The sequence below is a fragment of the Nitrosomonas sp. Nm132 genome, assembly GCF_900100485.1.
GTDB lineage: Bacteria > Pseudomonadota > Gammaproteobacteria > Burkholderiales > Nitrosomonadaceae > Nitrosomonas.
Map to the genome: position 1 here is coordinate 1 of NZ_FNDH01000001.1, position 57671 is coordinate 57671.

Consider the following 57671-nt stretch of genomic DNA (forward strand, 5'->3'; position numbering starts at 1 on the left):
ATAGGCGGGACTGCGTGCAGCACGCGAGGATGAAACCTAGCAGGTAAAGCACCCAGCTATTTTTTCTCGTAATCATCATCATCACTCCTCTGGAAAGTGAGCTCTTGGGCTTAAAGAGCCTGGCAGTACCCACTCGGTGACTTGCCCCTGTAAACCATGATCAGTCGCTAAATACAGATGAAAGACCTCAGGGGGATCGGTTAAATCCAGACTTGGCGCAAAAATCATGCCCTGCGGTATGCCCGCCAGAGGAAAATCGAAAGTTTTGACCAGCTCGCCCGCCCGGGTTAGTTTGTACAGGAGCCGCTGCTGAGGGTTTATGACATAAAGGTGGTTATCCTCCGGGTTGAAGGCCAAGCCGCGCAACCCGCCCAGGCTGCGGGGAAGAGGGATCTCGGAAACCGCCGCGCCGGCAAAGACCCGCCCCGGTTTAGGTGTGACGCGTAAAATGCTCGGTCCCTCCGCATCCAACACATAAAGCACGCCATTGCCCGGATCCAGCGTCATGCCCTGGGGATCGACAATCCCGCTGCCTTGCAAGCCGGAGCGTTGGATGCCCTGGGGATTCATCGCATCCAGCGCCTTGCCTTTGATGGCCAGCAATTGCCCGCGCTGCGTATTCAGCAGAAACAAGCGCGAAAGACCGACACCTTTTGCGCCGGTAGAGAGACTGTCAAGAGCCAGGTTGATAGGGTCAGCCGCCTCGAGCGGGGTGAGGGTAATGCGGCCCTTTCCACCGGTAGGCGGCTCTACCAGCGCGACGCCGGGACTGCCTGTCGTTTGATCATTTAATAACAGCAGCGTATGGGAACCGGGTGGAAACCCCATACCCCCTGCACCCAGAAGATCGGATGCATTTTCACCAAAAAATTCCTCCCGGAAAACATGATCGATTTCAACAATCCGAACTTGTTTCAGCGCTGTTGCAACGGATTGCGCTTTCACTAACGAGCTGTTTCCCAACAATAGTATTGAACTGAGCAAGAAAGTAAGCAATCCGGAGAATAACGTTTTTTTCATAAATCTCTCCCCTTGTCATAAAAATTTTATAAAACTTTTGTATATTCATCGCACCTCAAAATTCGGTTTATATCATCTCTCATCCGGCTTTCTCTCAGCGGGAGAAGGTATAGCTGCCGGATTTTGAGGTGCGATGAGTGTATTTAAATTAAAGCAATTTTCGCGCCAAATTATGATATGTGCCTATTATCAATAGGTTATGACCTCAACCAGCCTATTACTCTGGGGAGTTGTAAAGAAAATCGGCAGAAGACAAATGGTGATGGGCAATCTCACATCCAATTTTTTTATAAAAGTGGACAAATCTCGCTTAACGAATAAGACGCCTCCAGTCATTGCTTGTGAGGTACAGTACGTGCCGATCGTTCACGTGACGCGCGACACTCTTCATCAGTTCGGCGCGGGGAATGCTGAAAAGTATTGCGACAGGTCCGCAGCGATGACGTGATGATGTCAGAGGTACTAACCCGAATATTTCATAAATTGGCACGTGCCCTCACTTGCCTTTTGATTAATAAGAAAGATTTTGCTCAGTCGGGTGTATGAATCACTACACTACTCTTTCTCAAAACTTCCCCTATTAATCAAAATCCTGCGTGATCATCACGCGAATTTATGAAATATTCGGGCTAAGCAGACGAAGAACCGCTCGTGCCGCGTCACGCGTTCCACGCTCTGCCCGGCAGGCGTTATATATGGTACTGGCGCAGAAGATCAGAACGGCCGTTTGTACGACGCGATCCATAATCGTCGGAATCCTCAGGGGGGCACAGCTTGTGCTGTTAGTCTTCAGTAGCCAGACCTGCTTGACCGCTTCCGGTCAGAAGGTGTTACCGGGGCACCTTCCCTCCATCGGCATTCAGCAATTCTCATTATGGGAAAAATGTGGAAGATTCCAATTGACTCAAGCCAAGAATCGGTAATCTGGTAGTAAATACTCTATGAGAAATGCAATATTTATTTGTTCGTGTGGATAAGTCATATGCATTATTGCGCATAATAAGAGTTGCTGACTGGAATTACCTGACTTTCCCGGCAGCACGGGCCGCTCCGCCCCCCTCGTCGCACCGGATCCGTCCCTCACGGGCTTCCGGTTGGTCTTGCGCTCGACCATGCCATGATGCCTCCCGTGTTGCGCCTGTTTCCCTCTTTTATGCATGCCGCCCAATACCGCGACGCAATCTCAGCTTGCTTTCTTCGCTCGCTTCGACTGATACAACGGCCTTCCCGGAAACCTCGGTGGGTCGGCTTTGCGCACATCCATTTCAGGGTCTGCACGATGCTCACTCACGTCGGCCTGTATGCTCGTCAAGTTCCAATAGTACCCTCTACACTGAAGGCTTTAACCGTTTCGTTAACCCGAATATTTCATAAATTCGCGTGATGATCACGCAGGATTTTGATTAATAGGGAAGTTTTGAGAAAGAGTAGTGTAGTGATTCATACACCCGACTGAGCAAAATCTTTCTTATTAATCAAAAGGCAAGTGAGGACACGTGCCAATTTATGCTGGTTAATACAGCATATTCCCCATAACCCAGCTTCTTTGTGTCTCTTCGGCGCAATTTACGGCGTCGGGTCGATTACTTCGTTATTCTCAGGCAGCCTCCTAGTCTCATCTATTTGACAAATCAATGAATTATTTAAAAACACTCTCTTACTCTCAGTATCGGGTTGATAGCCGAGTGCTTGCTTGCTGAACAAGATTTCAAACCCCAGATGTTTGGAATCAAGCTGACGTCTTTCCGGCAGGCGTGAATAATCCGCTGAGTTTTCTTGATTGTTTTGTTTCTGCTCATTTCCTTTATCGCGGACAGTTAATTGACGCAATTGGATGTTAGGTCCATTATCAATGAGTCGTTGCTGGAGCAATGCAATCTGCCGTTCAAATTCTCCATCTAAAACACCATTTTCAGGTGGCAATATACTTAAAGTCAGTGCATAGCAATCTGAGTGCTGTTTATAGGCGCGCATATAAAATTCCATTTTCGGATTAATTTCGTCCCTGATAGCTTGGAATATGGTCCGTATATCCTTAACTGAGTGACTGCCAAAGAAGGCTGTAGAACTAGCTGTAGGCGCAGTAAACTTTAAACTGGTATCAAATTGAACAAGGAGCCGATTCATCATCGGTATAAAGCGCCACGGTCGCAAGGTTACGTAGAAGTACGCCATATAGGCAAGAAGAAAACCGACCAGCATTATAAATTCGGATATACCGTGATACCAACCTGCAAGTCCTATCATGCCAAACAGGAAGTGTAATGAAGCAATGAAGAAAACAACTTTTTGAGGTAGAAAGCCAGCCCGCAATAATAAATGATGCAAGTGATGACGATCTGCTGCAAATGGCGATTTACCCAGCCATATTCGTCGCTGCATGACACTTAGTGTGTCCATAAGGGGTACAGCAAATAACCAGATTGCTGTCACTGGTGTCATGGCTAAATCAGAACTTTGCGAGAGATCGATGAATAGCCAGGCAAAAAGAAATCCGAGCAGCATGCTACCATTATCACCCAGAAAAACTCTCGCACGACGTCGAGAAGCGTAACGAAGGTTGAAATATAAAAAACCTGCTGTACTACCGGCAAGAGCGATAGCAAGCGTAAGATTAGCTACATCACCGATAATGAACGCAACAGCGCTGATTAGCAGCAGGCTGATAAAAGATAACGTTCCCGCTAGTCCATCTATACCATCGATCATATTAAGTGCATTGATCCCCCCGATCGTGGCAAAGATAGTGAAGGGAATTGCAAGCAAACCCAGTTCTAGCATCAGGTTAGGAACAAGGCCGCCAAGATTGCTGAGCACGACACCGCCACCAAGAATCATGATAAGCGCGACAATCGTCTGAATGATCAAACGTACTTTGTAATTAAGATGCTTTAAATCATCCACAAAGCCTGTGGCAAACATGATGCCAGCCCCTAAGCCGAGGCTCAACCACTTGGTTGTCTCCTCGGGTTGGGTATTGACCAGCATGATAAGTGTGATTAATAAAGCTAGAAAAATCCCAACTCCGCCGACAAAGGGTGTAGGCGCGTTGTGTTGCTTATGATTCCCCGGATGATCTGTAATACCGTAAGTAAGTGCGGCTGAAATAGCTAGACGAATACACCCCGCTGCTAACAGCGCATTAAGCATAAAAATTAGCATTTGCTTCATGATTTTAATCTCTCTAGTTAATTTTTCTTTTTCCTCTTGGGGAAATGAGTTGTCCGGAAGTTAATCTGTGCTAATTAATGAGAAAACTAACTTAACCGCTTAACCCGAATATTTCATAAATTCGCGTGATGATCACGCAGGATTTTGATTAATAGGGAAGTTTTGAGAAGGAGGGGTGTAGTGATTCATACACCCGACTGAGCAAAATCTTTCTTATTAATCAAAAGACAAGTGAGGGCACGTGCCAATTTATGAACTATTCGGGTTAACTCCTTGCAAACAATCGGCTATTGACAAATATGTACAATTACGGTCATGAATTGAAACATTTATGTCACGTGTTGTAATAGAAATGTCATATACCCACTCAATTAAATAAGAAGCAAGAAATGTGCCTTGTTTTATTATTACTTATAATTCATATTGTTATATATAATAAAGATGAGTCTATGTAAAAATTTTCGACAAAAAATCAGCTAAAAAATATCCCCCGGCAAAGCCGAGGGCTTTAACCCGAATATTTCATAAATTGGCACATGCCAATTTATGAAATATTCGGGTTAATTTTATGAGCCGCTCAAAGCGAAAAAAATGGGGTCGCTTACGCGACCCCATTTTTTTCGGCTACCTTCAGGTAGCCGGTTATCGCCACAGATTCATCTGATCCAAGCGCTTATCTTTTTTCTCCTGGTAGCGTATATATTCCCGTATCATTTGTTCATTTTGTCCGACCGTTGACACGAAGTAGCCTCTCGCCCGGAAATGCCGCTCTACAAAGTTACGTTTACGCTCTCTATATACCCGCGCTAAATGAATCGTGTGCTTGGCGGCTCACGATCCGAGTTTCGCTGATGGACTCCCGTATATGCCAAACTGCTACTGTCACCCCGACATAGCCTGGAGATTTCCCGTCATGGGTTAAAATACACTGATCAAAGAAATATGTACGAATACGTAGACGCAGGGTTTAATAAATCTCTGGAATCCAGCGCCGGCCGACCATGGTCGTCTGATCATCATAGGCGCGCTCCGTGATGCGCTTGGGCAGTTTGATCTTCTTGTGCGGTATGCGCTCGTAGGGAATCTGCTTCAGCAGATGCGCAATCAGATTCAGGCGCGCGCGCTTCTTGTCGTCCGAATGCACGATATGCCAGGGCGCGAAATCCGTGTCGGTGGCGGTTAGCATCTGGTCACGCGCGCGCGAATAGTCGTACCAGCGCTCGCGCGAGGGCAGATCCATCGGCGACAGTTTCCATTGACGCACGGGATCATCGATGCGCGCGCGAAAGCGCCGCTCCTGTTCCTCATCTCCGACTTCCAGCCAGTATTTGAGCAGGAGGATGCCGCTTTCCACGACCTGCTTTTCCACAAATGGCGTTAGCTCCAGGAAACGACGGTGCTGCGCTTCGGTACAAAAACCCATCACATGCTCCACGCCAGCGCGGTTGTACCAGCTGCGGTCAAAGATGACGATCTCGCCCGCCGCGGGAAAATGCGCCATATAGCGTTGAATGTACATCTGCGATTTCTCGCGGTCGGTAGGCGCCGGCAAGGCGACGACCCTGAACACGCGCGGACTGACGCGCTCGGCGATGGCCTTGATGACGCCACCCTTGCCGGCTGCGTCACGGCCCTCGAATACAATCATGATGCGCTGACCGGTGGCGATGACCCAATCCTGCACGGCGCATAGTTCCGCCTGCAAGTCGAGTAATCCCTTATCGTAGTCCTTACGTTTCAATTTGGATTTGCCGTGCGTCTCTGCATCCTTCTCTCCAACCTTTTCCGGAGACTCATTGTTATGCCCCTTTTTCATGTCCACTCACTCCTTTTAGTAATGAATTGCCATCATCTGCAGCACTCCCCCGTCCCTCCCGCGCCAGGATGGTCTCGACGGCAGAATGGACGGAAAAGAAAATATTGTCCGCACCGATCTTCTGGCCTAGCCCCATTGGCTGTCCGTACTTGCGCATATACAGCTTCGGCCGCGCCACCACCAGATGCACACCACGGATTTTCAATTCGGTGACCAGATCGTCGACGGCCTGTGCGCCAGTACTGTCAAGCTGGCTGATGGATTCCGCGTTGAGCACGAACCAGCGCGGCCTGGGTTCGGCGCCATCCACCAGAGAGAGTATCCGCACCTTGAAATAATCGGCATTAAAGAACAGCAGCGGCGCATCGAAGCGGTAGATGATCATGCCTGGAACGGGCCGGGCGTCCTCCGAAAAACTGAGGTCGTTGTAGCCTTCCAGGCCTGGAACAATGCCCTGCAGCGTATCTGCGGGCCGGTAAATCTTGATGAGCACATTCAGCAACGCCAGCATGATAGCGATCACCACACCCGGCAGCACGCCGATGGTCAGCACCCCTATCGTCGTCAACAAGGACAAACTGAACTCGAAGCGATCGATCACGCGCAGACGGCGTATACCGGCCGCATCCAGCAGGCCCCAGGCGGAAAAGATCAGTACCGCGGCCAGCGCCGGGACGGGCAAGTGTCCTAGCGGTTGTGTCAGAAACAGCGCAACCCCGGCCGTGGCCAACGCAGCAATCACGGAAACCAATTGAGTCTTGCCACCACTGGCATCATTGACCGCCGTACGCGAGTCGGCGCCAGTCACCGCGAATCCACCGCACAGGCCCGATGCCATGTTGGCAAAGCCGATCGCGCGCATCTCCTGATCGGCATTGATGTTATAGCCATTGCGCGCTGCAAAGCTACGCGCCGTCAGCATGCCACTGGTAAAGCAGACAATCACCAGGCCGACTGCGCTCATAAAAATGCCTTGTACTCCCTCATAACCGAGACCCGGGAGTGCGAATGACGGCAGGCCGGACGGAACCTCCCCGACCAGCTTGACCGCGCGCGCATCCAACCCCAACAGAAACACACCCAGACTGGTGGCCAGCAGCGCGATCAGCGCAGCCGGCGCCCGGGGAAGATAGCGCCGGGTCAGAACCAGCAGCGCCAACGTCGCCAGCCCCACGCCCAGGCTGTAACCATGTATCTCGCCGAGGCGTTTGGTCAGTTCCAGCAGCGACGGCCCAAAATCCCGGCTCACCACCGCGATACCCAACAGCTTGCCCAGCTGTCCGGCGATGATGCTGAGCGCAATGCCGTTGAGAAAACCGATCAGGATCGGGCGCGAGAAGAAATTGACGATGAAGCCCATGCGGGTCATGCCACCGAAGACCATCAGCAGACCCGCCGTGAGCGCCATGGCAGCCGAGAGCTTCAGGTAATAGTTCAGATCGCCCTCCGCTATCGGCAGCAGCAGCGCAGCGATCATCGCGCAGGTAGCCGCATCCGGCCCGAGCACCAGCTGCCGCGACGAACCGAACAAGGCATAAACCAGCACCGGCAGTATGCTCGCGTAAAGGCCGACCTCAGGCGGAAAGCCCGCCAGGGTGGCATACGCAATCGCCGTGGGCACCTGCACTGCTGTCACCGACAGCCCAGCGACCACATCATGCGTCAACCACTCCTTACGATACTGGCGCAGATCGCGCAACAACGGTATCCAGTCAGTCAACATGATGCCCACCCTTTCCGCTGATTATCAGTAGCAAAGTATGGCGCGCGATCATCAGTTCTTCGTCAGTTGGAATGACCCAGACCGGGAGGGCGCTGCCTTCCGTTGAAATACGCGGGCCGCCGCGCGCATTGGCAGCGGTATCGAGCGACACGCCCAGCCAGGCGCAGGCCTGCAGAATACGCGCGCGGATCGCTGACGAGCGCTCGCCGATCCCGGCGGTGAATACCAAGCCGTCCACGCCGCCAAGCACCGCCGCGAGCGCGCCGATCTGCTTGACGGTGTAGTGCACGAAATACGCAACCGCCAGCTGAGCACGCGGCTCTTGGCTTTCCAGCAGCACGCGCATGTCGTTGCTGATGCCGGACAAACCGAGCAAGCCCGATTCCCGGTACAGCAGCTTCTCCAGGTCAACACCCGACAGGCCGCGCTGATTGATGAGGTGCAGCAATACCCCCGGATCGAGCGCACCTGGCCGCGTTCCCATCGGCACGCCATCGAGCGGCGAGAAGCCCATGGTGGAATCTACACTCTTGCCTGCTCGCAGGGCGCACAAGCTGGCCCCGCTGCCGAGATGCGCCACGATCACCCGTCCATCGGAAATCCCGGGTGCGACCTGCGGCAGCATCGCCGCGATGTACTCGTAGGACAATCCGTGGAAACCATAACGCCGCACGCCGGATTCATAGTATTCCCAGGGCAGCGCATAGAGATCGGCAAGCTGCGGATGAGTTCGGTGAAACGCCGTGTCGAAACACGCCACCTGCGGCACCTGCGGTTGCGCCTCGCGCACCGCGCGGATCGCCGCCAGGTTGTGCGGCTGGTGCAGGGGCGCGAGCGGGATCAAGCGCTCCAGCGCCGCGAACACCTCGGCATCAATCAGCAGAGGATGGGAAAATTGGGCACCGCCATGGACGACGCGATGGCCCACGGCAAGCAGTGGTTCATGTTGAAAGCGCTCGTGCAGCCAGGCACCGGCGAGCCTGATGGCGTCTTTCACACCCCTGACTTCGGCAACCGCGAAATCGCGCTCGACCACGACGCTCCCCGCGGCATCTGTTACGCACAAACGCGGGCGCGTACCGATCCCATCGAGTTGCCCGCGCTCGGCCAACTGCAAAGTTGCCGCATCGTCCGCGCGAAATACCGAAAATTTCAGACTCGATGACCCCGCATTGACGACCAGCACGATACGGCTGCTCATGCGCGCGCCTCGAGCACCACCACGCTGCGCGGTGCAACGGGGTAGACTCCGGCCACGACTGGCTGTTGGCGCTCGCGAGCAAAAATATCGGCAGGAGAGGATTGAGCGGTGTCGAGCGCCAGATGCCAGCGCCGCCCGCGCATCAGCGGCAAAGGCGCTTCTACGGGCTGATCCGACATATTCAGGATCGCGTGCAGGTCCTCTTCGTCATCGCGCAAAGCAGCGATCGTATAAGCCAGCAGCCGTGCCTGCGGATCGTGCCAGGACGGCTCGTTGAGGCGCGCTCCATGCCAGGCGATATCGGGCATATCCCGCCCGGGTAGCGGTGCGCCCGTAAAGAACCGGTTGCTGGTAAGGCTGGGATGGCGGCGGCGCAACGCGATCAGCTCACGGGTATAACGCAGCATGCCGGCATTGCGCTCGGTGAACCGCCAGTCGAACCAGCTAAGCGCGTTGTCCTGGCAATAGGCGTTGTTATTGCCGCGCTGCGTGCGCAGCACTTCGTCACCGGCCAGCAGCATGGGCACCCCGCGCGACAGCATCAGGAGGGTCAAAAGATTTTTCGCCTGCCGTATACGCAATGCGTTCACGGCAGCATCGCCAGTCTCGCCCTCAACGCCGCAGTTCCAGCTCAGATTGTCGTTGCTGCCATCACGATTGTCTTCCCCGTTAGCTTCATTATGCTTAGTGTTGTAGCTCACCCAATCGTAGAGCGTGAAACCGTCGTGGCAGGTAATGAAATTAATACTGCTAATCGGCTTGCGTTTGTCGTCGGCGTAGAGATCGGCACTGCCGGTGATACGTGTCGCCACTTCACCAATGAGCCCGGGGTCCCCGCGCACAAAGCGGCGCATCACATCCCGGTAGCGGCCATTCCATTCCGACCAGGCCATACCGGGAAACGCACCGACTTGATACAACCCGGCTGCATCCCAGGCCTCGGCGATCATCGGCACCCGCGCAAGGATGTGCGAGGATTCGATGACCCAGGGCAAAGGCGGGTTGGCGAGCGGCACGCCATTGTCACCGCGCACGAAGACGCTGGCAAGATCGAAGCGGAAACCGTCCACTCCGAGTACCTCCACCCAGTATTCCAGGCAATGTACGATGAATGCCGTCACCAATGGATGATTACAGTTCACGGTATTGCCGCAACCAGTAAAATCGAGGTAACGGCGCTGGTCGATGGCATCGAGGTGGTAAATAATGTCGTTGGCGAGCCCGCGGAAATGAATCACCGGGCCCGCTTCGCCCCCCTCCGCCGTGTGGTTGAAAACCACATCCAGCAGCACACCAATATCAGCCGCATGCAGCGCATCGACCAAGTCGCGGAACTCCTGAGCGGCGCGCGCTGGTTCGATGCAATATCCCGGATGCGGTGCCCAGAAACTGTGTGTGCTGTAACCCCAATAATTATGCAGCCCACGCCCCGCCACACCGGGCGGCACATCCTGCGTGTCGAAAGCCATCACCGGCAACAGCTCGACATGGGTCACGCCCAGCGCCTGCAGATAGGGAATCTTCTCCTTAAGTGCGGCGAAGCTGCCAGGGTGTCCCACTGCCGCCGACGGATGGCGGGTGAAACCGCCCACATGCAACTCATAGATCACCGCGCCTTCCAAGCTGACCTGCTTCCAATGCGATGCAGATGTTGCTCGCGGGAGCGGCTCGGCGACAATGGCACGCAAGCGATTCGAGCGGCTGTCCTGCTCAGTGCAGGCGAGCCTGCGATTCCACAGCGCATCGCTCACTGCCTGCGCCCAGGGATCGAGCAGTTCTTTTTCAGGATAGAAACGCCGCCCGGTCGTGGCTGTGTCGCCAGCGCCATCCATACGCCAGGTGTAATAGGTTCCGACCGGCAAACCCTCCACGAACACGTGCCAGAAGAAGAAACTGCGGTTCTGTTCGGAATCAAGCGGGATGATCTGAAACGGCGCGAGACTGTCCGCGCTGGCATACAACAGCAGATCGACCCGGTTCGCATATTGACTGAAAATGCAGAAGTTCACGCCTTCTGCCCCGGCAGCGGCGCCGGGCGGAAACCGGGTTCCCGGCCGGATCGTATAAGGCGGCGAAGTCTTGTGACCGATCGCCGATATCAAATCGGTTTCGTCTGCGTTGCGCGTGCTTGGTGATCTCGCTTTAGTTTGCGACGACATGGCCATGCTCCCTACAACTTCACCGTTACCGGCTGGACATTCCAAATTTCGTCGCAGTACTCGCCGATAGCGCGATCGGAGGAGAATTTACCGCTGCGCGCGGTATTGAGGATCGACATGCGCGTCCAGTTTTCCTTATCCTGCCACGCAGCACTCACTTGCTCCTGGCACGCGATATAGGCGGCGTAATCTGCCAGCACCAGGAACGGATCAGACTGGGTCAGGTTGTCGACAACGGAACGGAATACCTCGGTATCCCCCCGGGAAAAATGACCGCTGCTGATGAGTTCCAGCGTCATGCGCAACTCGGCGTTACCAGCAACGCAGTCAGCCGGCCGGTAGCCTTCACGCTTGATGCGCTCCACCTCCTCAGCGGTCAAGCCAAACAGGAAAAAGTTCTCCGCCCCCACTTCTTCACGCATCTCCACGTTGGCGCCATCGAGCGTGCCGATAGTGAGCGCGCCGTTGAGCATGAACTTCATGTTGCCGGTACCCGATGCCTCCTTGCCGGCAGTGGAGATCTGTTCCGACAGATCGGCGGCCGGATAGATAAGGTGGGCATTCTGGACATTAAAGTTGGGCACAAAAGCGACCTTCATGCGCGTATTCACATCCGCATCAGCATTAACCGTCTCAGCCACGGCATTGATGAGCTTGATGATACGCTTGGCCATGAAATAGCCGGGCGCGGCTTTACCGCCGAAGATGAACGCGCGTGGCGGAATCGCCAGCCCCGGATGCGCTTTGAGGCGGCGGTAGAGCGTGACGATGTGCAATACGTTCAAATGCTGGCGCTTGTATTCGTGGATCCGTTTAACCTGAATATCGAATAGCCAGCTGGGGTCGAGCTCGATGCCGGTGCGCGCATGGATGTAATCGGCTAGGCGCTTCTTATTGGCTTCTTTGACCGCGCGCCATTTGCGCCGGAAGGCGGCATCATCAGCCTTGGCCTCGAGCTGGCGCAGCTGTCCCAGATCCGCCGGCCACTGCTCGCCAAGCGTGTCATTGAGCAACCCGCGCAATTCCGGATTGGCGAGCACCAGAAAACGGCGTGGCGTGACGCCGTTGGTCTTGTTACTGAAGCGCTCCGGCCACAGCTCATAAAAATCCTTCAGCACGCTGGCTTTGAGCAGATCGGAATGCAGCGCGGCCACGCCGTTGATGGCGTGGCTGCCGACGGTGGCGAGATGCGCCATGCGCACCCGTTTGTCATCCCCTTCGCCAATTAAGGACATCCTGGCCACACGCGCCTCATCGCCTGGAAACCTGGCACGCACCTCATCGAGAAAACGGCGGTTGATTTCGTGAATGATCTCCAGATGCCGCGGCAACAACGCCTGGAACATCGGCAGCGGCCAGGTTTCCAGCGCCTCGGGCAACAGCGTGTGATTAGTGTAACCGAAGGTCTGCACGGTGATCACCCAGGCCGTCTCCCAATCCAATCGCCGCTCGTCCACGAGCAAGCGCATCAGCTCAGCCACCCCAATGGAAGGATGCGTATCGTTAAGCTGCACGGCAAACCGTTGGGCAAAATGCTCCACCGGAACACCCGTGAGATCGAGCAGGTGCAGCATATCCTGCAGTGAGCAGGAAACGAAAAAATACTGCTGTCCCAGGCGCAGCCGCTTGCCGATTTCCGGCTCGTCGTTGGGGTAAAGCACCTTGGTGACCGTTTCGGAAACCACCTTGTCATTCACCGCCTGATAGTAATCACCGGTATTGAACGCCTGGAAGTTGAAAGATTCCACCGCTTCAGCGCTCCACAGCCGCAAGGTGTTACAGGTATTGACACCATAACCCTGAATAGGCGTGTCGTAGGCAGTGCCCCTCACCACGCGGTACGGCACCCAGCGCACGCGATCGCTGCCCGCTTCATCGCGATAATGTTCAGTGTGGCCACCCCAATTGACGTAGTAGGCAATTTCGGGCTTGGCAATCTCCCACGGATTGCCGTAGCGCAGCCACTTGTCGGTGATCTCCGTCTGCCAGCCATCCTGGATCTCCTGGTCAAAGATACCGAACTCATAGCGGATGCCGTAGCCAATGGCAGGACGTTGCAATGTCGCCAGCGAGTCGAGATAACAGGCGGCGAGCCTCCCCAGGCCGCCATTGCCCAGCCCCGGCTCTTCCTCGCAGGCCATGATATTGTCGAGATCCTGACCCAACTCGGCCAGCGCGGTGCGGGCTTCTTGTTCGATGTCGAGATTTACCAGATTATTACCCAGGTGGGGCCCCATGAGAAATTCCGCCGAGAGATAGCAGGCAACCTTGCGGCTGAGATCAAAATAGGTCTGGGTGGTGCTCATCCAGCGCTGCTGCATGCGATCGCGCACCGCCAGTGCCAGTGCGCGGTAATAGTCATGCGCAGTCGCCACCGCCGCCAGGCGCCCAACGGAATAGTGCAGATGGTCCATGACTGCTTGCTTGAGCACGGCAGCCTGCATGCCAGTGCGCACATCCGCACCGATCAGACCCGTAGCGACCGCTGATTCCACAGTTTTTGCTTGTGCTTGTTTTGGGAGTGTTCTACCGTTCATGATTTTGATTCCTCTCGATGTCTTTTTGAACTCTGTCCAGCTTCGGCCATCTTCGTTCCGCAGTTGATTCTCGTCAGTGAGTATGCGATCCACTCAGCGACTTCATGACCTAACCCGCAGTCTTGCTTTTAGCATGCTCGGCTAACCAGAGCGCATGGTGTTCTCGAATAAGGGCAATCGCCTCATCGGCGCTATCCACGCAACGTGGAATCTTCATGTCTGCGGCGTTGGCCAATTCGAATCCCGGGCGCAACATCATCTGCGTCGCCCAGTCGACCAGACCCTGCCACATGGGACCGGTAAAGATGAGCGGAGTATCGTGCAGATGCCTCACCTGCAACAGCTGCCAGATCATCGTGGACTCGAGCACCGTGCCGATGCCACCCGGCGCGACAATAAAAGCATCAGACAACAGCACAAAGTGATGCAGACGAGTAAAAAACGTCTGATGTTCAAAAGCCTGCTCAACGAATGGATTGACCTCCTGCTCAAACGGCAGCTTCACGCGGATGCCGATGCTCTGCGCCCGTTCCGGCGCGTTAGCCGCCTCCGCGCCCTCGTTGGCGGCCTGCATCAAGCCCGGCCCTCCGCCCGTCACGATGTCGCAGCCCATGGCTGCCAGCGCCTCGGCCATGCGCTTAACCTCTTGATATACCCAGTGTCCGGGTTGGGTGCGCGCCGAGCCAAAAATTGTGACCCGGTAGCGTTCGCGCTTGGACGGACGCAGACGGGTTAGATTGTTTACCGATGCCCACAGGCCGAATATCGTTTCAACGAGGATGCGCTTGACCGCTTCCTCGTCAGCCAGGCTTACGGTTGTTTGCCGCGGGATAGGTGAAGATGGTTGCTCGCTCATATGGGCCCCTTCTCAATACGGCCACACCCAATTGGTGAATTCATCGCGATCGGTGCCATGCTCATGCGCATAGGCGAGATTCTGGATGATCTCGTTCTTCATCTGCTCCTTCAGATGCGCGGCTCTCGCGGCAAGCCCGGGCACCCGGTCGATGACATCGATCACCAGCGTAAAGCGGTCGGTCTGATTCAAGATCGCGAGCTCCAGCGGCGTATTGATGTTGCCGCGTTCTTTGTAACCACGCACGTGAAGGTTTTCGTGATTCTTGAAGCGATAGGCAAGCTTGTGAATCAGCCAGGGATAGCCGTGAAAATTGAAAATCACCGGTTTGTTGGTCGTGAACAGACTATCGAACTCGCGGTCCGTTGAGCCGCACGGGTGTTCCGCCACCGGCTGCATTTTATAGAGGTCCACCACGTTGACGAAGCGCACCTTCAGATCAGGCAAGTGCTCGCGCAGCAAGGCGGTTGCCGCAAGCGCCTCCTGGGTCGCCACGTCGCCGCAGGAGGCCATTATCGCATCCGGCTCGACACCCTCATCGTTGCTGGCACGACGCCAGATGCCGATACCCTTGGCGCAGTGCACGATCGCCTCGTCGATGGTAGTGAACTGCAGGTGCTTCTGTTTATCGGCAACGATGACATTGATGCAGTCCGTCGAGCGCAGGCATTGATCCGCGATCACCAGCAAGGTGTTGGCGTCGGGCGGCAGATAAATACGGGTAACACTCGGACTCTTGTTAGTGACCAGATCGATGAAACCCGGGTCCTGGTGCGAAAAGCCGTTGTGATCCTGACGCCACACCGTGGAAGACAGCAAAATGTTCTCCGATGCCACTGGGGCACGCCAGGGCACATGGTTCTTGGAGATATCTAGCCACTTGGCGTGCTGATTGAACATGGAGTCGATCACATGGGCGAAGGCTTCATAGGTATGGAAAAAGCCGTGCCGTCCGGAGAGCAGATAACCTTCCAGCCAGCCGATCAAGGTGTGCTCGGAGAGCATTTCCATCACCCGTCCATCGCGGGACAATTCGCCGCCATCCGCGTCCTCGGGCAACAATTCCGCCATCCAAACCTTCTTGCTTACCTCGTAGATCGACTGCAGGCGGTTGGAGGCTGTCTCATCGGGACCGAACACGCGGAAGTTGGTCATGTTGTTGCGCATCACATCGCGCAGGAATTCACCCAGCGGCTTGGTATTTTCGTACAGCACCTTGCCGGCCTGTGCGACCTCCACCGCATAGTTGCGGAAATCCGGCAGTTTGAGATCCTTGCGCAGCAGGCCGCCGTTGGTGTGCAGGTTGGCGCTCATGCGCCGCTGTCCCTGCGGGGCAAGCGCGCGCAGTTCCGGAATGAGCCGGCCGCTCGCATCAAACAATTCCTCGGGCTGATAACTGCTCATCCAGTTTTCCAGCAGCTTCAGGTGCGCGGGATTGGTGCGGACATCCGAGAAAGGTACCTGATGGGAGCGCCAGGAACCTTCAGCCTTATGGCCATTGATCTCCTTCGGCCCGGTCCAGCCCTTGGGCGTGCGCAACACGATCATCGGCCAGCTCGGCAGCTCGGCCTTGCCGCTCTCGCGCGCTGTCTTCTGGATGGCGCGGATCTCAGCGATGACCGTATCCAGTGTCTGCGCCATGATCTGGTGCATCGCATCGGGATCGTCCCCCTCGACAAAATAGGGTGTATAGCCGTAGCCGTGGAAAAGCGCGGCCAGCCGGTCGTGACTGATGCGCGCCAGGATGGTCGGGTTAGCGATCTTGTAGCCGTTGAGGTTCAGAATCGGCAGCACCGCACCGTCGCGGATTGGATTGATAAATTTATTCGAGTGCCAAGCGGTGGCGAGCGGCCCGGTCTCGGCCTCACCATCGCCCACCACGCAGGCGACAATCAGGTCAGGGTTGTCCAGGCAGGCGCCATAGGCATGGGACAGGCTATAACCCAGCTCGCCGCCCTCGTGAATGGAGCCGGGCGTTTCCGGGGTGACGTGCGAACCGATTTGGCCAGGAAAGGAAAACTGCTTGAAGAACTTGCGCATTCCCTCCGCGTCTTCGCTCTTGTCGGGATAGACCTCGGAATAGGTGCCTTCGAGATAGGTCGGCCCAATCACACCGGGCGCTCCGTGACCCGGGCCAGCCATGAAAATCACATCGAGATCGTCACGCTTGATGACCCGATTGAGGTGCGCCCAGACGAACGACAGCGCCGGGCTCGCACCCCAATGTCCGAGCAGCCGATGCTTGACATGCTCGATCTTGAGCGGCTCCTTGAGCAGCGGATTGTCACGCAGGTAGATCATGCCCACCGAGAGGTAATTGCAAGCGCGCCACCAGGCGTTCATCGCGCGCAATTCTTCGGCGCTGAGCGGATTGCTGGCAGGGGTAGATCTTTGTTCGGCGTTGGTCATTTTCAGCACTCCTTCTTTCTATCAAGGGATATAACAAATAGATTATTGAAATACCCTTACTAAAGATATACGTGCAAACACGTAGACTTAGACCTATTTGAGACGAGCGATCCATCCATCCTTTTATGGGTTCAAGCGACGTAACCTATCAAAAATAGGATATATTTTTGTCTATCCGGCAAATGACAGCCAAGGAGAAAAATGCACAACAGTTTGGATCCAGTTTGACTCGAAGAACCCGTTAAATCTGAACAGTACCTGGGCGGCCAGCAGGCTGGGAAAGTTAAAAATTTTGGCGATGACGCTGAATGTGTATTTTATGTGAGAGTGGGGTGCAACGCCGATACTTTCTGCCCTGCTCAGATAGTTAACGCGAATTTATGAAAAATTCGGGTTAATCTGAACGCTTGTCAAAAAAAGTTTAAATTCTAGGTGTTTGCACGTATTTTTTTAGCCAGTGTATTTCGATAATCTAGGGAAGCGTCATCGCTTAACCCGAATTTTTCATAAATTCGCGTGATGATCACGCAGGATTTTGATTAATAGGGAAGTTTTGAGAAAGAGGGGTGTAGTGACTCATACACCCGACTGAGCAAAATCTTTCTTATTAATCAAAAGACAAGTGAGGGCACGTGCCAATTTATGAGCTATTCGGGTTAACAATTCAAGGCGTTTATACTGCCTATCCTCCTCAAACTGATCCTTTTCAAGGAGATAAACCATGTTCAATTCAATATCCATTCGCTTGGCCATCGGCGTTTTCGGTGCAGTTTTTGGCAGTTGGGTGTTAGCTCAAGGCGATCCTTTGCTTCAGCAAGCCCAATCCGAGTGCCAGAGCATTGCCCAGCAACAAACTGGCTATAATCCCGGCGCTACCCAGCCACAGGCGGGCGGACGGGCGAAGGGTGCGGCGGCTGGCGCCATGGCCGGAGCCGTCAAGGGCAAAAGCAAGGCTGACCAGTACGGCAACGTGCCCGAAAGTGTCGCCGAGGAATACACCCATAGCCAGATGGAAGAAAAAGCGAAGATGGGGGCCGCTGCGGGCGCGGCCAAGCAACGCCAGCAGCGTCGTCAGGATACAGCGGCCCAGGATGCTTACAACCAGGCGTTTGCTTCCTGCATGGCCGCTAAAGGATTCCCGGCGGGGAATTAAACTGCTATCCACTAACGATTAAAATCGTCTGTACCCAACTAAGCGCGCATGAGTCCAAGCATTTAAAGTGAAAGTTACTGTCTAGAGGCGGTTACCTTAGCCGTGTGATGAAAATCAATGGCTTATCTGTCCTAGCGCAAGCTGACTCTAATCTGTGATCCAGCAAGGGCCAAGCAATATACGTAACCAGGACATATCATGGCAAATCTGAAAATCACACGAAGGGAATGGCTAGCCGGTACTTGCGGATTAGGTCTGGGGATAGCTTTAAGCATCGCAACCAAAGCACCCTCCTCAAGATCAGTTGACATGGAGTCTTATCCGCGAAATGCAGACGAGGCGCTAGCACGATTGAAGAACGGAAACCGACGCTTCATGGAAGATAAGTCGCTTCATTTACATGAAAAAGCTTCCTGGCGCAGTCAGCTAGTTGAATCGCAAAAACCTTTTGCCACTGTTCTGGGTTGCAGCGATTCGCGCGTACCACCCGAACTCGTCTTTGATGTGGGATTCGGAGATCTTTTCACAATTCGGCTAGCTGGCAACATCATCGCAGAAGACGTGATTGGCTCCTTGCAATATGCCGTGGCACATCTCAAAACACCGCTGGTTGTCATACTTGGCCATGAAGGTTGCGGCGCTGTTACCGCCACCGTGGAGAAAATACTGCACAAGACCAAAGAACTTGAGCATATCGAGGCGCTGATTCAATTAATCAAACCTGGACTAAAGAAACTTGATCTGAAGCTGGATCACGATAGCTTGTTAAGTGCCGCCGTAGAGATGAATGTCCGTTGGTCCATGCAGCGGCTGTCGACTCTACCGGAAGGCGAACGCGCATTGCGAGAAAAGCGTGTCACGCTGGTTGGAGGCGTTTACGAGTTGGTAACGGGGCGCATTCGCTTTCTCGAATAAGAAGCTGCCTGCAAAATGGTCTTCGCAAGATAAGCATCACAAAAACCATCGTGAGCGCCATCCTGTATGTCATCACAGGCTGTATCCAGTAACCAGGCGATGCCGAATGATTTTCCGCCATAACGGACTGATGGATGATCTTTTTACCAGATGGAACAAGCGGGCTACGCCGGAAACCGAATCAACTGAGCGAATAGAGCACTTATTAAACATTGGATCTCTCCTCGCCTGGCGAAGGTAACTGCTGTGATCCGTTTCCAGGAGTAAAGCATGACACAAGAAAAAAACCTGACTCACAATCGCTTGAAGACACCACGCGCGGCCGCTGTTGCTGGTATTGTATTTTCGGTGTTGTATATCACGAGCCTGGTGCTCGTCCGGCTTTCGGTCCCGGCCGATCCGCACGATGCAGGAGCGTGGCTGGCGAGTGGCACGAAGACCGTCAAGCTGGCGCTGTATCTGCTGCCGTTCGCAGGCATCGCCTTTTTATGGTTCATCGGCGTGCTGCGGGACCGGATTGGTGCCTACGAAGACCGCTTTTTTGCCACCGTGTTCCTCGGCAGCGGCCTGCTGTTTCTGGCCATGCTGTTTGCTTCGGGAGCAGTGGCGGCAGGTATCATGATCAGCTACAGCGCCGCCACGCCCGACAAGCTCGTCGAATCTGGCATTTACACGTTTGGTCGCACTGTGGTATATCAGATCGTTAACGTCTATGCGATGAAAATGGCAGGGGTATTTATGATCTCAATCTGCACAGTCGCTGTTCGTACCAAGATTTTCCCGCAGTGGATCGCGTTTCTCGGGTATGCAATGGCGCTGCTGTTGTTACTGAGCATCGGATATTTTTACTGGACGCCGCTGGCGTTTCCACTGTGGGTGCTGCTGGTCAGCTCGTATATTTTGCTGACAAATCTCAGGAGCAAGCCGAACGCAGCTCCCCCAGCGGTTAACCCGAATATTTCATAAATTCGCGTTAAGTCATAACAGCCTGCAAAACGACACCGCGCTGCTTTGATGCGCAGGTCTACTGGGATAATGATTCCATATTCAGCCAGGCCTGAAACAGCTTGTAGCTCAACGCCAACACAATAGCACCGACGAACAGCCCGACGATACCGGATAACAGCATACCGCCGATCGCGCCTAAAAAGATCACCACCATGGGCACGCCGACACCGCGCCCCAACAGCAATGGCTTTAGCACGTTATCCAGCACCATAATCAACGTGCTCCAGATCAGGAATAGCACCGCGGTAGGCGTATCACCGGTTGCGAATACATAGATTATGGCTGGAATGACAATGAGCCCCACCCCGATCTGCACCACCGCCAGGATCAGGCACAATAATGCCCATATTCCGGCGCCGGGCACGCCGGCAAAGATAAAACCGAGACCTGCCAGCAGCGACTGGATAACGGCAACGCCCAACACGCCACGGGCGACGCTGCGAATGGTGGCTTCGGCCAGGTTGGCGAAGTCATCGCCGCGCTCGCCCACCAATCGCCGGGCTATGCCATGAGCAAGCTGATAGCTGTTGGCGGAATGCGCCAGCAAGACACCGGCAATCACGAACGCAGCAATGAACATAATCATGCCCAGACCCGCGCTGGCAGCGGCATTGAGGAGCCAGGCGCCTACCGCTTTGAATTGGGGTTGCAGCAGTTTCAGGGCATCGGTCAAATTCGTTGAAGCAAGGTTCCATATTTTCGCGACCGGTTCCCCAATGAGTGGCCAATTCTTGACAGTCTCCGGCGGTGGCGGAATAGCAAACTGCCCCTGGTGAAATTGCTCCGCCAGTTCTACCACATTTTCCACCAGCAGCTTTGTCAACGTGACGGTGGGTACCATTAATAGCGCCAACAACACGGTGATCAGCAGCGTCGCCGCAATGACGCGGTGACCAGCCAGCAGATTGATTAACTTGAGATAAAGAGGATGGATCGCTACTGCGATAATGATTCCCCACACCACCGGGATAATAAACGGCTGCAATATTTGAAAACACCAGATCAGCACGATCGCCAGCACACCCAGGCGTATGGCCGTTTCCACGGTTTTGCTGAACAAATCGTCGTGCGGGGGAGGTACGATATTTGAAGACATTGGGAGCTCCTTGTGCATTGTTTTGAGCTTGCGCCCGATGCGCCGGTTTCACTTCCCATCACCCGAAAACACCTCAGAGGCATGACAGATTAGCAACCTTGATGGCATTCGGTGACAGCCGTCGGCGTACTGTTCCATCATTTCACTTTCCGTGGCAATGGATAGGGAAAATAAACGCCATTTTTTATTAAGCTCTGATGCTTCAATAGATTATTGAAATATGCTGGCTAAAAAAATACGTGCGAACACGTAGCAGTAAACCTTATAGACAAATAATCAAAAAATCCTTTTTTGGCCTAGCCCGAATATTTCATAAATTCGCGTGATGATCACGCAGGATTTTGATTAATAGGGGAAGTTTTGAGAAAGAGGGGTGTAGTGATTCATACACCCGACTGAGCAAAATCTTTCTTATTAATCAAAAGACAAGTGAGGGCACGTGCCAATTTATGAAATATTCGGGTTAAGCCATGCCATAGTTCAAAAGCTGGAGGTATTTTTGGCCTTCGAAGCAAATTAGAAGAGATCGCAGACCTTTACAGTTAGTCTGAGCAGGAACAAATTTGCGCCATCGCGCTGCGTCATTGATCTGTATTGATCTTTGTGGATTATAGCCAACCCTGTGAACGATACCACGCTATGGCATCGCGGGCGGCCTCGCGTATCGGGCGAGGCCGCAGTCCTAATTCATACACACTCACAGATTAGAATCAAGACAGAGCGCCTTCCGGTAAATTATCTGCCAGATACTGAAGATATTGACGCTGCGGTTTCAGACCTTCCCGGCTCACTTTTTCAACGAGTGCCAACACGGCGCGGTTTAATGGACAGGGAAAGTCTCCCGCCAGCCGAATCAGATAACCGTTGTAAGCCTCGATTTCCGTACGGCAGCATTGGACGTACATATCCGGCGCCATCGAGCAATAGGTGCCGCGTAGCGATGATTGAAAGAACCCGGCCAGAAATGTGCTCAAAGCGGTAATGCTTAGAATTAAAGAAACGGTATCGGGATGAAATGGTCCGATGCGAGCAAGTTGAATGTGCGCATGCTTGAGAATGGCATAATTTTCGCGCAGCATGCTAAAAAAGAGCTTTTTAGCTAACAAGTCGGTCAATAATGCGCCATTATCTACACCAGCCACGGCCGCAAGCGGTGAAATGGCAGCATTGTACATAAGTTTGGTCGCTTTGTAGGGGCGAATATCTGCAACCAATTCGACGGGAAATAACTCTGCCTTTGCCAGTGCTTTAGCCAACGACGCGATTTCATCCCACTCAGCAACAGTGACCGATCGGCGTGCGCCAATATGCAGGCTACCCAGTCGGGTCATTCGAGTTACGGGACGATCGCGTAAGCATTCTGACACAAATGAGGCGATACCTTCGCACGCATGATTGCGCCGCTCCAACCCCGGATCGAAGCCATTCTGAATCGGCACCAGGAAGGCGTCGTCAGGCAGGCGTGCGAGCACTTCTGGATTGTCATAGGTTTTGGTGCAGAGCAGAATAAAACCTTCTTTTGGCGCGCTCCAATCATCGAAAGTCATGAAAGGTATCGCTTGCGTTCCCTGTCCGACGATCGTTACACCATTCTTTCTACCTTCGGCCACTTTGCCAGGATGGTTGTCAACCATTATCACGGAATAACCTTCCCGCGCCAGGGCCCAGCCCAGGACGCTACCAATACCGCCGATGCCCAGAATATGAATGGGTTTGCTGAGTAAATTGATCATCTATAGATCCCGATCCGAAAAATTATTCAAAGTAATTTGTGTCTCCATTTATCGATAAAAGAATCAGCAGCTTATTTTAATTGCCCATATCTCAAGAGAGACTCCTAATCCCCAGAGTCAGACTCAATTGTTCCGGGGGCTAATGCGAGTCTTCGCGTACGCTCCTGATTACTTTCTAGCAAGATATCCAAAAATTGCAGACAAACAAATACGTGCAAGCACGTAGGCGCAAAGAAAGGACAGGTCTACTAAATTGGGTAGTCAATGATTTTAAAAGCTTAACCATTGGCTCAAATACACCCTCGTTGCTCCGGCTGATCAATCTGAAACCCAATACTGGCTGGATAAGATCACCGCCGGGCTTCAAACCGAACGCCATGTTTTGTTCCTCATCAGGGGTCAGCCCTCGCGGCATGAAAAGCTCGGCAGGCAAATAATGAGTGATGATGTCTTCCTCGATATCCGCAACACCGGTCACGATATAATCACGATTGGCTTTATCGGTGATGAAAAAATTTAATCTAACTCCCGCATCATATCGCCGGGGAGTCCCGCACGCCACCTGTTTATGGCGGCAATAGACAGAACGCCAGCAACGAGCTGCGCAAAGCAGTAACTGCTCGGCCCAATGATCCAGATTGCCGATTCATGATTACCCTCCTTGCTTATTGGTAATGAGTAGACAGCAAATTTCTTTGGAATGGCGCGCGCCAGCTACTTCAGCACGGTAAAAATCAATACCCGAGTCGTGCTGAAAAGTATCTGCATGAATCTGAAAAAAGCTGCCAATAAAATTTTCGTGGATGAGCCCTCCAGAAGGGGAGCAGTCCAATGCAGCATAAGGGGTAAGAACTCCCTTGAAAAAGGAGTAAAACTTCACTTTTCTGCTAAAAAACGCGTAAAAATGTCATCTGGAATTTCTCTCCCGCCACCCCAGCAAAATTTTTAGGGTTGTGCAGAGGTCTTATCAAAGGAATTGGTGATAATTCCCCGAGAATCAGTTTGGCTTGCTATGGATTACCAAGGGTTTTAGGCTTTTCTTGAGCAGAGGAAGGTTTTATCTTAATCCGGCTGATTCAAAGAGCACAGGATTTTCTGGGAATATCCAGCCAGCCTGGAATTGCCGGGCTAACATGAACAAGCCATGTATTTTTAGCTGCAACTGATACTTATTTTTGATGCGATCAAAGCATTCTACGAAGGCTAACTGGGGGAATTTGCATCGATTCGCGGTATTTTGCAACAGTACGGCGCGCCACAATAATTCCCTGCTCTCCCAGAATTCCTGAAATCCGGCTATCAGTAAGCGGCTTCTTCGGATCCTCACTTTGTATCAACTGCTTGATTAAGGTACGAATAGCAATCGCAGAGCGGGTTTCTCCGGTATTGGTTGCAACATGGCTGCCAAAAAAATACTTGAGCTCAAATATGCCGTGGGGGGTATGCATAAACTTTTGTGTGGTCACACGTGACACGGTGGATTCATGCAAATTCAGAGCCTCTGCAATTTTCCGCATGATGAGCGGACGCATGGCAATTGCGCCATGCTCGAAGAAAGCCTGTTGGTGCTCAACAATGACAGAGGACACTCTAAGTATGGTTTCAGAACGCTGTTGAATGTTCTTAAGCAGCCACTTGGCTTCACTAAGCTGATTCATCAATATTTGAGCCGAATTGTTTCGATCACGCTTCAATATATCAGCATAAAGTTGATTAATACTGAGATGAGGAATCGATTCAGGATTAAGTCTTACTGTCCACGTACCCTCCTGCTTGCTCACCATCACATCAGGGATGACATAGCGCGAGATCGCTGAATTGAATGCCTCGCCAGGCCTGGGATTCAACTGAGTGATCAGTTGCTGCACCGAACGCAGGCAATCATCGTCACAATGCAATAACTTTTTAATTTGTTTGTAGTCTTTTGAAGCGAGTATCTCAAGATCATGCCTAACGAGCAAAAGCGCCTGCTGACGGTAGGGCGTTTCTTCAGGAAGCGCCTGCAGCTGCAAAGCCAGGCACTCTTGCAGATTGCGCGCACCTACTCCGGGCGGATCCAGTTGCTGCAAGTATTTCAGCGCAGCCTGCAAGTCTTCCAGATGAATACCCAGCTCCACCGGCAGCATCTCTAATAGCTCCTGCAGATCTTGTCTCAGGTAACCATCATCATCCAGACTATCGATTAATATCCCAACGATATGACGGTTACGCTCGCTGATCTGGGTTAGGCTGATCTGCGTCGCAAGATGCTCACGCAAATTGGGAGGAGTGATCGCTTGTTGTGCAAAATCGCCTCCCTCTTCATCGCTCTCGCGATTACCGTAAAAGGTTTCATAGCCGTTAAACCCATCGGCATCCTCATTTGAGGGCAGCATCGAATCACGATCATTTTTTTCAGAATATGCTACATCGTTTGATTCGATTTGCGAACTCGGGATATCTGGAGATAATGCAACCGGGTCATCTTGATCACGAACTCGCCCATAATCAGCACTCTCGCCTAGTTCCAGCAGCGGATTATTTTGTGTAATACGCTCTATTTCCTGATTCAGCTCAAGTGTAGAAAGTTGCAGTAATCTAATTGACTGTTGCAGCTGTGGCGTCAGCGCAAGACCGGGAGTTAATTTAAGCTGAAGAGTGGGCTTCATGGTTCTGAAAAAGCAGCAATCACTGAGCTATCTTCATAGATTCAATTCTCATGTTCAAAGCCGAAAATGTTCTCCCAGATAAACTTCCCTGACACGCTCATTATCGATGATGTCATTGGGTCTTCCGCTGGCAAGCACGGTCCCCTCGCTGATAATATAGGCGCGATCACAAATTCCTAATGTTTCTCTCACATTATGGTCAGTGATCAGCACACCGATGCCACGTTCTTTGAGAAAGCCAATCACTTTCTGGATATCCATGACTGCGATGGGGTCTACGCCTGCAAAGGGTTCATCCAGAAGAATAAAACTTGGTTTGGATGCTAAAGCACGCGCAATCTCCACCCGCCGCCGCTCACCACCCGATAAACTAATGCCCAGGCTTTCCCGCAAATGACTGATATGCAAATCGTGCAGCAAATTATCCAGCCGTTGCTGAATTTCAGCATCGCTAAACCTCTGTAACTCCAGTACCGCCAGGATATTATCTTCAACTGAAAGACGTCGAAAAACGGAAGCTTCCTGAGGCAAATAACTCAAGCCCAGGCGCGCACGCTGGTGAATCGGCATTTTGCTTAAGCTACGTTCGTTCAAATATATTTCACCATCGTCTAACGGAATCAATCCTACGACCATATAAAAACAAGTGGTTTTACCCGCTCCATTAGGACCGAGCAAACCTACCACCTCCCCACTTCCGACAGAAAAGGACACATTCCGGACGACGGCACGGGATTTATAGCTTTTCTTTAAATTATCGGCTTTCAGTACGCTCATGGTATTTTCTGAATAATCTCTCCGGTTACACGAAAAAGATTATTCTTCAGTGTCTATTGTTTGGGGTGACTTTGTTTTGGGTTGAATAATCACCTGCACCCTGCTTCTTGAATCTTCCTTGGCATTTTTCTCCTTGTGTCCCGTCACCTGGAAGAAATCGCGCGTAACATCATAAGAAATATAATCGCCCTGCACTTCATCCGTTCCCCGCTTCAACCGCGCCTTGCCAAATAACTCGATTTTGTTGGTTTTATCATCATATTCGACGCGCTGGCTCCAGCCCTCAATATATTCGTCAACACCATCGCGTTTCTGCCGGAAACTGACAAGATTGCCATAGCCAGTCGCATACCGGAAACCTTTGAGATCCTCTTTCATAATGACCTTATCCGCCCGAATGATGAGCGTCCCTTGAGTAAGAATGACGTTACCCGTAAAAATACTCGTGCGAAAATTATCTCTGCGTTTGTAATCTTCGACTGTGGCGCTATCTGCTTCCAGATGAATCGGTTTATCACGGTCAGCACGTTCTGCGAGGGTGGCATCCGCAAACAGCGTGCCAATGACTAGTAAGGCGAAAAAGAATACATTCATTTTTTATGATGATTTAGTTTGACTCGCTACTTCTTGTTCGAAGGTCGATCAGCGCTCCCGGGCTTTTTATCATCTCTCGCTTTTACCCTTGATTTCAGCTCGATACGTCCCGTTCGGTTGTTTAACTCCATCCCTACCGCATTCACGATGGTATTCATCCTCGCTATCGTCACAGGCTGGTCAGTTTTTGCAATGTCAGCGTCAGGAATGAGATGTAGAAATTGGGTGCTCATCGTTATCTTATCTGCCTCTTCTTCTCTCGAGATGACGACATCTCCCTTGAGATAGATATCATTCTTACCGGCGGTTAGTTCTGCGCGATCGGCATTTATCCGTGTCACCGGCTTATCAGGTTGGATAATGAGAAAATCAACCGGCTCAAGATAGGTGATATCTCCTTCTGGAAAATGAGTCATCACGTCTGCGGAAAAAATATGCCGAATCGCTTTATCATGAACCACCTCGACACCCGAGAGATTCTCAATAATATAGTCAGGGTTGTTATTTAAACCATTATCTTCACGAATCCTTGGCTGTTGAATCGTTTGATTCAGCAAGAACGTTAACAATATAAGTATAATCAGAAGAACAGCCGGACCTGGGGGCAGACGATGAATCATCTCACGATACTACTTTGTTTCCCATGATATTTTCCCTAACCCGTTAATGAAAAAAATAACTGGAGAATCGCTTGGAAGTAACAATTTATATTGGTTAACTACAAAAAAACCTAACAAGTTCTTATGATTTATTTGCTTGGATCATTATAGCAAAGTCACACTCTAATCAATCAAGCAATCAGGCAATCAAAAACGCTTTTAATATTTTTATCGCAAGGTGACATTCTTTAAATGGAAAAAGCATCCAAGACTTCATGTAGAATTTTTTACATTGCCCTCTTTAAACTTGAATCCCTGTCACAATATGATTATGGTAATGTATTTCCTCAACAAATTTTGAAATAACCATGCACGCAAACGCCATTGATTTTGAAAATTATGAGCTGCTACAGGATGAAACCTGTGCGCAACGGATCATTGCTGCCAAAGAAAAACTGGGAAAACGTGCTGTTATCCTGGCGCACCATTATCAACGAGCGGATGTCTATCGGCATGCCGATCTAACGGGAGATTCTTTAAAGCTGTCTTATCTTGCCGCACAAACGGATGCTGATTATCTGGTTTTTTGTGGCGTACATTTCATGGCAGAAGTGGCAGATATCCTTTCAAGCCCGGAGCAGATCGCTATTCTACCCGATCTGGCAGCGGGTTGTTCGATGGCTGATATGGCCAATCTCTCCAAAGTAGAAAGAGTCTGGCGTGAACTGGCTGAAATACTTGATCCCGAAGAAGCGATTACGCCTGTGACCTACATCAACTCGAGTGCTGATCTAAAAGCTTTTTGTGGAGAACATGGTGGGATTGTTTGCACTTCCAGCAACGCCACTAAAATTCTGCAGTGGTCGTTTGCACAACGCGAAAAAGTGCTATTTTTTCCTGACCAACATCTGGGACGCTGGAGTGGTTATAAGTTGGGTCTCTCACTGGAGCAAATGCCTGTCTGGGATTTTGATGAGCCCATGGGAGGATTAACCGAGGAGCAAATCAGAAAAGCCAAGATCTTGTTATGGAAAGGCCATTGTTCTGTGCATCAGATGTTCCAGCCGCAACATATTCTGCGATTCCGCAATCAGTATCCTGAAGGTTTGGTGATTTCACATCCGGAATGCAGTTTTGAAGTTTGTAAAGCTTCTGATTATGTCGGCTCTACTGAATACATCATCAACACCATCCGTGAAGCCGAAGCAGGAACACGTTGGCTGGTGGGCACCGAATTGAATCTGGTTGGGCGTATTGCGGAAGAATTCAAATCCCAAGGAAAAATCGTCCAGTTCATGTCACCGATGGTGTGCATGTGTTCGACCATGGCACGGATTGATCCTCAGCATCTGGCATGGTCGCTGGAAAATCTGGCGACAGGTAATGTAGTCAACCCAATCAGAGTCCCGCCACACGAAGCTAAGCTTGCCAAGCTGGCACTTGAAAAAATGCTGGCGGTTTCCAGGTAGCGATGGCGCCCAATACAGTAAATATCTCAGGAGGAGTCATAGAAAGAAAATTTTGGCTTTCTGATTATGTCATTTCTTAAGGCTGTCCATGATCGATAAACTGCATATTGCTACCTACAATATCCACAAAGGCTTCTCCTATTTCAATCATCGCCTGGTACTGCACGAGCTGCGCGATCACTTGCGCGCGCTCGATACGGATATCATCTTTTTACAGGAAGTGATTGGGGAACATAGCAAGCATGCTTCCCGATTTGAGAACTGGCCAAACCGCTCCCAATATGAATTTTTGGCGGATTCAGTATGGCAAGATTTTGCTTACGGCAAAAATGCGGTATATGACGCAGGCCATCATGGCAATGCCATTCTCAGTCGCTTTCCTATCGTAAACTGGGAAAACGAGGATATTTCGTCGCATCGGTTTGAGAATCGCGGCTTGCTTCACTGTGAAATCAGTATCCCCGGCTGGCAGGAAAACCTGCACTGCATTTGTGTTCACCTCGGATTATTCAGGCGTGGCCAGCGCAGACAGCTCCAGGCGATGGAGAAACGTATCAAACAACTCGTTCCACCCAATGCGCCCCTCGTGATTGCAGGAGATTTCAATGACTGGCACGGAACAGCCAGCCGTATCCTGGTGAAACATCTTGAATTAACCGAGGTGTTTGAGCAGGCCCACGGTAAAACCGCCCGCAGCTACCCTTCCATTTTCCCCTTATTGCGTCTTGATCGGATCTACGTACGCGGCTTCCGGGTAAAAAACGTATGCGTCCACCAAAGTCGCACTTGGTTGAGAATCTCTGATCATGCAGCTTTATCCGCCAATATCATACGTGCATGAAACGCCTCGAGTTTATCGATGGAAACCGGATTGCACTGTTGCACAATGGTACGGAATATTTCCCAGCGCTGGAAACTGCAATTGATGAGGCCAGGCAGGAAATTCATCTTGAGACTTATATTTTCAAATACGACCTAACAGGCATCAGCATTGCCAATGCATTAAAGCGAGCCGCCCAACGCGGTGTTGCCGTTCATCTGCTGATAGACGGATATGGCTCGCTTGATTTTCCCAAAAAAGCCATTCAGAGCTTGCTCACTTCGGGCGTTCAAGTTCTGCTATACCGGCAAGAGGTTTTTTCTTTCCGTTTCAGACGCCATCGGTTACGCCGCTTGCATCGCAAACTCGCCGTCATTGATGGCAGCATTGCTTTTATTGGGGGAATCAACATTATCGATGATTACTACAAACTTGGAGAATCCTCACCACGTTTTGATCATGCGATAAAAATAGAAGGCCCTCTGCTCCCTACCATTCATTCTGCAGCCAAACGTTTATGGATGCTGGTCGCCTGGGCGCATTTCAAGAAACGCTGGACGGCTCATCTCGAGCTGGAGCCTACCGCAACACCGGTTGGTAACCAGCGCGCAGCCTTTGTTATCCGCGACAATCTTCGTCATCGGCGTGATATTGAACGCGCTTATCTCAAAGCAATCGCCACCGCCTGCAATGAGATCATTATCGCCAACGCTTACTTTCTTCCTGGCAGAAATTTTCGTCGCGCCCTCATTCATGCAGCCCGCCGCGGCGTATCGGTCATCCTCCTGCTCCAGGGAAAAATTGAATATCGCATACAGCATCATGCCACACGCGCCTTATATGCCAATTTACTCGATGCAGGCATCAAGATTTATGAATACCAGAAGAGTTATCTCCATGCCAAGGTAGCTGTCATAGATCACTATTGGTCAACAGTCGGCTCTTCCAATATTGATCCCTTCAGCCTGTTCATGGCGCGCGAAGCCAATGTCATGATTGTTGACCAGGCATTTGCTCTGGAACTCAGAGCCAGTCTGCAACAGGCCATGGAAGACTCCAGGCCGGTATCAAGGAAATATTGGGGAAAGCAGTCCTGGATAAGCCGATCCTTGAATTGGATCAGTTACTACATTGTTCGAATTTTGCAAGGGATGCTGGGTAACGGCCAGGAAAGCACACGCGTCTAAAGCAGCACTCAAGCCATTGTTAGGCGGATACTGTTAGCGGAATTAGGCTGTTTCAGGTGCGCCTTCCGACTACAACAAGGCTATTCCGGAACTGAAACAGCCAGCCTGTTCAGTGCGCTCAGGTCAATACGCCCAATCAATGGCAGCTTAATCGCAGCGGGACTGGGAGAAATGCCGAACGTCAGTCCAAGCAAATTGATTTCGACCCCTTCAACTTCACTGACGATGACACCCAGCAGTCCATACAAGGACCATTGCCAGCCCCTTCCGCTGGGTGCGGCCGCAACCAGGCTACTGCCAAGGTAATCCTTGCCAATTGCCGTAGGGGGCAGATCGAGCCCGAGTTCTGGCACAGCACGCGAAACCCAGGCAGTAAAGGTATTCGAGTTTGGGCCAGGCCACATGGTGTATTCCCTTGCATAAGGATAGCTATGTGCGGCTTCTTCGATACGGGCAATCAATGCATCCACACTCTCTCCGCGCTTTTCAACCAGCAGGATTGGCATGCTGCCGAACCAACGCCTGTCAGGTTGTTGCTGATGAATCGTCAATACCGAGCCGCCCCGGCGCAAATACCAGCCAATGACTTCATACACGGTGTAGGTTCTGGCGAGTGATGGTTTGACCGCAATCCAGGTATGAACACCGAAATAGCCGCGCCAACCATAAGCACGCGCACCATAAACCTGTATGATCGCTTCCGGAGTTTGTTCAGGATCGGGAGCCAGCCCGACTGATTCGCGACTGGCGGTCCGCCAGCCTGCACTGACATGCTCCGTGACAAAATGAATCAATAAAGCCGTTGCAAAAACAGCGAACAAAAGAAGCTTGACGACAGTCTTTAATTTCATCTAAAACGTATAAAAAAGAAAATGTTTCTGAGATCGTTGATTCAGTTCTCAACACTATTGGACGATACGATTACTGACGTTCGGTTAACGATATCAGATTGATAAGGATGCGTGGACTTTTTGTAGCGCATTCTTATCTTTTCCACATAACTGACCGTTTCCTGATAGGGAGGGATACCCCGGTATTTTTCAACGGCGCCTTCTCCAGCATTATAAGCAGCCGCCACCAGAGTGACATCCCCTTTAAAAAACGCCAGCAGCCAGCGCAAATAGGCCATTCCACCCTTAATATTTTCTTCAGGATCAAGAGGATCTTTTACCCGAAATCGTTGCGCGGTTTCAGGAATCAGCTGCATCAGTCCCCGCGCGTTTTTGGGTGAAACTGCTTGGGTATTGAACCCTGACTCTACCGAGATAACAGCAAGCACCAGTCTGGGATCAATCTGATAATCAGGAGCCAGCTTGTGTACCAGTTTAGAAACTTGGTCATCTGGATAGAGAACCGCTTTTTCATACTTATCTTCGATATCTGACTGCAGGCAAGCGGGCAAGCGCGATGGCAAGATAGCCGGTGTATAACGAATCATTTTTTGAGCATAAGCATGTCCCTGCTCTGCCGCCATCAAGAATAACTGGACCGCGATACTGTCATCTCGCTCCACCCCACGCCCGTTAGCATACATCCACCCCAGGGCGTACAGTGCATCGGGTGATCCTAACCTGGCTGCCCGGCAGTAAAGTTCGGCAGCTTTTTCTCTATCCTGCGGGAAACCTTCAGCATGCTCATACTTGACTGCCAGCGCCACCAGTTCTCCAGGATCGTTCCCAGTCATCATTGAATCCGACAGCACCTGGGGTAAGTCGCTGTTCGCCACCGCAGCGCCCGCCCAGAACATCAAGGTCATCAATAATATCAGTTTCCGCAAATACAACTGCATTTTCTCGCTTTGTTATCAGTGAATCATGCCAGGTTAAAAAGGGTTTCAACGAATTATTAGTTCGACCAACTAAAGATCTAGTCGCCAAATTAAATTTATAGCAATAAGCTTGACGCCTGAATAACTACGACAGGCGTTGGTGATCTTAACCCGAATAGTTCATAAATTGGCACGTGTCCTCACTTGCCTTTTGTTTTAATTAATAAGAAAGATTTTACTCAGTCGGGTGTATGAGTCACTACACCCCTCCTTCTCAAAACTTCCCTATGAATCAAAATCCTGCGTGATCATCACGCGAATTTATGAAATATTCGGGTTAAACTTCACCTGCCCGATCAAAAGTTATTCTTTCTTGAAGAAAATTAAAATAAGCAAAAACCTTAATTTGATCTAAGCACAATGCTTAAAAAAACGGGAAATTTTGCAAATCGATGATCTAACTTTGAAGTATCCTCTGCAATAATTCACGCAGACCTTGGCTGGCAAGACTAACCCGAATAGTTCATAAATTGGCACGTGCCAATTTATGAACTATTCGGGCTAACAATGTTAAGAGATAAAATTGTATGCATATGCAGTATTGTCTGTTTATTTGTTACCCTTTAGCATTACTATGCAACAAAGCCAGATTGGTTTGATCCGTTGCTCCCCCCTCTGCTTCAGACGCCGATCTGCTTTGTTGATTTTTTTACTGATTGCTCCAGCCAAATCATTGCAATAAATGGGGTGTATGAATCATGCTGCAAACACCGGTCACTTCAATGACCAGATCAATAGCCGTTATAATCAATTCCTTATCTTGTACTTCCTGAGCTCAATTTATTTCCGTATCGCGATCAGTCAAGATTACTTTTTATTTTCATCATGATTGCTGATTTCACCAGGCCAGGCGCTAAATGGAAAAGGCCGTTGCTCACTATTAAACGTAAGAAAAATAATGATTTGATAAACGTATGCTGCCAGATTCTGGCCGAACTTGAGTAACTGAGCATTGATATTGCCAGACAGCACGATGGAAAAGAACTGAAACAGCATTACCAGAACAATCAGAAATTCAGCAAGGCCATAAACGAAGACAAAAAACAGCATATAAAGTCCGTGTATCCATGTCTCAGTTTTTTGTAATCGTTGTTTGATTTCATCTTTCATAAAATTTCCTCATAAAAGCATCCACGCTATCCAGGATTCCTAATCTTGTTTTTTTATCACGATCATACTCATTCTATCATCGCACCGATTATGCATTTGCTATAACGCCGGATAGTATATTTACTCATCACAGATCCTCTATTTTGTTCACAATCAGCATCAGTCTTGGCGTAACATATCACATCGCCGCAGGCTGGTGTTTGAGGTTCTGATCCAGTGTTCTAACGGAGCTGCCAACGAGACCGCCGGTGACACCTTACTCCGCGCGTTCACTGTTCATTATCGGTTATGGGAAATCTACTACGCGTAGTACCTGCGATTAACCCGAATATTTCATAAATTCGCGTGATGATCACGCAGGGTTTTGATTAATAGGGAAGTTTTGAGAAGGAGGGGTGTAGTGACTCATACACCCGACTGAGCAAAATCTTTCTTATTAATCAAAAGACAAGTGAGGACACGTGCCAATTTATGAAATATTCGGGTTAATAAAGTCAATTTGAATCCGGATCTGAGAACTGATGCCTGATGAAATTGGCGGCAAGCGCTTAATCTACCAGGACATGATCAACTCAAGTATGCTATTCAAGTAAAACTATATACTCATCGCTCCCAAAAGGAGTCCATACTCCGATTTCAGCGGGCACCGTTTGACTTGAAGCATTGATTGGTTATAACAAAAGTGTCTTTAGAAGAATTAATAACAACATATGGATATAGCGCAATAGCTATAGGCGCCTTTCTGGAAGGCGAAACTATTCTCATTTTGGGAGGTTTTGCAGCGCATCGAGGCTATCTTGAGTTACCATGGGTTCTGGTTAGCGCGTTTCTAGGCACATTACTTGGTGATCAACTTTACTTCTACATTGGTCGTGTAAAAGGTAAAAGTATTCTCGAGAAAAGACCCCATTTGAAATGTAAATCAGAAAAAGTGTTTGCAATTCTAAATAAACACCAGACGCTGTTGATACTAGGATTCAGATTTATGTATGGTTTCCGGACGATCACGCCGTTTTTGTTAGGAGCATGCGAGATACGTCCATTTCGCTTTCTGATCCTGAACTTTATTGGTGCGCTTATTTGGTCAATGACCATTGGAATCATGGGATATCTGTTGGGCCATACGCTCGAGCTTATTATTGACGATATCAAGCGTTATGAGGCATGGCTATTTATTGGTCTGTCGATTCTGAGTGCAATCGCCTGGTGCATCTACTTCCTATCAAAGAAAAAATCATCAACAAATAAATAACCCGGAGAATGCTAGCGTATCTCTAACACATTCCAAATAGTCTCTTTCAACCGCATCGATTAGCAGGTTAACTATCCAGTTCGAGTTATCCCGAACTGGATAAAAGGATGTTGAAGTTTTGGCAGAGCACGCAGCTATGCCATACCCCTTCTCACCCAGGAAATACGGCTCTGACAATGCCCAAACTTCATCTGTATTATCATGCCTACGAGAGGCTAAATTTACCGAACTGATGGCAAATCTCCCCACCATACATGGGCGATTCGCCAATCATGCCTTATTCCTAGAATTTCAGGGTAGCCATGGTATACCCATAATTGGTATCAGCTTTTTCAGGACCGTTCGGTACTTTGTCAAAGTAATCACCTTTGAATATATGGCTATACCCTATATCAAAGCTCACGCGTTTTAAAAAGCTCCACTGGGGATCCCATCCTACGCTGATATCCAGCATATTCCCCAAGAAGCTACCTGACCGACCGGTTCGGTCTTGCAGGCCGCTGCCTACATATGCGCCATGTTTATCCGCTAACCAATACGCACGGTGTGACATCATGAGTCTAACATTAGGAACGGGTAAAAGCACCGCACGAAAGCCTGCGGGTGAGAAAAGATTGGAAGGAAAAAATGGTCCAAACATTCCGGTAGGGCCATACTCTACGCGGCGTTTTGCATACAGAATATCAAAATTTTTCCTTGGGTCAGGATCTCCTGATGCATAATCAAACAGGTAGATCAACCTGAAAGGCATTGCCGTTTCGAAGCTATATCCTATTTCTCCGTGATGGCGATGCGCGAAAATATCGATGTCTTGGGTGTCCCCAAACTGATACATGGACTCAATTTCATAATCGAAATTGCCTTTGACAGGCTTGGCAAATAACCTGAAACCGGGAGTAGATAAATTACGTTGCCTGACATTATTACTTTCATTTAGTTGAAACCAATATACGTCTACATTAGCCCAGCGCAAATCACGGTTGGTAATATGTGCGCCTGAAAAATAAGTTTCGGGCGTATTCCAATCCAAATGCGTCACTTCCCGATTGACAGGGCGGGTGCCAAATACATGAAAACCCCATTTCTCTTTATCGTTGCCTAACGAAAATCGTATTCCATCAAAAGTAGGTGTAAAAGGCCCCCATCGATGCCCCCCGACCAAGCGTGATTCCCCATATTCCAGAATCATGCGCCCGACTTCAAATTTTGCGCCATATCCCGTTCCCAGAAAATCCTTGGACAATAGATCGAGGTGAAGCTGGGAGAAATCAAAATGGTTGGCAAAAGCCGGTGAGTGATCTTGTCCAAAATTCGCCAGTGGCGCACGGAAATCGGTCAGTTCAAGCGTGAACCGGAAAGGATCAATAATATTCTGAACTTCGAACAAGAATCTTGTCCGTTGATGGATCTGATCATTAAAACCCGGAATGGCTCTGGTAAAGCCATGATCATACACGTCGTAGCGTGTTCGGTGCTCAATGGCCAAATTAAGCCAATCTGGCGCCATGGCAGCAAGCGGCGTTTTATGGTTCTCCATAAGATCGGTTAATCTATCAAAATCAAACCGGGTACGTCCCACGGTTTCTTCCGCACTGAATGGCGCCCCATTGGGCGCAGTATTGTTTCTGACAATAATTGATGATTTCTCAGCTTTCACTGCCTCGGTATTTTTCGCTTCCGCAGCGAGTGTGATGTTACCTCCCATGAAACATCCAATAATGGATGAGATCGCAAGCAAGTTATTTGTATATTTTCTTCGCATCATTACCTTACACTCTCCTTTAAAATCGAGAAATCCAAGAAATATTGGTTATTCATGGATTTGATTACCCGAATATTTCATAAATTGGCACGTGCCCTCACTTGCCTTTTGATTAATAAGAAAGATTTTGCTCAGTCGGGTGTATGAGTCACTGCACCCCTCTTTCTCAAAACTTCCCTATTAATCAAAATCCTGTGTGATCATCACGCGAATTTATGAAATATTCGGGTTAATTCTAAAATTGCAATCAACAGTTAATGCGCACAAGCTAACGGAATTAATGCCAGTCTATGAAGAATCAGAAAATAATTGAGAATTTAGCAAGGTGAAGATGAGAAACGCTTGTCTCGTCATGACTATTCTGTAATGCGACATACCATCGCTATATTGCTGATATTTGGTGGTTCTACTGCTCTGCATTTTGCTCCCCCCCTCTAAAAGGTAGCTTTCCTACGCATAAAATTTGCCCACAAGGCCATAGATTAATTAATGCAGGCAAATCAACTGCTTATCTCAAATAAAAATAATATGCAAGATTTCCCTTATCTTGCGTGCCGGGATGTTTTGTTGGAAACAGTGTAACTCTCGGAAAGTAAAAATTTTGTGATGCCTTGCCGGAATATGCCTATGAACTATTTTCAGGTTAATCCGAGTATGCGGAGAGTCGGCCCCGATCCCCTTGTGATCCCCTGAAAATAGTTTGGTTGCTCCCTACATTCTCTATAAATGACTTGACCATGCCATCATTACTCGGTACGGTAATAACAGGAAATGCTTGCATTAACCATTATTTCCAAGGTTTTATTTTCCTCATAGCTATCTAATTCTGAATAGGTCGTTATCTGGGTTGGCTAGCAGGAGAGGAAAATCTCCGGGAAATTAGACAATCACGACTTTCAGCTTTCAGCACTTTCAACGCTTGACGCAGGCAAAACTTGATAAAAAGTTTCCAATTAAGCCCGCGCTGAAAGGTGTGCGATGAAGTTTCATTAACCCGAATATTTCATAAATTCGCGTGATGATCACGCAGGATTTTGATTAATAGGGAAGTTTTGAGAAAGAGGGGTGTAGTGACTCATACACCCGACTGAGCAAAATCTTTCTTATTAATCAAAAGGCAAGTGAGGGCACGTGCCAATTTATGAAATATTCGGGTTAACTGCCCAGGCTAGCGCCAGATGGCAACAAGCTGGGCAAAAGATGGATGCTTCGGCAAATCAACTGCAAAAATAATCTCTATTAGAGCGCTACCGCTCTAATGCGTCGATTGACTGGTAATAGGAAGGATCTATGAGTATCACAGAGGATATTCTCTGGTATAAAGATGCCATCATTTATCAATTACATGTGCGCGCTTACTGTGACAGCAATGGCGATGGCATCGGTGATTTTGCCGGATTGACCTCCAAGCTGGACTACTTGAAAGAGCTGGGGATCAATACGCTCTGGTTGCTGCCGTTTTACCCCTCACCCTTGCGCGATGATGGTTACGACATCTCGGACTACCGCGGCATTCATTCCAATTACGGCACACTGGCCGACTTTCGCACCTTTCTGCACGAAGCCCACCAACGCGACCTCAAAGTCATTACCGAACTGGTCATCAACCATACCTCGGATCAGCATCCCTGGTTTCAGGCGGCGCGCGTGGCTCCCCCAGCTTCCGCCAAACGCAACTATTACGTCTGGAGCCAGACCGTCAAGAAATACGAGGAAACACGCATCATTTTCACTGATACAGAGAAATCCAACTGGGCGTGGGATGAAGTCGCAAAAGCGTATTACTGGCACCGCTTCTTTTCACATCAACCGGATCTCAATTTTGCTAATCCGCATGTCGTCGAGGCCGTGCTGCGGGCCATGCGCTTCTGGTTCGACATGGGAGTAGATGGCATGCGGCTGGATGCCATTCCCTACCTGTGCGAGCGCGATGGCACCAGCAATGAAAATCTTCCCGAAACCCACGCCATCATCAAGCATTTGCGTGCCGAACTGGATCAGCATTATACCAACCGCATCTTCCTCGCTGAGGCTAATCAATGGCCGGAGGATGTGCGCGAATATTTCGGCGATGGCGATGAATGTCACATGGCTTTTCATTTTCCGTTGATGCCGCGCATTTTTATGGCAGTGGCCCAGGAAGATCGCCATCCCATCATCGAAATACTGGCACAAACCCCGGAGATTCCAGAGAATTGCCAATGGGCCGTGTTTCTGCGTAATCACGATGAATTGACCCTGGAGATGGTCACCGATCGCGAGCGCGATTACATGTACCTCACTTATGCATCCGATCCGCGCGCGCGGCTCAACTTAGGCATCCGGCGCCGGCTGGCGCCGCTGATGGAAGGCAGCCGGGCCAAGATTGAGCTAATGTACAGCCTGCTGCTGTCCATGCCGGGTGCCCCCATTATTTATTATGGTGATGAAATCGGCATGGGTGACAACATCTATCTCGGCGACCGCAATGGCGTGCGCACGCCGATGCAATGGAGTCCCGATCGCAATGCAGGATTTTCCCGGGCCGATCCGCAGCGGCTATATCTGCCGCCCATCATGGATCCGCTCTATGGCTATGAAGCTGTCAATGTGGAAGCGCAAAACCGCAACGCGAGTTCATTACTTAACTGGATGCGGCGCCTGATTACCACGCGCAAAGCACAGAAAGCCTTCGGCTGTGGCTCCATCAAATTTTTGCATCCGGGCAATCGCAAGATACTGGCCTATCTGCGCGAATACCAGGACGAGAGCATTTTATGTGTGGCCAATCTCGCCAACAGCGCTCAGCCAGTTGAGCTGAATCTCGCTGCGTACAAAGGCCGCGTTCCTGTCGAATTAATGGGGCGCACCACCTTCCCTGCCATTGGTGAGCTGCCTTATTTACTGAGCCTACCCAGTTACAGTTTTTACTGGTTCCATCTGGCCACCGATGTGGAAGCCCCTGTCTGGCATCTGGACAAACTCCCCCGTGAATTATTGCCGGTACTGATCCTACCTGAAGGATTGCTGAGTGCGTTGATGGCCAAGCCTGCAGGTGTGGTAACGGATGTCCTTGCCCGCAAGCCCCGCGCACAGCTGGAAACCGAAATATTGCCACCCTTTCTTGTTACTCAGCGCTGGTTCGCAGGAGCAGGACAACCCATCACAAAGTTGGAATTAGACTTGAATCAAACCTGGAAAACCACTGAAGGCAAAGGATGGTTGCCATTGTTGGTCAAACTCCTGTTCGATTCGGGTGCAACACAGAACTACTTTCTACCGCTGGGCCTGATGCTCGGGGAAGCTGCCGATCAGCACTATCATGCCTTGTCGCCGTGGATGCTGGCCAAGGTCAGGCAACGTGCGCGCGAAGGCATACTCTATGATGCCTTGGGTGAAGATGCCTTTTGCCGCTTCCTGCTGGATGCCATCGTGACAGAGATGCGTCTCCCCTTTGCCTCGGGTGAAATGGTATTTTCCAGAACCTCAGCATTCCCGGCGCTACCGGAAACAGTGGAGATCATCCGGCCGGGAGTGGAACAGAGCAATACTTCCATTGTTTATGGCGACCAGGCTATTCTCAAGGTCTACCGGCGCGTGCAAGAAGGCATCAATCCAGAACTGGAAATGGGGCGGTTTCTGACTGAAATATCACCGTGCCCGAGTGTACCTCCTTTGGCTGGCAGTCTGGAGTATCATGCCCATGATACCGTCACTGCGATTGCAGTACTGCACCGGTTTGTACCGAACCAGGGCACCTTCTGGAACTACACGCAAGACTACTTAGGCCGCCACTTCAAATTGTGCGTGGATGAACCCGAGCACGCCCGTGAGGCTGAAGTGCATGCAGTCTACCTGGTACAGATGGAAACGCTCGGACGGCGCACGGCAGAATTGCATCAGGCATTGGCCAAGACCACAGGCAATGCTGCCTTTGACCCTGAGATCCAGCCGGTCAGCGAAATTACCGCTCAGGCGGCGCAGTTACGGATAAATCTTGCCACTGTTTTCGACAAACTGGAACAGGCATTATTACACCTCTCTGAACCGTCACGCGGGATTTGTGAACGCTTGCTCAGTCAGCGGCCACGTATCCTGGATCGCATTGCCTATGCACTGCCAGATGAACCTCCTTTATATAAAATCCGCATCCATGGTCATTATCACCTTGACCAGATATTACTCACTCATAACGATTTCACGATCACTGATTTCGAAGGCGACCCTGAACAATCGTTAGAAGCACGGCGTACCAAGCAATCTCCCCTCAAAGACCTTGCGGGAATGTGTTACTCACTGTCTGCCGCAGCGCGGCAAGCACTCAGCCGGCATCTTGCTGAACGTATTGATCACCGTGACTTGCTGGAAATCTATGCGCATCAGTGGGAACAGACGGCTACCGATGCTTTTCTATCTGGCTACCGGGCAGCGATAGCGGGATACTGCGCTTATCCAGCCGAACCGGCACAGGAACAAAAACTGCTTGAGCTGTTCCTGCTGGAGAGAATACTGGATGAACTGGATAAATCCCTGGCTGAACAGTCTACCTGGCTGGAATCTGCAATGCTGATCCTGCTCAACTTAATCGGGCAAGCCATGCTCTCTTCTGGAGGTGATACCCATGCCTAATCCGAAAATACTGGCAATGGTGATGGCAGGTGGCGAAGGTAAACGCCTTTACCCGCTTACCTGCGAACGTTCCAAACCTTCGGTGCCTTTTGGAGGCCGCTACCGTATCGTTGATTTCGTGCTGTCCAACCTGGTGAACTCTCATATCTTTGCGATCTATTTGCTGGTGCAGTACAAATCGCAGTCGCTGATCGAGCATATTCGCCGTTCCTGGGGGTTGACACCCATTTTTCCCGAGCAATTCGTCACTGTGGTGCCACCGCAAATGCGCGAGGGCCCCGAGTGGTTTCAGGGCACGGCAGATGCGGTATATCAGAACCTCAATCTGATTCGCCAGCACGCCCCGGATCTGGTAGCGGTGTTCGGCGCCGATCATATTTACCGCATGGACGTGCAGCAGATGGCCCGGTTTCACCTGGAGAATAATGCCGACGTGACCGTGGCAGCGTTGCCAGTACTGCTTGCGCAGGCCAGCGCTTTTGGCGTGATCGAGAGCACTCGCGACGGGCAAATACGCCAGTTCCATGAAAAGCCTCAACATCCGCTCTCCATGCCGGAAGATCCGGCCCGAGCCTATGCTTCGATGGGTAATTATCTGTTCAGTACCAACACCTTGCTCGCCGCCTTGGAGGAAGGTAAACATCGCGGTGAAAAAGATTTCGGCCACCACCTGTTACCGCGTTTGTGTCAGCGTCACCGGGTATTTGCCTACAATTTCTCCGACAATCGTGTGCCTGGCGTGCGTGATTATGAGGAGTCGCACTATTGGCGAGATGTCGGCACGATTGATGCCTATTTCCTCGCCCATCAGGATTTGCTGGGGATCGAGCCGAAATTCAATCTGTTTAATCCCCAGTGGCGATTCGCCTCCAGCGAATACCTGGGTCCCTCGGCGAAATTCATCCGTGCTGAGATCGAGAACAGTATCATCGGTGACGGTAGTTTCATCAAGGGTGCCAGCGTCCACAACTCTGTTATTCGTCGAGAGGTGTTAATCGAAGAGGATGTTGAGATCGATGAATGCATCGTGATGGATTACACCGTTATCCGTCGGGGCGCACGACTTAAGCGCGCCATCATAGACCGCTACAACCTGATCGGAGCCGGCAGTCGAATCGGTTACGATCGACAAGCTGACGCCGCGCGTTACACCGTCACAGACTCAGGCATCGTGGTCGTGCCAAAAGGGAAATACAGTGGCTATATCGGTCATTATTTGTAATGAAATGGGTATGAAACGACAACATTGCATGCCCTTCGGCGCTGAGTTTACCCAAGAGGGCAAGGTACGTTTTCGTCTCTGGGCGCCAGCAGCCCATCAGGTCATGCTGCTGGTCGACAATGAAGCGCCGATGCCCATGCAGGCGGCAGGACAAGGGTGGTATCAGTGGGTAAGCGAGCAGGCGCGGGCGGGCAGCCGCTATCGCTATCAAATCGACAGTGGATTGTGCGTACCCGACCCTGCTTCACGCTATAACCCTGACGACGTGCACGGAGCCAGCGAGGTGATCGACCCCGCTGCGTTCGACTGGCAGGATGGTGCCTGGCGTGGCCGGCCCTGGGAAGAGGCGGTGATTTATGAAATTCACGTTGGCAGCTTCACCCCACAGGGCACTTTCGCGGCTATCGAGCAAAAACTGGACTATCTGGCTGGACTCGGCGTGACCGCCATCGAACTGATGCCCGTGGCCGATTTTCCTGGACAGCGCAACTGGGGCTACGACGGCGCCTTGCTGTTTGCGCCGGACAGCGTCTACGGTACGCCAGAAGATCTCAAACGCCTAATACAAAGCGCGCATCAGCGTGGATTGATGGTGTTACTCGATGTCGTCTACAATCACTTCGGGCCGGAGGGCAATTATCTTCATCTGTATGCCCCGCAATTTTTCACGGAACGGCACCACACTCTCTGGGGCGCAGCGATCAACTTCGATGGTGAAAATTCGCGGATCGTACGCGATTTCTACATTCATAACGCACTTTACTGGCTGGCAGAATATCACTTCGACGGCCTGCGGCTGGATGCGGTGCACGCCATCCTCGATGACAGCCGGCCTGATATTCTGGAAACGCTGGCGCAGGCGGTGCGCGCAACACTCGGTGCGGAGCGCCACATTCACCTCATCCTGGAAAATGACCACAATGCCGCCCATTACCTCATGCGTAGACAGAACGGACAAACCATCCATTACGATGCCCAATGGAATGACGATGCCCATCATGCCTACCATGTGCTGTTGACCCATGAGCGTGATGGCTATTATGCCGATTACGCGAACCAAACTATCCACCATTTAGGACGCTGCCTGACCGAAGGATTTGCTTATCAGGGTGAGATTTCTGCTTACCGTCGGGGCGAATCTCGCGGTGAGCCGAGCGCTCAGCTGCCACCCACGGCCTTTGTCGCTTTTCTGCAAAATCATGATCAGATCGGCAATCGTGCGTGGGGTGAACGCCTGACGGTATTAGCTGCACCGCAAGCGTTGCGTGCTGCCACCATTTTGTTGCTGCTGTCGCCCTCGGTGCCCTTGCTGTTTATGGGTGAGGAATGGGGTGCATGCGAGCCGTTTCCTTTTTTTTGTGGATTTAACGGCGAACTGGCTGAGGCCGTAACCGCGGGACGGCGCAAGGAATTTGCCTGCTTCGCGCGTTTTCGCGATTCGACTGCACGGGAAGCCATTCCCGATCCCTGTGCAGTCCGCACCTTTGAGCTGGCCAAGCTGGACTGGCAGGCACAGAACCATCCGCCACACCGTGCATGGCTCATGTTATATCAGGAACTGCTGGCTTTGCGGCAGCAGATGATCGTTCCTCATGTGCGCGACATACGTGGCAGTGGTTTTGAAGTGCTGGCAGCGCATGCGCTACATGCCGGTTGGCAGCTTAGTGACGCTAGGCAGCTGGCAGTGTACGCCAATTTAGGAGAAACAGCGGCCAACCTGCCTGCCACGCCGCAGGGTAAATTGTTCTATGGGAGCGAGGTCGATCTTGATTACCGGCTTTCATCGGGTGTCTTGCCTGCATTCACCGTAGCCTGGTATCTAAGGGAGGACCATGAGTAAGCTTGAAAACGAATTTGAGTTACTGACCCATCTAAGCGAACTGGCGGGTATCTTGCCAGCCTACACCGATAACTGGCAGCAGCAGCACCTCACCTCCCCTACCACCCAGCGCATGCTGCTGGCTGCCATGGGGTTCGATGTGTCCACACCGGAAAAAATCGCTGCCGCCATTAAGGAGCGCGAGTTGCATCCCTGGCGGCGAGCGCTGGAAGCGGTGTCAGTGGTTCGAGAGCAGGCAGCTTGGGTACGGCTGGTCACACAGGACACTTCCGCTGATGAAGAGTGGGAATGGCGTCTGGATCTGGAAGACGGTGGCAACCTGAGTGGCCAGTTTCAACCGCAAACCCTGCCGCAAATTGGAGCCAGGAAAATCAATGGTATAGTGCATACTGCCTGGCAGCTCGCGATGCCCGGACGCCTTGCGCCGGGCTATCATCGCCTGACACTATCGCGTGCCGGTAAGCCCTGTGCAGAGCAGACCTTCATCGTTGTCCCCGCTACCTGTTATCAGCCTGAAGCCATCACTCATTCCGGCCGCATCTGGGGGCCAGCCGTGCAACTGTACGCAGTGCGGTCCGAGCGTAATTGGGGAATGGGCGACTTTACCGATCTGCGGCTATTGCTGGAGCAATGGGCAGCACAGGGCGCGGATATCATCGGCGTCAACCCGATGCACGCCTTGTTTCCGCATAATCCGGAACACGCGAGTCCGTACAGTCCTTCCAGCCGCTTATTTTTCAATATCCTTTATCTCGATGTGGAGGCCATCGACGATTTTTACGAATGCGATGCGGCGCGCGCCATATTACGCACGCCCGAGTTTCAGATCCGGCTGGAAGGATTACGGGCGACCGAGATGGTCGATTACGCGGGTGTCGCCGCGCTCAAGCTGCCCATGCTGGAAATGCTGTACCGCCATTTCTGTGAGCGGCACCTGGCAGCGGATAGCGAGCGTGCCGCTGTATTTCGCGCCTTTCAGACGCGTGAGGGTGAACGGCTGTACCGCCATACTCTATTCGAGGCACTACAAGAGTATTTCCATAATCAGGATCCCAATGCATGGGGTTGGCCGGTCTGGCCAAAGGCCTACCGCCATCCTGAAGCAGCAGAAGTACATGAATTTGAGGCCCAACATCGAGATCGCGTCGAATTTTTTGCTTACCTGCAATGGCAGGCTGACTTACAGCTTGCTGCCGTGGGATGGCGCTCACTGGAATTGGGACTCGGTGCAGGTCTCTATCTCGATCTGTCGGTCTCGGTCGATGGCGGCGGTGCAGAAGCTTGGGCCAATCAGGCGCTTTATGCCATTGGTGTGGGAGTAGGCGCGCCACCAGAGCTCGGCAACCAGCTCGGCCAGGACTGGGGGTTGCCGCCATTCGTACCGGATCGCCTGCGTGAGGCAGCCTATGCGCCTTTCATTGCCACGCTGCGGCATAATATGCGACACGCAGGCGCATTGCGTCTCGATCATGTCATGGGATTGATGCGTCAATACTGGGTGCCTGCTGGCGTATCACCTACTGAAGGCGCTTATGTGCGTTACCCTTTCGAGGATCTGCTCGGGATTCTGGCGCTGGAAAGCCAGCGTAACCAGTGCCTGGTTATCGGCGAAGATCTGGGAACCGTGCCGGAGGAAGTACAGGCTGCCTTACCGCCCTTAGGCATCCTCTCGTATCGTTTGCTGATAATGGAAAAAGAAGCAACGGGCAGCTTCACTGCGCCAGAGAACTATTCCGCCCAAGCGCTTGCGGCAGTGACCACGCATGATTTACCGACGCTGCCAGGCTACTGGCAAGGACACGATATCATCCAGCGTACGGCGCTCCGACTATTCAGCTCCGATGAGGCTCGCCGGACTCAGGTGGTCATGCGCTCCCAGGAACGCGCTTATCTCTTGCTGATGCTGGAGCAGACCGGATTGTTGCCGGAAGGGCTGACGGTTGATCCAGTGTCACTGCCAGTCGCCACACCGGAATTGATCCAGGCGGTCTATAGCTATCTGGCCCGCAGCCCAGCTCGGGTCCTGATGGTGCAAATCGAGGATATACTGGATGTACTGGATCAAGTCAATATTCCCTCCACCACCACGCAGCATCCCAATTGGCGACGTAAGCTCCCTATCAATCTCGAAGCCTGTGCGGCTGACCGCCGGGTACTCGCGCTGGCTGCAGCCATGCGGCAAGAGCGTCCTCGCACCCGTACTGCGCCCGTGCTGAAACGGCGCTTACGCATTCCCCTTGCCACTTACCGCTTGCAGCTCAACCGTAACTTCACCTTTGCGCAAGCAACGCAGCTGGTACCTTATCTGGCAGCACTGGGCATCAGCCATGCCTATTGCTCGAGTTACCTCAAGGCGCGTCCCGGCAGCAGCCATGGCTACGATATCGTCGACCACAACGCGCTCAATCCGGAGATTGGCACCCAGGAAGAATTCGAAGCTTTTTGTACCACATTGCATGCGCATGGTATGGGGCAAATCCTGGATCTGGTACCCAACCACATGGGCGTGATGAGCGCAGACAATCAATGGTGGCTAGATGTGCTGGAAAGTGGTCCCGCCTCGGTTTATGCGCCTTTTTTTGATATCGACTGGCAGCCTCTCAAAGAAGGGTTGCGTGGCAAGGTGCTGTTACCCATCCTGGGACGATCCTATGGCGACACCTTGGAAGATGGCGAATTAAAACTCAACTTTGACGAGGCGTGCGGGAGCTTCAGTGTATGGTATTACCAGCACCGCCTGCCCATCGCCCCACGCGAATATCCCCGCCTGTTGCGGCATCGCCTATCCCTGCTGGAAGCGCAACTGCGGCCGGATGACCCGGATTTGCAGGGACTCGCCAGTCTGATTACGGCGTTTGATCATCTGCCGCCACAGGAGGCGACCACGCCCGATAAGGTCCTGGAGCGGCACCGCGACCAGGAGTTGCTCAAACGGCGCCTCGCGGCATTGGCTGGTATTTCCCCGTCCATCAGACAGACCGTGCTGGATACGGTCAACGACTACAACGGTAGTCCTGGCGATCCCGGTTCTTTTGCTTTGCTGCATGAGCTGCTTGAAGCTCAGCCCTGGCGCGTGGCTAACTGGCGCGTGGCTTCCGATGAAATCAATTACCGCCGCTTTTTTGACATCAATGATCTCGCTGCCCTGCGCGTGGAAGACAATCATGTCTTTGAAGCTACCCATCAGCTGGTACTGAAATGGGTTGCCGAGGGTAAAGTGGATGGCTTGCGCATTGACCATCCGGATGGGTTATATGATCCCACGCAGTATTTTCAGCGGCTGCAGGAGCGCGTGGCGATGCGCTCCCCTTCAATGGAAGGAGAAAAAGCCATTTATATCGTGGCAGAAAAAATCCTCGCCAGCCATGAACCATTACGCGAGGATTGGGCCATCCATGGCACTACCGGCTATGACTTTTGCAATCTGGTCAATAGTCTGTTCGTTGATCTCCACGCGAGAACAACGCTGGAGCGCACCTATCGCTCGTTTACTCACGCCCGGCCCGATTTTGAAGAACTCGTTTACCGCAGCAAGCACCAGATCATGAAATATAGCATGGCCAGCGAACTGAACGTCATGGCGGGACAATTAAGCCGAATTTGCGAATTGCGGCCGCATACGCGTGACTTTACCACCAGTAACCTGCGTCATGCCCTTGCCGAAGTAATCGCTCGGCTGCCTGTCTACCGTACTTACGTGCGCGACAGCCAGGTTTCTGTACTTGATCGCCGCTATGTAGAATGGGCTGTGGCTCAGTCCAAGAAATTCACCCAGGTGCTGGATATCAGCATTTTCGATTTTCTTGGCTCTGTGCTCCTGCTGGACGCCGCGGCCGATAGAGACCCGCCCTATGCCGCCGCGATTACTGCATTTGCCATGAAGTTCCAGCAGCTTTCCGGCCCGGTGATGGCCAAAGGCTACGAAGATACCGCGTTCTATCTGTACCATCGCCTGATTTCCCTGGACGAGGTAGGCGGCGACCCTCGCCTCTTCGGCATTTCGGTAAAAGCCTTCCATGCCGAGAATGCCAAGCGGCTGGAACGCTGGCCTTATTCCATGCTCAATACCTCCACGCATGACAGCAAACGCAGCGAAGACGTGCGTGCGCGCATCAATGTATTGTCTGAAATGCCCAGTCATTGGCATCAGCAGGCGTTGCGTTGGCGACGGCTCAACCGAAGCAAGAAATTGCTGCTTGATCGCGAGGAAATCCCCAGCGCCAATGACGAATACCTGATTTACCAAACCTTGATTGGCATCTGGCCGTTCACGGAGCTGATTGCAGAAGAGCATGAAGCCTTGCTGGCACGCATTGAGGCGTATCTGCTCAAAGCAGTGCGCGAAGCCAAACAGCACACCAGTTGGATCAATCCGCGCATGTCCTATGAAGAGGGTCTATCAAGCTTTATCAGGAAGATACTGAATCTATCTGACAAAAACACTTTCCTGGCCGACTTCCTTCCTTTCCAGCAGCGTGTGGCCTACTGGGGAATGTTCAGCTCGCTCTCACAGACCTTGCTCAAATTGACCGTGCCCGGCGTGCCGGACATCTACCAGGGCAACGAGCTATGGGATTTCAGCCTGGTGGACCCGGACAACCGCCGCCCGGTGAACTACGCTCAGCGCCAGCAGTTGCTGAAGGAACTGGAAGCATCTGTAGCCGTTCCTCAAGATGCGCTGGCCAAGCAAGTCCGGCAACTGCTCGATGACATGACGGATGGACGCGCCAAGCTGTATTTGACGTGGCGCTTGCTGCATAGCCGCAAGCGATGGCCCAATGTTTTCCAGGACGGCGCCTACCTGCCGCTCATGACGGCAGGATCACGGAAAGATCATCTGTGCGCCTTCGCCCGCCAGGCAGACGAGATTACTCTGGTAATTGTCGCACCACGCTGGTTTTCACGGCTGATACCCGCAGCGTCAGGTCAACTGCCTTTGGGCAACACCGTGTGGGGCACCACAACGGTTGAAGTGCCTAATCTTGCTGCAGGAATGCGGGGGGTGAATGTACTGACAGGGGAAATCGTGGAAGTAACTCAAACAAATGACATCCCTACGCTGGCCGCTGCAACGCTATTCATTTCATTTCCGGTCGCTTTACTGCAATTCTGACCTTAAAGAAATTGAGTTCTGGATGGGTCATTATTCCGGGAAGAGGGGTCGCGAATCAAGAAAAATAAGAACGGTCACTGAGGTTATTGTTCACCCGAATAAGAATTCATGATTCTGGTATCTGACCCTTTCTGTGCTGCCATTCAAACCCGATGTATCGCTCTTTGGGTTAATATCTTGTGACAACACTATCTAGAATCTATATGTGTAACGCAAAAAAGAATCGAGATCCTGACGTTTTTGTAATGAGCTCGTATGCTGTCGGATATCCTCGCTATAGCGCATGCGGACTTCGATGGTTTGGTTTTTATCGATAACCCATTTATAGCGTACCTCGGCCACATAGGCATTATCATTAAAGGATGGCGTCAGCAGCCAGCCATCCCCGATACGAGCGAGCGCAAATCCAAGACTATGCTGTGGAACGATATCGATAAAATTGAAAGTGACTTGGGCCGCGAGTCCATCGGCATTACCCGACGCGCCCGTTCTTATTGTGCTGCGTTTTGGCACATTCGGCGCGTACCCTAATTCCCCCCCAAGCATGAAATTTAGGCTGCCTCTTATTGGCCACTGCGCTGCCAAACGTCCGACCACGGCCCAGTAATCGGTGACGATACCAGAGCCTACCCCTTCGCTGTGCAGAGCACTCGGCAACCAGTTAATATCCACCGTACGCTGAACAATTGGGCCGGCTTTCTGGGTATTTTCAACGCTTGCAAAATAAGACACCCGGCTGCCATCTTCGCTGAAATCAAGAGGCGCACTGCGCGGCTGTGTTGCACCTTGAGCATAATTGTACTGGGCAATCGCCGTCGTGTTCCAGCCATTCTCAGCCTTGTATTTGATTTGCACGCCATCAGTCCAGGTGATATTGGTGAATGCGCTGTCTTCACGATCCAGTGATTTTTCGGCTACCCCTTTCAGTAGGGCTTTACTCTGGAAGCGGCCTACGAGAATTTCCCAGACATCGGCGGGGCGGTATTCAACATAAATCTCGTCGAAAGTGGAATCACCCTGACGTAACCCATCCTGTGTAGGGATGTTGTCAAAAATCTTGAAGTGCAAATTGCTGTCACGGGTGGAATAACGTCCTGCGAAACGTACCTGCATCCGCCATTGCTCATTAAATTTCGCACCAATCCCGACGCGAGGGCGAAATCGAAGTTCGTGGGTTGATTCTTCTTTACTATTGCGGTCATCGCGCTCGCGCGAGAAAAAACTAGCACGCACATCACCATTAAGTGAAAATTCCACAGCGGAAGCTGGAGTAATCGAATGCAGGCATACTCCACAGAGCATGAGAGTCGTCCATTTCCTAAATAACACAGAATAACTTCTAAAACCATAATAAGTTATAAAAAATTCTGTTGGCCTCCCAATGCTGCTCTTGCCAACGATCTTTCAGCCCGAAGCTTACCGTTCACTAATCACAGAATCTTCTTGAGAATAGCAGATTAAGGCTTCCTCTGTAGTGTCCTGACTGCTTCAGAGGTGGTTAGCGCACGAAAGGGATCAAGTGTCGCGAATCAAGAAAAATAACGGCAACTGGGGTTATTGTTCACCAGAATAAGAATTCATGATCCTAGTCCAGGTTATGGTCTTAATCATAACAATCTACTGCCTTTGCCCGCTATACGCCACTTCACCATTCGGGTTGTAGTCTAAACGTGGCGGGTTCTTTTCCAGCTCTAGCAACAGCAGCGTTGTACTGCCACCTACACTTTGGATCGTATTACCTACCCTCGTAAGATCTATTTCAACAGTGCCCAATCTCTCATAATCTGAGGTGATCCTGACTTTTCGTTTGTTCACCTTGGCAATCGTCACGGTCACATCGGATCTCGAGCTGCCTTTCGAATCGGAGATGACATCGCCATAATAAATGCCCGCAACCAGATCAGCCAATTCAACCGGCTTTCTCGCCTCCCTGGAAATGGGCTGTTGAGTTAAGGGCTGCTCTCTAGCTGCCGGAAGTTTTGGCCCGAGTTCGGAGGAAGAGGAACTCGAACCAGGTATCGGCTTGGACGGTCCGTCGGCAGTAGGTGCAGGCGGTTCTCCTGTCTCAGCTATTAGCGTCGGCGACGATTGAGAGAGACTACGGTTTGTGGTTGGTGAATAGTCGAACAGAAGTGAAGAAAAAAGGACAACCACAGCGAGTCCACCTGCTAGCCAGTAGAGCATAGATTTACGAGTGCGAAGATCCTGCTTACCACTTGATGTATTCGATTCACCAAGTGCCTTGCTAACAGCCTCCAGCAGTCTCTCCATGTCCGATTTGAAGCGGCTGTTGCTCACCTCAAGAGCGTTCCGCCGCGCAAGCGCGCGAAGAGGTTCCGGCAATGCCTCTTCGGCTGGCATGCTCGCTCCATCAAGTAGCACGGGGATCACGCGAATGTTTCGCGATAGTGCAGCAGCGATCTCAAGACGCACGAAGTCTTTCGGGTCGTTGATGCGTAGACCTGCGCCCGCTTGCTGTTCCATCCAGCGCCTGCCGATCATCGCCAGAAGAATCTCACATTGGCCCACAGCGCGCTCGATGGCTTCATCAAACGGGAAACCCGGCTCGATCGCATCCACATCCATAAAAATTCGCTCCCTGGAAAAATGCTGAACGAGCTGGTCGTAGATAGCGCGCGCGTAGCCTGCCGAGTCATCCCGGCGATAGCTAATAAAGATATGTCCGTTGCTCATCGATGTTCCATCCCACACCCTTATGCTTCCTGAATGCCATGATCTTGCTCGGTATACCTAACGCTGGAGTTAAGCCGCCGCGCGTAGCGCGGTCGGCTTGAACGACTTGTTATGTGTTTGTTGCCCGTTGAATCAACCTGGATAGTCGTAATTTAATTTTGAACTTTTGTTTATCTAGAACCCACTTAAAAAAGCTTTTTTCGCTTTCTATTGGTCCATCAAGTGTATACAAATTACAACTTGAACCGTAGTTGAGTTTAAATTGGTACTTTCGGTATTTGGAAAAGTAGTACGTTGCCCCCACCGGACCTTTTGCTAAAAACTCTCTTGCCTCATGGGGTTTCAAAGCAAGATCATTGCCCATAATCTGCATGCTTACCTTTAACGGCAATCCATCTCTTGTTAGAGATACCACAGTAACAACCCCATCAAGAGAAGTTATCTTAGATCCTACATTGGTACATTTAAACTTAAGTTCAGCACCAAAATTATTATCTGGATCATATGTTTGCTTAACCAGCACCGTATGTAGTCTTACTCTGGAAGTCCATTTTTCATACCAGAAATAAATTCCACCCGTGCCTCCAATAAGATACAGAATCTTTAAAGGGTCATTAAAAAAATAGTCAATGACTTTGTAAATTAATTCTGTCACTCAGACTCCTCAAACACATAACGTTTTGGGTAACAGGCGCAACGACAGGAGCGTCCTAGTTGACCCAATTGTTATAACCTACATTGGTAATTTCCAATCTGAAGCGTACTTTCTATACTCTGGCGCTTCTGTTTTTGGTGGCACATAGTGCTCATCATCTATTACAAAATTAGCAGCCATTAGGTCTCTCACTCCACCCAATCTCTCTGTTGAGGTGAGCTCTGATGCGATATCTTTGAAAAGTGTTGAGAAATTACCAGATTGATTATTGGCAATGAAATCAGGCAAAGGGATTTTGAAATCGAATTCTGGAAATTGCGGAAGGCCTTTTAATGCTGCAACTGAATTATATACTTTCATTAAAAAGCTTCCCTGAATCCCTTGATCAGTTTTAAGGCCATATTTTGATCTTAATTCATGTTCTGCTTTCTTGAGCTGCTTCTCCCATTTTTGGATTGATTTATTAGCCTGTGTAATTCCACCCTCATCAAACCCAATTCGTATTTCCCTTAGAAGCCCTCTTACATCCTGCAAGCATTGCTCGTTTTTTATTTCAAGAGCCGAAGATATTATGTTTCGAGCATCACCGGACTGAACTGATAACCAAGCAGAAAATATTGGAATATCTAGTGAAACAGCTGTAGATCTTCCAGCGTCAATAATTTCACCTACCGAAGTTAATAGCTTATTCGATAAAGAACCTACTAATTTTGCCGTAAAATCGTGACCAAATGCGCCCGTCTTTTTAAACCAATGAATTTGATAAGCATGTCTAATAGGATGAAGAAAAGTATCAGCTTTTAAATAATTGGCTGCTAAGCTGTAATAAATCGACTTATAAGCAAGCCAATTTAGTGATGCGATAAACATATCCAGGGCACGAGTTGTACCACCATGACCTCGCCTAGCTGATTTTGCTTCTTCAGCCATTCTCTCTTTCGTGAGTTCTGTTCCATCTGAACCAATAAGTTTAATATCTGTTGACCAAACACCGAATGTATCGCCAGCATCCGAAAGTTCATTGTAGATAGCTGAACTCAGTTCGCTGTATTTTTCATACTCCAGTGTATTTGGTTGACCAAGCATTTTCAAGGTTAAATAATAAACGCTCGAACGCAAATCCCAAGTACAAATCATATTTAGCTTAAGTAATCCAAGTAATTCCCGGAAATCTAGGTCCACAAATTCACCTGCGCGAATTTCGGGCCGGATTAATTTTGCTTCTGATTTTGCTTTTTCTGAAAAATTGTCTAACTGATAGTCTTCTGGTGATATGAACTTTATAAAATCGAATTCTTTTTTTCTTTCTTCCTTCTGCTCTTCTTTGTAATTATCAATGCAAACAAGCTCGTCATAAAAAAGGATCGCTTGAACGAAGTTTTCTAACGCTACAAGATCACCGTTTATAGTATCGGGGTTTTTAACGACAATCTGACCCATGACCCTTTGCACAGCTGTAAGTGAGGCATTGTCAATCAGTGCATATGTCATCGGTGTTTCCTGTGGTTATAACTAGAATTAGAACTCCGAAATGACGCAATACATCACGTCAAAAATGACATCTAACACGGCAAGCTGCATGCTATCTCCTTCTGTTTTATAGAATTACGCCGAATGAGCTTTCATCATAACAAACTTTGTTAGATCCACAAATATGACGAACAAGTCCCGGCTTTTGGACCAGATGCGGGATAAACTCAGGCTCAAGCATTACAGCTATCGCACGGAGCAATCTGATATTGCCTGGATAAAACGTTTCATTTTCTTTTACAACAAGCAGCACCCCGATACGATGGGAGAAAGGGAAGTTGAATCGTTTCTGATTTATCTCGCAGTTAAACGAAATATTGCTGCATCCACACAGAATCAGGCGCTGTGCGCGCTGCTATTTTATATAAGGAGGTATCAGGCTGTGAATACACACAAAGTCTTGCATTGTCACCCAACAGACAAAGCCTATCCCCACTCTATTGCTTGAAGATTCTTCCGTCTTTGCCTGGACATTATTTGGCTGCCCCTTTGTAAACAAAAAACCCATCCCCTTATTAAAAGAGGATGGGTAGATGCAATACTCGTTACAACCTGGATTTAAACAACATCATCCAGAATCGCTCGGCTTTGTTCGTTCCATTGCACATCCAGGAGGTTGGAAAAGCGTGCAATGACCTGGATGACAACGCCCCCAGAGAACAAAGCGGCCCATGCCAGTATCACGAAGCCCCAATGTAGCGGTGCGCTAAAGAGTTCCTCCATGAACCAGAAGGCATGGCCCCATTCATTCAAACCAACGTTCGGGAGGCTCATCAGCGGACCGGCAATAGACATCACCAAAGGAAACGAGGTTCCCTTGTTGTACAGTGGCAATCGCGTCCTTGCATATAGGAAAGTTGATACGCCTATGATGATGTACATCGGGAACGAGCCGTAAAATAGCGGAATGTGGCTGGGCGTGAAACTGGTGTCGCGAATGATCACCTGATGCCAGGAAGCATCCTGTTCAGTGAAGAAACTCGAACCCCAATAGACAGCAAACATGTACACCCCTAACCACATCATGAAATAAAAATACCGCTTAATTTCCATTTTCACCGGCAGGTTCGCCAGTTGTTCCTGGGTATCGCGTGTTTTCCATACCCAACCCCAGACCGTCAGCGCCAAGATCGGCCAGAGTGTCATTTGGAAACGCCATAGGCCCATCCAGATTTGATCGAACTCCGGTTCCATGGAGTCCATCCCATGGGAGTAGGCGTAGGTCCGCTGAAACCAGACCCAGAAAATTGCTATTCCCAGTATGGGTAGAAGACCCAGCTTGTAAAACCTGGAATCATACCATTCCGACATGTCATAGGCAGGACTGCCTGCCTTCGCTGCTTTATCTACCGATCTGTTTCCAAGTGCAGGAATACTCATTTAAATTAGCTCCTCTTTTGCAAATAATCCAAAATTCCAAAAGGAATTCAAAAACTAAGAACAAAAACAACAGCCCCGGCCCGACCAAAAATTTTCCAGAAATGAAAAATCTTTGGAAGTACCGGTTTCAAAGCATCCATGGCCTCTTTCCTCCTCTTCAAGTTATGATTCCACCATTAAAGGCACTTCAATGCCTTGTCGTGAGACCTTACCTTGGCTTCATGACCATCCAGCGCTACAGCCCAATGGCCACTACGCTAGCATCTACATGCTCTAGGGATCAAAACAGTATCGTTGTCAATAACGCTATTGCCCTATCTAAAAATATCAAATGATAATTTGTGAAATTTTTGTGAAGTAATATAAATACAGACTTTTTTTTATCAATTAAGTTCCTTCAAGGAATTTTTCCTAATATTGCGAAAGGAATTAACTTAATCAACTCGAAAAGGGAGGCACGAAATGACGGCATTAGGAGAGCGATTCCAAACTGCTCGTGAGCTTGGCCGCCCGGTCCCAGAACCCCGAGTCGCTTGATGTATGCCTAACCAGCTCATCAATCGGATGACGGATAATATGGGAAGAGAACACCGTTTTACTTGTAGACAGAGAAAGCTCACCGCGAGTATTCCGTCATGAATTGGAATCAGGGTTGGCGAATGAGATTCGACATGCAATGAATGACACAACGTGCTGGACAATGAACGTTCCACGGCACAGGTATCGGCGATTCATGGGAGACGAACAGTTAGCGGCAAGTCTGGACGATCGCGCAAAATTGTAGAACCAGAATCCAGCAATCTGTTTCTTACATCACCGATAACTGTGGCCTGTTCCTATTCTGCGCTGTTCTACCAATCGGATTACTTCTGAATTAGAAGGTGTTTTTCCAATTTATCGATATCGCCCGTGATTGTTTAATAATCTTAACACCTACACCTTGCACACCTTTAAATGTGCCGTGAAAGCCAAGGCTATTCTCAGCAGCAGGATATATTGAATTACATATCCATATTCTATAACAGCCATCGATTACATTCTTATTTGGATAAGAGAGTATGGTCTTTTTGATCAGTTGCGCGGCAAGCCTCGCCCTTCAGGACGGGGAAGCGCTGATTCTTTTCTTGACATACCAATACGACCGGTCATATTATAAAAATATGCCTAAAGTGACGAAAAAAGAACTCAAGCGAGAAACCCTGTTGAATCAGGGGGTGGCCATGCTCATGGAGCAAGGTTATCATGGTACGGGGCTACAGGAAATCCTTGATGCGGCAAATATTCCCAAGGGCTCTTTTTATAATTACTTTGGCAGTAAAGAAAATTTTGGCGCGGAAGTTATCCAGCACTACGTTGATCCCTTTATCGCACAATTAGCGGTGCATCTGCAACAATCCGAAACCGACGCGCTGGCTGCGATACGGCATTATTTCGATGAACTCATCATGGAGCTTGAAAAAAATGAGTTTAAGGGCGGCTGTCTATTGGGCAATCTGATGGGGGAAATAGGCGATACCAGCGAAATTTGCCGGAAGTCCCTTCAATCCGCCGTTGGGCGTTATCGGGATTTATTGCGATCCGGGCTGACTAAAGCACAGCAGCAGGGCACGGTAAGATCGGACAAATCGGCTGAAGAGATGGCGGATTTGCTGATAAATGCCTGGCAGGGGGCCTTACTGAGGATGAAAATAGAAAAATCATCTGCCCCAGTTAAGCAATGTTGCAAGGATTTGCTGGAAGATTTTTTCAAGCCGTGATTTTTTTTGCACCAAAAAAAAACGACCGG

At 50.6% G+C, this 57671-nt stretch carries 39 protein-coding genes and 1 pseudogene; 13 read left to right on the forward strand and 27 right to left on the reverse strand.

The genetic code is table 11. From position 1 onward, the window contains the following. Positions 1-81: 81 nt before the first annotated feature. From BLP80_RS00005 to BLP80_RS00060, 10 genes and pseudogenes are all read right to left on the reverse strand, one after another. Entirely contained in the window at positions 82-1020 is a 939-nt protein-coding gene (locus BLP80_RS00005) for a YncE family protein (protein WP_090538874.1), read from the reverse strand. Between the two features lie 1566 nt (positions 1021-2586). Continuing rightward, positions 2587-4191 carry an MraY family glycosyltransferase gene (locus BLP80_RS00020; protein WP_090538880.1) on the reverse strand — a complete coding sequence of 535 codons (1605 nt, stop codon included), beginning with the start codon at positions 4189-4191 and terminating at the stop codon, positions 2587-2589. A 642-nt stretch (positions 4192-4833) separates the two neighbouring features. Further along, positions 4834-5016: pseudogene (locus BLP80_RS00025) on the reverse strand (transposase); the annotation flags it as partial. A 142-nt stretch (positions 5017-5158) separates the two neighbouring features. Then, positions 5159-6007, reverse strand: a complete 849-nt coding sequence (gene ppk2 / locus BLP80_RS00030) for a polyphosphate kinase 2 (protein WP_090538882.1) — start codon at positions 6005-6007, stop codon at positions 5159-5161. Further along, on the reverse strand, positions 5991-7730 hold the full coding sequence (locus tag BLP80_RS00035) for a SulP family inorganic anion transporter (RefSeq protein ID WP_090538884.1): 1740 nt from the start codon (positions 7728-7730) through the stop codon (positions 5991-5993). Before BLP80_RS00035 ends, ppk2 begins: the two co-directional genes overlap by 17 nt. Continuing rightward, positions 7720-8931 carry an acetate/propionate family kinase gene (locus BLP80_RS00040; RefSeq protein WP_090538886.1) on the reverse strand — a complete coding sequence of 404 codons (1212 nt, stop codon included), beginning with the start codon at positions 8929-8931 and terminating at the stop codon, positions 7720-7722. The genes BLP80_RS00035 and BLP80_RS00040 overlap by 11 nt, the downstream gene beginning before the upstream one ends. After that, the gene (gene glgX / locus BLP80_RS00045) at positions 8928-11090 is read right to left on the reverse strand and encodes a glycogen debranching protein GlgX (protein WP_090539203.1); all 2163 of its coding nucleotides are present in this window, start codon (positions 11088-11090) and stop codon (positions 8928-8930) included. Before glgX ends, BLP80_RS00040 begins: the two co-directional genes overlap by 4 nt. 11 nt (positions 11091-11101) lie before the next feature. Then, a complete protein-coding gene (locus BLP80_RS00050) occupies positions 11102-13627 on the reverse strand; it encodes a glycogen/starch/alpha-glucan phosphorylase (protein ID WP_090539205.1) in 2526 nt (841 codons plus the stop codon). Positions 13628-13736: 109 nt separating this feature from the next. Continuing rightward, positions 13737-14483 (reverse strand): LOG family protein, encoded by a 747-nt coding sequence (locus tag BLP80_RS00055; protein WP_090538888.1) that lies wholly within the window; start codon positions 14481-14483, stop codon positions 13737-13739. Positions 14484-14495: 12 nt separating this feature from the next. Further along, entirely contained in the window at positions 14496-16892 is a 2397-nt protein-coding gene (locus BLP80_RS00060; RefSeq protein ID WP_090538890.1) for a phosphoketolase family protein, read from the reverse strand. A 721-nt stretch (positions 16893-17613) separates the two neighbouring features. Between BLP80_RS00060 and BLP80_RS00065 the strand changes: the two genes are divergently transcribed. Together BLP80_RS00065 and BLP80_RS00070 are read left to right on the forward strand one after the other, a co-directional pair. Continuing rightward, a complete protein-coding gene (locus tag BLP80_RS00065; protein WP_090538893.1) occupies positions 17614-18045 on the forward strand; it encodes a hypothetical protein in 432 nt (143 codons plus the stop codon). Positions 18046-18243: 198 nt separating this feature from the next. Continuing rightward, a complete protein-coding gene (locus BLP80_RS00070; RefSeq protein WP_218120327.1) occupies positions 18244-18960 on the forward strand; it encodes a carbonic anhydrase in 717 nt (238 codons plus the stop codon). A 72-nt stretch (positions 18961-19032) separates the two neighbouring features. Here BLP80_RS00070 and BLP80_RS15480 read toward each other — a convergent pair whose 3' ends face one another. Further along, on the reverse strand, positions 19033-19173 hold the full coding sequence (locus BLP80_RS15480; RefSeq protein ID WP_176754212.1) for a hypothetical protein: 141 nt from the start codon (positions 19171-19173) through the stop codon (positions 19033-19035). A 57-nt stretch (positions 19174-19230) separates the two neighbouring features. Between BLP80_RS15480 and BLP80_RS00075 the strand changes: the two genes are divergently transcribed. Beyond that, positions 19231-19926: a hypothetical protein gene (locus tag BLP80_RS00075; protein ID WP_090538897.1), complete on the forward strand. Its 696-nt coding sequence runs from the start codon at positions 19231-19233 to the stop codon at positions 19924-19926. Between the two features lie 58 nt (positions 19927-19984). On the opposite strand, the gene BLP80_RS00080 is transcribed toward BLP80_RS00075, so the two are convergent. From BLP80_RS00080 to lptC, 7 genes are all read right to left on the reverse strand, one after another. Beyond that, the gene (locus BLP80_RS00080; RefSeq protein WP_090538899.1) at positions 19985-21064 is read right to left on the reverse strand and encodes an AI-2E family transporter; all 1080 of its coding nucleotides are present in this window, start codon (positions 21062-21064) and stop codon (positions 19985-19987) included. 710 nt (positions 21065-21774) lie between these two features. Then, the gene (locus tag BLP80_RS00085; RefSeq protein ID WP_090538901.1) at positions 21775-22797 is read right to left on the reverse strand and encodes a ketopantoate reductase family protein; all 1023 of its coding nucleotides are present in this window, start codon (positions 22795-22797) and stop codon (positions 21775-21777) included. A gap of 652 nt (positions 22798-23449) precedes the next feature. Continuing rightward, positions 23450-23677, reverse strand: coding sequence for a hypothetical protein (locus BLP80_RS15485; RefSeq protein WP_176754213.1), 228 nt, complete (start codon positions 23675-23677; stop codon positions 23450-23452). Positions 23678-23981: 304 nt separating this feature from the next. After that, complete coding sequence (locus BLP80_RS00100; RefSeq protein ID WP_090538908.1) at positions 23982-25445, reverse strand: RNA polymerase factor sigma-54; 1464 nt, start codon at positions 25443-25445, stop codon at positions 23982-23984. Positions 25446-25499: 54 nt separating this feature from the next. Further along, positions 25500-26222, reverse strand: coding sequence for an LPS export ABC transporter ATP-binding protein (gene lptB, locus BLP80_RS00105; RefSeq protein WP_090538910.1), 723 nt, complete (start codon positions 26220-26222; stop codon positions 25500-25502). Between the two features lie 39 nt (positions 26223-26261). Then, positions 26262-26816, reverse strand: a complete 555-nt coding sequence (lptA, locus tag BLP80_RS00110) for a lipopolysaccharide transport periplasmic protein LptA (protein WP_090538912.1) — start codon at positions 26814-26816, stop codon at positions 26262-26264. Between the two features lie 26 nt (positions 26817-26842). After that, positions 26843-27436: an LPS export ABC transporter periplasmic protein LptC gene (lptC, locus tag BLP80_RS00115; protein WP_090538915.1), complete on the reverse strand. Its 594-nt coding sequence runs from the start codon at positions 27434-27436 to the stop codon at positions 26843-26845. A gap of 347 nt (positions 27437-27783) precedes the next feature. On the opposite strand from lptC, the gene nadA reads away from it, so the two are divergent. The 3 genes from nadA (at position 27784) to clsB (ending at position 30891) form a co-directional block, all read left to right on the forward strand. Then, positions 27784-28884 carry a quinolinate synthase NadA gene (gene nadA, locus BLP80_RS00120; RefSeq protein WP_090538916.1) on the forward strand — a complete coding sequence of 367 codons (1101 nt, stop codon included), beginning with the start codon at positions 27784-27786 and terminating at the stop codon, positions 28882-28884. An 88-nt stretch (positions 28885-28972) separates the two neighbouring features. Next, positions 28973-29725, forward strand: coding sequence for an endonuclease/exonuclease/phosphatase family protein (locus BLP80_RS00125; RefSeq protein WP_090538918.1), 753 nt, complete (start codon positions 28973-28975; stop codon positions 29723-29725). Then, positions 29722-30891, forward strand: coding sequence for a cardiolipin synthase ClsB (gene clsB, locus BLP80_RS00130; protein WP_090538920.1), 1170 nt, complete (start codon positions 29722-29724; stop codon positions 30889-30891). The genes BLP80_RS00125 and clsB overlap by 4 nt, the downstream gene beginning before the upstream one ends. 80 nt (positions 30892-30971) lie before the next feature. Here the strand turns inward: clsB and BLP80_RS00135 are convergent, their stop codons facing one another. The 3 genes from BLP80_RS00135 to BLP80_RS00145 form a co-directional block, all read right to left on the reverse strand. After that, positions 30972-31742, reverse strand: a complete 771-nt coding sequence (locus BLP80_RS00135; protein ID WP_090538922.1) for a DUF3750 domain-containing protein — start codon at positions 31740-31742, stop codon at positions 30972-30974. 41 nt (positions 31743-31783) lie between these two features. Then, a complete protein-coding gene (locus tag BLP80_RS16505) occupies positions 31784-32668 on the reverse strand; it encodes a transglycosylase SLT domain-containing protein (RefSeq protein ID WP_305367309.1) in 885 nt (294 codons plus the stop codon). 858 nt (positions 32669-33526) lie between these two features. Then, entirely contained in the window at positions 33527-33829 is a 303-nt protein-coding gene (locus tag BLP80_RS00145; protein ID WP_090538924.1) for a DUF4389 domain-containing protein, read from the reverse strand. A gap of 682 nt (positions 33830-34511) precedes the next feature. On the opposite strand from BLP80_RS00145, the gene BLP80_RS00150 reads away from it, so the two are divergent. Next, positions 34512-35081, forward strand: a complete 570-nt coding sequence (locus tag BLP80_RS00150) for a DedA family protein (RefSeq protein ID WP_090538926.1) — start codon at positions 34512-34514, stop codon at positions 35079-35081. A 283-nt stretch (positions 35082-35364) separates the two neighbouring features. Here BLP80_RS00150 and BLP80_RS00155 read toward each other — a convergent pair whose 3' ends face one another. Continuing rightward, positions 35365-36846 carry an alginate export family protein gene (locus BLP80_RS00155; protein ID WP_090538928.1) on the reverse strand — a complete coding sequence of 494 codons (1482 nt, stop codon included), beginning with the start codon at positions 36844-36846 and terminating at the stop codon, positions 35365-35367. A 1287-nt stretch (positions 36847-38133) separates the two neighbouring features. Between BLP80_RS00155 and treS the strand changes: the two genes are divergently transcribed. Genes treS through BLP80_RS00175 form a run of 4 tightly spaced genes read left to right on the forward strand, consistent with a single transcriptional unit; the run spans position 38134 to position 49626 of the window. Next, positions 38134-41451, forward strand: a complete 3318-nt coding sequence (gene treS, locus BLP80_RS00160) for a maltose alpha-D-glucosyltransferase (RefSeq protein ID WP_090538930.1) — start codon at positions 38134-38136, stop codon at positions 41449-41451. Next, positions 41444-42673 carry a glucose-1-phosphate adenylyltransferase gene (locus tag BLP80_RS00165; RefSeq protein ID WP_090538933.1) on the forward strand — a complete coding sequence of 410 codons (1230 nt, stop codon included), beginning with the start codon at positions 41444-41446 and terminating at the stop codon, positions 42671-42673. The genes treS and BLP80_RS00165 overlap by 8 nt, the downstream gene beginning before the upstream one ends. Then, entirely contained in the window at positions 42648-44513 is a 1866-nt protein-coding gene (gene treZ, locus BLP80_RS00170; protein WP_256324888.1) for a malto-oligosyltrehalose trehalohydrolase, read from the forward strand. The genes BLP80_RS00165 and treZ overlap by 26 nt, the downstream gene beginning before the upstream one ends. After that, entirely contained in the window at positions 44506-49626 is a 5121-nt protein-coding gene (locus BLP80_RS00175) for a malto-oligosyltrehalose synthase (protein ID WP_090538937.1), read from the forward strand. Before treZ ends, BLP80_RS00175 begins: the two co-directional genes overlap by 8 nt. 192 nt (positions 49627-49818) lie before the next feature. Here BLP80_RS00175 and BLP80_RS00180 read toward each other — a convergent pair whose 3' ends face one another. From BLP80_RS00180 to BLP80_RS00195, 4 genes are all read right to left on the reverse strand, one after another. Beyond that, positions 49819-50928, reverse strand: a complete 1110-nt coding sequence (locus BLP80_RS00180; protein ID WP_090538939.1) for a hypothetical protein — start codon at positions 50926-50928, stop codon at positions 49819-49821. A gap of 315 nt (positions 50929-51243) precedes the next feature. Then, positions 51244-52338, reverse strand: coding sequence for a toll/interleukin-1 receptor domain-containing protein (locus BLP80_RS00185; RefSeq protein WP_143002195.1), 1095 nt, complete (start codon positions 52336-52338; stop codon positions 51244-51246). 91 nt (positions 52339-52429) lie between these two features. Continuing rightward, positions 52430-52975 carry a hypothetical protein gene (locus BLP80_RS00190; protein WP_090538943.1) on the reverse strand — a complete coding sequence of 182 codons (546 nt, stop codon included), beginning with the start codon at positions 52973-52975 and terminating at the stop codon, positions 52430-52432. Positions 52976-53053: 78 nt separating this feature from the next. After that, entirely contained in the window at positions 53054-54466 is a 1413-nt protein-coding gene (locus tag BLP80_RS00195; RefSeq protein ID WP_090538945.1) for a hypothetical protein, read from the reverse strand. Positions 54467-54629: 163 nt separating this feature from the next. Here BLP80_RS00195 and BLP80_RS00200 point away from each other — a divergent pair, with 163 nt between their 5' ends. Further along, complete coding sequence (locus BLP80_RS00200) at positions 54630-54953, forward strand: phage integrase N-terminal SAM-like domain-containing protein (protein WP_090538947.1); 324 nt, start codon at positions 54630-54632, stop codon at positions 54951-54953. A 110-nt stretch (positions 54954-55063) separates the two neighbouring features. On the opposite strand, the gene BLP80_RS00205 is transcribed toward BLP80_RS00200, so the two are convergent. Further along, positions 55064-55885, reverse strand: a complete 822-nt coding sequence (locus BLP80_RS00205) for a methane monooxygenase/ammonia monooxygenase subunit C (RefSeq protein ID WP_090538949.1) — start codon at positions 55883-55885, stop codon at positions 55064-55066. Positions 55886-57045: 1160 nt separating this feature from the next. Here BLP80_RS00205 and BLP80_RS00210 point away from each other — a divergent pair. Beyond that, on the forward strand, positions 57046-57642 hold the full coding sequence (locus tag BLP80_RS00210; RefSeq protein ID WP_090539211.1) for a TetR/AcrR family transcriptional regulator: 597 nt from the start codon (positions 57046-57048) through the stop codon (positions 57640-57642). Positions 57643-57671: the final 29 nt, after the last annotated feature.

Coding starts and splice junctions, on each gene's coding strand:
- BLP80_RS00040 (WP_090538886.1), bottom strand. CDS start 8,931: ATGAGCAGCCGTATCGTGCTGGTCGTCAATGCGGGGTCATCGAGTCTG.
- BLP80_RS00195 (WP_090538945.1), bottom strand. CDS start 54,466: ATGACATATGCACTGATTGACAATGCCTCACTTACAGCTGTGCAAAGG.
- BLP80_RS00005 (WP_090538874.1), bottom strand. CDS start 1,020: ATGAAAAAAACGTTATTCTCCGGATTGCTTACTTTCTTGCTCAGTTCA.
- clsB (WP_090538920.1), top strand. CDS start 29,722: ATGAAACGCCTCGAGTTTATCGATGGAAACCGGATTGCACTGTTGCAC.
- BLP80_RS00085 (WP_090538901.1), bottom strand. CDS start 22,797: ATGATCAATTTACTCAGCAAACCCATTCATATTCTGGGCATCGGCGGT.
- BLP80_RS00050 (WP_090539205.1), bottom strand. CDS start 13,627: ATGAACGGTAGAACACTCCCAAAACAAGCACAAGCAAAAACTGTGGAA.
- BLP80_RS00180 (WP_090538939.1), bottom strand. CDS start 50,928: ATGCTCTGTGGAGTATGCCTGCATTCGATTACTCCAGCTTCCGCTGTG.
- BLP80_RS00205 (WP_090538949.1), bottom strand. CDS start 55,885: ATGAGTATTCCTGCACTTGGAAACAGATCGGTAGATAAAGCAGCGAAG.
- BLP80_RS00100 (WP_090538908.1), bottom strand. CDS start 25,445: ATGAAGCCCACTCTTCAGCTTAAATTAACTCCCGGTCTTGCGCTGACG.
- nadA (WP_090538916.1), top strand. CDS start 27,784: ATGCACGCAAACGCCATTGATTTTGAAAATTATGAGCTGCTACAGGAT.
- ppk2 (WP_090538882.1), bottom strand. CDS start 6,007: ATGAAAAAGGGGCATAACAATGAGTCTCCGGAAAAGGTTGGAGAGAAG.
- glgX (WP_090539203.1), bottom strand. CDS start 11,090: ATGTCGTCGCAAACTAAAGCGAGATCACCAAGCACGCGCAACGCAGAC.
- BLP80_RS00070 (WP_218120327.1), top strand. CDS start 18,244: ATGGCAAATCTGAAAATCACACGAAGGGAATGGCTAGCCGGTACTTGC.
- BLP80_RS00175 (WP_090538937.1), top strand. CDS start 44,506: ATGAGTAAGCTTGAAAACGAATTTGAGTTACTGACCCATCTAAGCGAA.
- BLP80_RS00200 (WP_090538947.1), top strand. CDS start 54,630: ATGACGAACAAGTCCCGGCTTTTGGACCAGATGCGGGATAAACTCAGG.
- BLP80_RS00035 (WP_090538884.1), bottom strand. CDS start 7,730: ATGTTGACTGACTGGATACCGTTGTTGCGCGATCTGCGCCAGTATCGT.
- lptA (WP_090538912.1), bottom strand. CDS start 26,816: ATGAATGTATTCTTTTTCGCCTTACTAGTCATTGGCACGCTGTTTGCG.
- BLP80_RS00060 (WP_090538890.1), bottom strand. CDS start 16,892: ATGACCAACGCCGAACAAAGATCTACCCCTGCCAGCAATCCGCTCAGC.
- BLP80_RS00125 (WP_090538918.1), top strand. CDS start 28,973: ATGATCGATAAACTGCATATTGCTACCTACAATATCCACAAAGGCTTC.
- BLP80_RS00165 (WP_090538933.1), top strand. CDS start 41,444: ATGCCTAATCCGAAAATACTGGCAATGGTGATGGCAGGTGGCGAAGGT.
- BLP80_RS00065 (WP_090538893.1), top strand. CDS start 17,614: ATGTTCAATTCAATATCCATTCGCTTGGCCATCGGCGTTTTCGGTGCA.
- lptC (WP_090538915.1), bottom strand. CDS start 27,436: ATGATTCATCGTCTGCCCCCAGGTCCGGCTGTTCTTCTGATTATACTT.
- BLP80_RS15480 (WP_176754212.1), bottom strand. CDS start 19,173: ATGTTTAATAAGTGCTCTATTCGCTCAGTTGATTCGGTTTCCGGCGTA.
- BLP80_RS00075 (WP_090538897.1), top strand. CDS start 19,231: ATGACACAAGAAAAAAACCTGACTCACAATCGCTTGAAGACACCACGC.
- BLP80_RS00080 (WP_090538899.1), bottom strand. CDS start 21,064: ATGTCTTCAAATATCGTACCTCCCCCGCACGACGATTTGTTCAGCAAA.
- BLP80_RS00135 (WP_090538922.1), bottom strand. CDS start 31,742: ATGAAATTAAAGACTGTCGTCAAGCTTCTTTTGTTCGCTGTTTTTGCA.
- BLP80_RS00020 (WP_090538880.1), bottom strand. CDS start 4,191: ATGAAGCAAATGCTAATTTTTATGCTTAATGCGCTGTTAGCAGCGGGG.
- treS (WP_090538930.1), top strand. CDS start 38,134: ATGAGTATCACAGAGGATATTCTCTGGTATAAAGATGCCATCATTTAT.
- BLP80_RS00155 (WP_090538928.1), bottom strand. CDS start 36,846: ATGATGCGAAGAAAATATACAAATAACTTGCTTGCGATCTCATCCATT.
- BLP80_RS00210 (WP_090539211.1), top strand. CDS start 57,046: ATGCCTAAAGTGACGAAAAAAGAACTCAAGCGAGAAACCCTGTTGAAT.
- BLP80_RS00055 (WP_090538888.1), bottom strand. CDS start 14,483: ATGAGCGAGCAACCATCTTCACCTATCCCGCGGCAAACAACCGTAAGC.
- BLP80_RS00145 (WP_090538924.1), bottom strand. CDS start 33,829: ATGAAAGATGAAATCAAACAACGATTACAAAAAACTGAGACATGGATA.
- lptB (WP_090538910.1), bottom strand. CDS start 26,222: ATGAGCGTACTGAAAGCCGATAATTTAAAGAAAAGCTATAAATCCCGT.